This window comes from Shewanella sp. SP2S2-6 (assembly GCF_031931965.1).
Taxonomy (GTDB): domain Bacteria; phylum Pseudomonadota; class Gammaproteobacteria; order Enterobacterales; family Shewanellaceae; genus Shewanella; species Shewanella baltica.
The window spans coordinates 1-57,671 of record NZ_JAUOEQ010000002.1 but is presented as its reverse complement, the minus strand read 5'-3'; the positions used below and the strand labels follow the sequence as shown (position 1 = coordinate 57,671).

Genomic DNA, 57,671 nt, shown 5'->3' with positions numbered 1-57,671 from the left:
AACCGTAAGTTTATTAGCATCGAAGCTTAATTTTCGAACCTAGCTTGTACTGTTAAAGCCCCGCCATTGGTGGGGCTTTCTGTTTTTTGTGCTTCTATTTACGCCGTGTAGATGCTTGAGTTGGTAAATGATTACCAAAAATGAGCATTGACAGGTAAGATTGGGAGCAAAGTATCTCGAGTTTTTTGGCGACCAATGAAGTTAGACGGTATAATTGCTTCATTCAGTGGTGCCAGGAGTAAGTATGAAGTTTGTCGATGAGGCAGTAATTAGGGTCGAAGCAGGCGACGGCGGTAGCGGTTGTGTTAGCTTTAGGCGCGAAAAGTATGTACCAGATGGTGGTCCTGATGGTGGTGATGGTGGCGACGGCGGCAGTGTTTTCCTGCAAGCTGACGAAAACTTCAACACCTTGATCGAGTTCCGTTTTGAACGTTTTCACATGGCTGAACGTGGCGAAAATGGTCGTGGCCGTGATTGTACCGGTCACAGCGGTAAAGATCTGATCTTAAAAGTTCCTGTTGGTACTCGCGCGGTCGATCATGATACTGAAGAAGTCCTTGGGGATTTAACGACCCACGGTCAAAAGCTATTGGTTGCCAAAGGTGGTTTCCATGGTTTAGGTAACACCCGTTTTAAGAGCAGTACTAACCGTGCCCCACGTCAAAAGACGTTAGGAACACCGGGTGAAGTTCGTAGCCTTAAATTAGAGTTGTTACTGTTGGCTGACGTTGGTTTGCTTGGCATGCCTAACGCGGGTAAGTCGACATTCATTCGTGCTGTTTCCCGTGCAACGCCTAAAGTGGCTGATTATCCGTTTACAACACTAGTGCCGAACTTAGGTGTGGTTAATCCACGTCCTGGTCAAAGCTTTGTGATCGCGGATATTCCAGGTCTTATCGAAGGCGCAGCCGATGGTGCGGGTTTAGGTATTCGCTTCTTAAAGCATCTTGAGCGTTGTCGTATTCTACTGCACATCATCGACATTGAGCCGATTGACGGAACCGATCCGGTTGAGTCTGCGCGCGCTATCGTTGGTGAGCTTGAGAAATACTCTCCAAAACTGGCAAGCAAGCCACGTTGGTTAGTCTTTAACAAAACCGATTTGCTGCTTGAAGAAGAGCTGCAACAAAAGGTTGATCGCATCGTTAAAGAAATGGGTTGGGAAGGCGACGTTTACACTATTTCTGCCTACAACCGCGACGGCACTAATGAGTTGGCATTAAAGCTCCTCGATTATATTGCGAGCCTGCCACCAGAAGACAATGAAATCGACCCTGACAGTGAAGTCGAGTTCAAGTGGGATAATTATCATCAAGCTAACTTAGATTCAGTGAATGAAGACTATGTTGATGAAGATGATGACGACGACTTTGATGATGACGACTACGACGTAGAAGTTATTTACCAGAGATAATCTTACCGTCTTAATTTTGAGAGTTCCGTGTACGCAGATACTCAAAATGATATTACTCGGCAAGTTGTGCGTGCTGCACAACTGCTACTGGCCTACGGCGCAGAATCTGATTTAGTTGAAGAAATCAGCCAGCGTCTAGGTCAGGCTTTAGGCCTTGCCAGCGTAGAGCTCTCTATTTCCTCCAATTCCCTCGTGTTAACCAGTTTAGTTCATGGTCGCTGTATCACTACGACTCGTCGTATTCGTGAGCATGGCATTAATATGACCATAGTTTGTGAATTACAACGCATCTGTTTATTAGCTGAAAAAGGTCTGTATGGCCCCAACGAAGTCCGTAAACGTTTGGCGCGGATTGAGCCTAAAACCTATCCACCGAGTTTAGTTGTCTTCATGATTGGCCTGTCTTGTGCCAGTTTTTGTCACCTGTTTAAGGGTGATCTTATCTCGTGTGTGATTACCTTTTTTGCCGCAGCTGTGGGCATGTCGGTACGTTTAGCGATTGCTAAGCGGCATTTTAATTTATTGGTTAACTTTGCCGTCACGGCTTTTGTCACCAGTATGTTGGCTCAAACTGGCTATGTGTTTGCATTGAGTGAAACGCCTAAGGCTGCTATGGCCGCGAGTGTGCTAATGCTGGTGCCGGGTTTTCCGATGATCAATGCGATTTCCGACATGGTGAAAGGGCATATGAATGTTGGCATCTCCCGTTGGGGCCATGCGACTTTGCTGACCGTTTCTTCTGTGATAGGCATTACGATTGCGATGCAGATCGGCGGGATTTTCCTATGATGGAATTACTGATAACGCTGCTGCACGATGCTTTTTTCTCAGCAATTCCCGCCGTGGGATTTGCTATGGTATTTAATGTTCCTAAACGATTTCTTCCCTATTGCGCCTTAGCGGGAGCCATTGGTCATAGCTCGCGTACCTTAATGCTACAGTTTAGTTTACCGATTGAGTGGGCCACCTTTGCCGCGGCTGCAATCGTCGGGATTATTACGATAGGGTTTGGAAAGCGCCACTTAGCGCCACCTTTAATGTATGCTGTCGCCGCTATTATTCCTATGATCCCTGGCACTTATGCCTTTAATACCGTCATTGCCTTAGTGCAACTGACTGCTCAGTCTCAGGTGAGTCCTGAACTGACGGCACAAGTGATTAGTAATGGCCTCAAAACCGTCTTTATTCTCGGGGCGTTAGCTGTGGGGCTGGCTATGCCGAGCTTGCTGTATTTCAGAACCCGCCCCGTCATTCAATAATTCTATTTCAATAAAACAGGAGTGAGCATGCGCATTGCTATGATAGCCGCGATGGCAAACAACCGAGTCATCGGAAAAGAGAATAAAATGCCATGGCATCTTCCAGAAGATCTACGTCACTTTAAAGCCATGACCCTAGGTAAGCCTGTGGTGATGGGGCGTAAGACCTTTGAGTCCATTGGTAGACCTCTTCCTGGCCGACATAACATAGTGATTTCACGTCAAACGGATCTCGTCATTGAAGGCGTGACCTGTGTAACCTCCTTTGATGCAGCCAAACAAGCCGCCGGCGAGTGTGAAGAGTTAGTAGTGATTGGTGGCGGTCAGCTTTATGCCGAGTTATTACCTTACGCAGATATCTTATATTTGACGCAAATCAAGCTAGAGGTTGAGGGCGATACATTTTTCCCCTATTGGGATGACGGAACTTGGAAGGAAACGGAATCTTTGTCTAGTATAAATGCGGATGGTTTGGAATATCGCTTTATCAATTTGGTAAAAAAATGTTAAATTGCAGCCTCTGTTGTGTACCCTGTGTGTATGGGGCGTCAGTTTATCTAACGTATTGCATCATATCGGACATTTAGTTTTCACGGAAAGAAGAGATAGCCTATTTCGTTATCCTAGATTTCGAACGAGAGCTAAAGCCAAGAGGTCAATACCCTTGAGAGACGAGATGCAGCCCATACAAAATTGATAATAAAACTATAAGAAAGTATTAAGGAGTATCGGATGCGTCTTATGCCTGTGGCCTTGGCTGCGTTAATTGGATTGAGCTATATCACTGTACCAACCCCTGCTGTTGCGGGCGTTGATCCACTCGTAGCGAGTATTTGCGATTACGTAAAAGCTAACGATAAAAACCGCCTACGTAAAAAGTTAAAAGAAAGCCGCGTTAAGCTACGTCAGATTTACACTGGCATCAGTTGCGATGGCGCAAGTCTATTGCGTACCGCTTACGGCGCGAGTGCGAACGATGCCGGTGAGTTTGTGGCTAAACGTTTGTCGGTGACGGAACTGAGTGTTGCTGAGGCCGATGGTATGACTATCCAAGCTTGGGCAGAAGCAAACGGTCATGCAGATAGCCCTATCACTGCTGCAGTGAAAGAGCGTCTTGGCGCTGCTGCGGGCGGCGAAGAAGAGTAATCGCTGAGCTGGACTCGTTACTCCGAACTAGCGGCACTTTAGCTCTATTTGCAGCTTAGTTATATTAGGCGACGAGTATTAAGCAACGGGTTTAAGCCATTAGCGTTAAGAGCCTAGCATTAAGCGCTTTGCATTAAACGTCTTGCCTTGAATCAGATCAAATGCCGAACTTAAGTTCGGCATTTTTTATGGCCTTAATTTGTGTAAAGCCGGTCAAGCCGAGTATTCGGTGAGATAGGGGAAAGTGAATGCGGTCCAAAAGAAAGGGCCGCTAAGCGACCCTTGGTTTAGAAGATTTTAGCAATTAACATTTAGACTCTAAATTCGCCGACTGAGGCTTGAAGCTCTTCAGCTAGTTTGGCGACTTGATGGCTAGACTGAGCCGTTTGATCTGCGCCGATAGCCGTTTCTTCCGAAATGGCAGCAATATGCTCCAGTTTCTCAGACACTTGCTGACTCACTAAATTCTGCTCTTGAGCAGCATGGGCGATATGAGTGCCTGAGTCATAGGCCTTATGCACAGACTGGCTAATGGTTTCGAGGGCAATGTTGGCTTGCTCAGTTTTTTCAACACAGGCATTTGCCTGAGCACGTCCCATATCCATGGCGGCAACGGCTTGTTCTGCACCTTGCTGCAACACTTCAATCATCTGTTGGATCTCTCGGGTCGATACCTGAGTGCGTGAGGCTAAGCTACGGACTTCATCGGCAACTACTGCAAAACCACGACCTTGTTCACCGGCTCTAGCAGCTTCAATGGCGGCGTTAAGGGCGAGTAGGTTAGTCTGCTCTGCAATGCCGCGGATCACATCCAAAATTGAGCCAATTGAGGCGCTATCAGACTGCACTTTATTGATCACAACGCCGGCTTTAGCCACTTCATCGGCTAAAGCTAAAATCGTCAGTTTGTTCTCTTCGGCAATGGCTCGCATATGCTGAGTTTCTTGGTCGGCTTGCTTGATTTGCTCAAGGGCTTGGTCGGCACTTAACGACACTTGTTGCGCGCTAGAGCTCAGTTCTGTAGTAGCCGTAGCCACTTGGTCAACTTGGCTTTTTTGTTCTTGAATGCCGGAGGTAGTTTGTGCTGTGATGGCCGACGTTTGTTCAGCTGCCGCGGCCAGTTGGTTCGATCTATCCAAGATACCGATAATCAAACTGCGTAAGCTATCGACGAGACGGTTGCAGTTTTTCGCTAGCTCTGCAAATTCATCGTGTCCAGAGTCATCCAGCTTATGGGTGAGGTTGCCTGAGGCTAAGACGTTTAGGGCATTGTTCACTTGGCTGAGAGAGCGTTTGAGCGGATTCACTACAGCAAAACTCACAATGACAGCGACAACAATGGCAATTAACACCACAATCATGGTTTGTATACTAGCTGAGTCAATCTTAGCTATGGTGTCGTTGCTCATGTTGGCGGCAACAAGTTCGATGTTATTACTCACATCATCCATGTTGGAATTAATGACTTTCACGTCTTTTTCGATAATACCGAGTTTGACCACAGCTTCTTTAGCATGGGAAAGCTGGCTCGATTTCAGCTGCAACATAGATTGCGGGCCGGTAACGAGCGCTAAAACTTTTTCAATATCTTTAGTGACTGAACTTAAGGTATCCGCATCGACGATACCTTGACCGTGACGATTCACATATTCAAGTTTGTTCTTGGTTTCGCTGATAATGTAGTCAAGTTCTTTAGAGATCAGTTCATGCTTACTGTCTTCTTCATTGGTGACTAAATCTGCGATAGTGGTGATGATATTCCCGAGGCTAGTATCAATCGCGCTGGCTGACGCGGCCAGACTCTGCTCATCGGGATTTTGACTGCTTTCTAAATCAACAATATCGAGCAGTTCCGATGAGGCATCATCGGCGGCATTTTCGAGTTTTTTCTTTAGATTAACTAACTGTTCTTGCTTGCTTAATGAAGCTTCACGTTCGGCGATCATAGCAAGGCTGTCTCGTTCAAAGCTTGAGAAACTACCGCTTAATTGGCTGATTAATGAGGTGAGCTCTGGCTGGCTTTTCACTAATTGGGTGATGTTAGCTATTTCGTTTTTGAACTGAGTGCCATGATCATCGAACACTTTGCGAATACTGGGAATATTGGCCGATTTAGGCGTGTGATAGGCAATCAGGATTTGTCTTTGTTGCTCGCTCAAGGTTTCACTGAGGTGATTGGTCGACTTAAGCGCTGGCAAGCTTAATTCTTGCATCATCGCCGAGCTTGCTTTTAGGCTGTTGTTGGTGAGGTAAGATGTAAATCCTAGCACCACGAGCAAAAGCGTGACAATACCAAAACCGCCAATCACTCTGGTGGCTACGTTAAATTTCATAGGATACTCCGATTTTTATTATATTTTTCCAAATGAAAACAGGGCGATTTCAGGGTTAGGCGGCTCAGTCTGTTATCGACTTTAAGCTGTTTTAGTTTAACTCTTTTTTAACTTTTTTTGCGTAATTTTTTGGTCTTTTTCAAGATGCCATAGGGTTAAGTGTTCACCCCAGCAACAACCTGTATCTAAAGCCTTTAATTTAGTATCGCCGATATTGCCCATCAGTGCTGCCCAATGGCCGAAAACCAAGGTGTGACTCTGGCGCAGGGGCGAAGCAAACTCAAACCAAGGTTTGAGTTGTGGATTAGTACAGTTTTCAGGAGGTTGTTTACAATCAAAATCGAGTCGGCCATCGACATAGAGGTAGCGCATGCGTGTTAATGCGTTAATGCAGTAACGTAGGCGCTCTATGCCAATTGCACTTGGGTCCCATTGTTCGGCGCTATCCGAATACATTTGGGCTATCAGTGCCTCAAGATAATCATCTTGTTTTAGTGCGCAACTGACGAGTGCGGCTTCTTCTCTTAATACTTCAAGCGACCACTGCGGTGGCACACCCGCATGACTCATGATGAGTTGGTGTTCGGGTAATTCACGCATTAGGGGTTGCTGTCTCAGCCAGTCAATTGAGGCTGAAATATCGGGCGATTCAAGAATTTCAGTTAAATTATCGCTGGGCTTAGCGCGTTTGAGCTTGCCGTGTAACGCCATTAAGTGGAGATCGTGATTGCCTAAAACCGTTTTAGCGGAATCACCTAAAGAACGAAAAAAGCGCAGCGTAGCTAAGGAGTCTGGTCCACGTGCAACAAGATCACCTACAGCCCAGAGTTCATCACGGGAGGGATTAAAATCGACCTTAGCGAGTAATTTTTGTAATTCAGCGAAACAGCCTTGAATATCACCAACAAAATAATGCGCCACAGTACCCCTTTCCTAACGATATTAATGTAGTAAGCCTGGGGTCGCTAAACGGAAGGGACGGATCGTCGCTTGGAAATGCTCACCCGATTCGCTGACCATACCATAAGTGCCATGCATTATGCCAAGGGGTGTATCGAGCACTGTGCCACTGGTGTATTGATAGGCGGTATTTGGCGCTATGGTTGGTGTTTCACCGACAACTCCGGCGCCTTGGACTTCACTGGTATTGCCATTGGCATCTGTGATTATCCAGTGACGGGTTTCGAGTTTAGCTGCCTGCTCACCTAAATTGATGATAGTGATGGTATAGCTGAAGAGGTATTTTTCATCCTCGGGCGAGGACTGCTGCTCTATATATTCAGTTTTAACTTCAACCCGAATTGAGGTGTCCAATGCGCTCATTCTTGTTCCTAGGCTCTGGTTAAAGGGCACCTAAGTGCCCAGACATATTTATGCTTTCTTATCGCAAACCATGTTAGCCATAGCAACATACTGTTGCACGCTAATCTGCTCTGGGCGTTGACTTGAGTCAATCCCTAATTGCTCGAACTCATCGTCAGATAACATGTGCTTTAAGTTATTACGCAGAGTCTTACGACGCATGTTGAACGCCGTAGTACAAAGGTGACGTAGTACGGTCACATCTTTGCAAGGGAACGGTTTTACAGCGTATGGCAATAAGCGTACGACTGCTGAGTCGACCTTAGGCGCGGGCGTAAAGCTGTGGGGCGGCACTTCAAGAACCGGAACCACTTGGCAGAAGTATTGCGCCATTACCGTTAAACGGCCATAGGCTTTACAGCCTGGGCTTGCCGATAAACGCAGTACCACTTCTTTTTGCAGCATAAAGTGCATGGTTTCAATCTGTTCGGCAAATTCGAACAGGTGGAACATCAACGGCGTTGAAATGTTGTAAGGTAAGTTACCAAACACTTTCATCTTTTTGCCAGGCACACTCAGTTGACCAAAATCAAACTGCAGTGCATCACCTTGGTGAATGGTCAGTTTATCTTTAAGGACTGGGTGATGATGTAAGCGTTCAACTAGATCGCGGTCAAGTTCGACGACGGTCAGGTTATCTACAGCTTCGGCTACGGGTTCGGTTAAGGCACCAAGGCCTGGGCCGATCTCGACCATCACATGGTGATTATCGGGGGCAATTGCGCCCACAATGCGGTCAATCACATTGCCGTCGGTAAGGAAGTTTTGTCCGAAACGCTTTCTGGCCGTGTGGCCTAAATGTACTTTGTTGCTCATTAATAATGTAATCGTTTAGTTCTTTGAGGATAACTCAATGGCTTTATTCAGAGCACACACAAAGCTGCCAATATCGGCTTTGCCTGTACCCGCGAGATCGAGCGCCGTACCATGGTCAACCGAGGTACGAATATAGGGTAAACCTAAGGTGATGTTTACCGATTTGCCAAATCCTTGTGACTTGAGAACGGGAAGTCCTTGGTCATGGTACATGGCCAAGACGACATCGGCGTCCTGTAAATATTTAGGTTGGAACAGGGTATCGGCGGGTAATGGGCCGACAATATTCATCTGGAACTCTTCTCGCAACTCGTTGAGAGCAGGAATAATCACGTCGATTTCTTCACGCCCTAAATGGCCGTCTTCACCTGCGTGTGGATTAAGGCCGCAAACATAAATCTTCGGTGAAACTATGCCAAATTTGCTGATGAGATCGGCATGTAAAATCTTGATAATATGCTGTAGGCGTTGACGCGTTATCGCTTTTGCAACATAGGCCAGTGGAATATGTGTGGTCACGAGTGCCACTTGTAATCCCGGCGTTGCCAGCATCATCACCACATCTGGGCAATTTGCTTGATGGGCAAAAAACTCAGTATGGCCACTAAAGGAAATACCCGCTTGATTGATAATGCCTTTGTGTACCGGACCTGTCACGACAGCATCAAACTCGCCGCTCATGTTTTTCTCGCCCGCATAACGCAAGGTTTCAACTACATAAGTGCTGTTTTGCTCATCGAGCTGACCGCAAATCGATTCGGTCACTAGCTTGAAGGGGGCAATGGTTAATGTGCCCGCTTCTTGCGGTTTAGGCGCTTGATTTGGCAGGTAAGGGCGGAAAGTCACTTGCAAACCGAGTCGTTTAGCACGGCTGGTTAATAATTCTGGATCCGCACAAACGACTAACTCAGCAGGCCAAGCCTGCTGAGCGAGTTGTACGACTAAATCGGGGCCAATACCTGCGGGTTCACCTGGGGTAACGGCAATACGTTTAGTGCTCAATTAACATTAACCTCGATTGGTCTCTGGCTGGAAGATTTCAATGTATGCGTCTGAACGCATTTCGTCTAGCCAGTTTTGCAGTTCTTCGTTAAATTTGCGACGGAAGATCAACTGGTGCGCACGGTTACTGTTGAACTGATCCGTGGCATCGGTTTTTCTGCGTTCTTCTAACTGGGTAATGTGCCAACCGTGAGTGGTACGGAATGGCTCGCTGATCTGGTCGGTTTTTAAACTGTTAAGGGTTTGAGCGAACTCTGGCACGTAAATGCTTGGCTCTGCCCAACCTAATTCGCCGCCTTTAGTGGCTGAACCTGGATCTTCAGAATATTGACGCGCTAGGTCTTCAAACTTAGCTTCACCTGAGCGAATTTGCTTCAGGAATTGCTCAAGCATGGCTTTAGCACGATCTTCCGACAAAATTGGCGATGGTTTGAGCAAAATGTGGCGCGCTCTGACTTCTTCAATTTCTTTGGTTTGTAGGCCGCGAGCATCCATGATCTTAATGATATGGAAACCTGCACCACTCTTAATCGGGCCGATAATGTCACCCGTTTTCGCACCGTTGATCACTTCGGCGAACAGGGTTGGCATTTCGTTGATGTTCATGTAGTCCCAAATACCGCCTTCGAGTGCTTTAGGGCCCGAAGAAGATGCGATAGCAGTACGACGGAAATCTTCACCACTCTTTAAACGCTCCAAAACGATATTGGCACGTTTGCTCGAGGATTCCAGTTGTTCACTGGTAGGATTATTTGGCACGTCAATCAGGATGTGGCCAATTTGGTATTCCACATCTTTCATCCCTTGTTCTTGGATGAGTTTGACTAGGCTAGTAATTTCCTGTGGTGACACTTGGATACGGCGTTGTACTTGAATACGTTGAATTTCACCTAAGGTGATTTCTTCGCGTAATTGCTCGCGGTATTGGCTAAAGCTTAACCCTTCGCTTTCAATTTTTTGTTGCATCTGGGCTACAGACATTTTTTGTTCGCGCGCGATGTTTTCAATCGCTTGGTCTAATTGTAAGTCACCGATATGCAGGCCGATACGATCTGCCATTTGCAGTTGTAAACGGGTCAAGATCAAACGTTCGATCACCTGTGTGCGCAAGGCACTGTCGGAAGGCAACGATTGGTTTGCCGTTTTGGCATTGGCTTTAACAGTGTCAATCATGTTAGCGATTTCACTTTCGAGCACTATGCCGTCGTTAATTTGGACCGCAACGCGGTCGAGTGGCTGAGGTGCGGCCAATGTAGGTTGGCTGATAGCGAGTGCAAATAAAGCAAAAATCAGATGTTTACTGGGTTTCATCCACAAAATCCTTGGCACGTTCTAAGGTCAGGTTCGACGGCTTAATTGAAATAACTTTACCATTTATATCGAAATTACAGCGAGTTGCCCTAATGTAATTTTTTGGCGATGCATTTGAGTACATGGTAAACCCTTTAGGTCCGCTTTTATTAGCGTTAGCAAAAGGCAAACGGTAAGGCACTCATTAACCTGTTTGGACTCTCAGTCCTTGTTGAGGTTCAGCAATCTATCACAATTCTTTGCTAATTCCTCAGATAAAGCGGTTTTCTGTAGTTAAACAGGCCGTCATTGAGCATATCTGATACGCCTAATGGGCCAGAACCACCGAGTCCTTTAATGACTAAGTTCAGGTAGAAGCCGCTTTCAAATTGCTCACGGGAGTCGATAGCAGCAGAGCCTATGTTGTCGTCATAATTGGTTTTAATGCGGTAGTGATAACTAAATCGCACCGCATAACAGCATGATTCGTATTGAATACCTGTGTAGGTTTCAATGCTGCGGCTTTCGTTTAAGTCATAATACCAATTACCCACGAAGTAGAGATCGTCACTGATGGGCCAAGCGCCACGAACACCCGCTTGGGAGATGTTCACAGTATCATTGGTATTGGAGTTCAATAAATCGGGGACGTAGCGATAGCTAAATTGCAGCAATTTGTTCGCTTCGGGTCTGAAATCTAAGGTGACTTCCGTTTTTTTATTTTCACTGGTGTTGGTGTCGTATTGAATCGCCGCACCCATGTACCAATCATTCGTCAAACGGGTATCTAACTCGGCAGCGAGTACAGATGTCGATTGATTTGATTCAAAAATATTGTCTTCGTAGCCGACTTTACTGTCTTGCAGGTAAAAAATTTGCCCTAGGCTGAATTTAGTCGCCTCTTGGTTATGACTGTCAAAGATACGCGTGGTAACACCTAGTGTGACTTGGTTCGCATCGGAAATACGATCTAGCCCCGAGAAGCGGCGATCACGGAATAGACCAAAATAGTCATCCTGTAATTGGGCCGTATCGTAAATTCCTATGCCGCGTTGGTCTTCGTAGCCAACATAAAGATATTGGAATTGCGGTTCCAGTGTTTGGCGATAGTTTTCATCGAAAAGCTCAGTAAAACGCTCGAAGTTAATCTGACCATTAATCCGTACCTGCGGAATGGTACGGCTTACCGTGTCGTCTAGTTCTTCATTAGGATTGTTATTCTGTTGCCAATAATTAGTTTGCATCAGCTTCACTTGGCTGGTGAGTGAGCCCGAAGGTCCGTGAATTGGTAGGGTCACGCTCGGCGCCATATGTAAACGCGTCGCCGTGTTCACATTATTGTCTTGATGGGCAAAATTCGTCAGCTCTGAATTAAAGCCAAAATCTAAATTGTTCCAGAAATCGGCGGCGCGATAGTTAAAGTTGACTTGAGGCATCACCTGATACGGTTTTTCGTCTTCACCGAGTACTTTAATATCTTGAACCCGGGTGCTGATATCCCAGTTACTTTCGAAGTAGCTGATTTCACCTATGCGCGACAGCTGGTTGTCGGTAGCACGGTTAACATCTGACTTTAAGTCATTGAAATAGTTGTTGTCTGACACGTCGGTAAAATTAGCTAATACCCGCCAATTATTGTCGATTGACCCTTGGTGTTGCCAGTTGTACAGGTAGCGATTAGGGCTGCCACTGATCAATTGATCGTTGCCTAGATATTCAAAATTGACTCGGCCTTTTTGAGCCTCGCCTGCTAAATAACCAAACTCAGTCTTAGTGAATAAACCACGGTTAGACATATAGTTAGGCGTAAAGGTTAAATCATACTCAGGGGCAATGTTCCAGTAATAGGGCGCAGAAAATTCGACGCCATTGGTGGTACTGGTGCTAAAGCTGGGGTAGAGGAAACCCGACTTACGTTTATCAGAAACCGGCACTGTCATGTAGGGAATGTAGAATACAGGCACGCCGCCGACTCTTAACTTGGCATTCCAAATTTCGCCCCATTCTTCTTCACTGTTAATCTTAATTTTTTCGGCTTCGAGCAGCCAAGAGACATTGTCGGGTGGACAAGTGGTAAAGTTAGTATTGGTTAAAATTAAATTGTTATTGATGGTAATTTGCAGTTTCTCGGCATCGCCATGGACCTGTTGTCCATGCAGCCAATATTGTGCCCCTTTAAGGGTGGCACGATTGGAGCGCATTTGAGCTTGTAATGACTCGGCGGTAACAGTGAAGTTACTGTCTTGGAAGACTAAATTACCATTAGCATCAAACTGTTCGGTCGCTTGATCTAGAATCGCCTCATCGGCTGCTATGTGTCTATCGCCTTGGCTAAAAACCACATCCCCGCGGAAAATGGCTTGTTTGCCCATTTCTGCATCAGAGTTATCAGAGACTATACGAATTTTGTTGAGTTCGGCCGCACTCATCCCTTGGGTTTGAGATACGATACGGGGTACTGGCGGTTCGATTAAGCATTGAGATGCCGAAGCGGTTGGAGAGTCGTCTGCCAGGACTAATTGCGGTAACAGGCTCAGGGCCAGAAGGTATCGGATCTGCATCTTTAGGTCAGTAATTATGATTTCTTATTCTGGACAAGTATGGATGGGGAAAGTTGCAATTTACAAACGCAACACCGCTTAATAAATCTCTCAATTTCTTAGCTGTTTCCAAATTATATGCCAGCTATAATAAAGCAATTTTTCTTTAAGAGCCATGAAATGACTTTATCCGATCCGAGATTTCTTTCCCTAAATCAGTGGCTGAATGCATATTTTTCCGATGAGGTGACACCGATATTGATTTCCGGTGACGCAAGTTTTAGACGTTACTTTCGGATCACGACGCCCGATGCCACCTTTATCGCCGCCGATTCACCGCCACAATTGGTGCCCATCGCACCCTTTATCGCCTTATCTAATGCCTATGCCGCCGCGGGACTGACAGTTCCAAAAGTGATCCATGCCGACGCCGCCCAAGGTTTTATGCTGATGAGTGACTTAGGTGATACTCAGCTGTTATCTGTGCTTAACGTGCAAAACGTGGCTGACTATTATCGTCAGGCACTCGATTTACTGCCGCAAGTGGCCTCTGTGGTTGCAAGTCAGCATTTTGATAGTGGCCTAGTTGAGCCCTTACCGCTGTACGACGAAGCCTTTGTTCGCCGTGAATTGCACATCTTTACTGAGTGGCTACTCGGCACTCATCTTAATTTGTCATTGGACGAGTCAGAGCTGCAAATGCTAAGCGATAGCTTCGATCTGCTCGTTGATAATGCCCTTTCGCAACCTAGCGTGGGGATGCACAGAGATTTCCATAGCCGCAATCTTATGCTGCAAGCAGGTAAATTGTGCGTAATTGATTTTCAGGATGCTGTCGTCGGCCCTGTGACCTACGACGCGGTATCGCTATTGCGTGATTGTTATATTCGCTGGCCGCAGCCGTTAGTCGCAGACTTGATGCAATACCATTATCAGCAAGCACTCGCGCTAGGCTTCATTCCCGCACTGACTACTTTGGAACAATACCAAACTTGGTTTGATCTCATGGGCTTGCAGCGTCACATCAAGGCGGTGGGGATTTTTGCACGGTTAAATTATCGTGACAGTAAACCTGCGTATATGGCGGATATTCCACTGACATTAACGTATATTGTCGACATTGCCATGCAGTATCCCGAACTCGTGCCATTTGCACGCTGGTTGACTCTTCGCGTGTTGCCTGCGTTTACAGCTAGCCACTCTTTATCTGAGGTGAAGCAATGAAAGCCATGATCTTGGCCGCCGGACGAGGTGAGAGGTTAAGGCCGTTAACGGACAATTTGCCTAAACCTATGGTGCCAGTATTAGGTAAACCGTTGATTGTTTACCATATTGAAAAACTTGCCGCGTTAGGCATAGTCGATATCGTCATCAACCATGCTTGGCTAGGGCATAAATTAGTTGAGGCGCTGGGCGATGGTAGTGCTTTTGGGGTGCAAATTCGCTATAGCGCCGAAGAGAGTGCGCTCGAAACCGGCGGCGGCATTAAACGGGCTTTGCCTTTGTTGTGTGAGAGTGAAAAGGGTGAAAGTGATGAGCCCTTTTTGGTTATTAATGGTGATGTGTTTATTGATACCTTACCGCCAATCACGCAGCTTGCTGCCGATACGCTCGCTCATTTGTGGCTAGTGCCTAATCCTGAGCAGCATCCAAATGGCGATTTTGCCTTGAGTAGTAATCGAGTGCAGGAGCTTGGTGAGACTAAGTTCACTTTCTCTGGCATAGGTATTTATCGGTCTTCGTTGTTTAATCAGACGCCGCAGGGGGCGTTTGCACTCGGTCCGTTGCTTAGAAAGCAAATGGCCCAAGGCCGAGTCAGCGGCGCGCTGTTTCACGGGCTTTGGTGCGATGTTGGCACGATTGCACGCCTGCAAGGGCTCGAACTGAGATTACAAAGCAATACCTAAATATCTGTGCTTGCTTATCCATAGGATAGTGCTGGCACATCAAATACATTATAGAAATCAGGATATAAGATGCGTTTTTGGGGTAAGTTTTTTGGGTTTATCATTGGCTTTATGTTCGGCCGCATCTTTGGTGCTTTGCTCGGCTTGTGGCTCGGACACCTCTACGATAAGCGCGCGGCTTCTGGCGTGGGGTTTCGCGAGGTTCTAGGGCAGGCTAAGAATCGCCAAGCGATCTTCTTTAACACTACCTTTGCGGTGATGGGGCATGTGGCGAAAGCGTCGGGACAGGTGACTGAAACCGATATTCGCATCGCGACCTTGTTAATGGATCAAATGCGCTTAACCGGTGAAGCCCGTAAAGAAGCGCAGCAGGCGTTTCGCGAAGGGAAATCGGCGGATTTTGATCTGCGTAGCAGCCTACAAGCTTTCCGTGTGATTACCATGGGCCGCAAAGAGTTAGTGCAGATGTTCATCGAAATTCAGATCCAAACGGCATTGTCCGACGGTGAACTGGATCCCGCTGAACACGCTATCTTGATGACGATTGCCCAAGAGTTAGGTTATGGTCGAGCACAGTTAGATGAATTACTGAAGCGCTGGCAGGCGGAGTTTCGCTTTCATCAGACCTCAGGTGGCAACAAAACATCGATTACCGATGCTTACAGTTTGCTGGGGATTACTAACGAAGCCAGCGACCAAGAAGTTAAGCGAGCTTACCGTAAGTTGATGAACGAACATCATCCCGATAAGTTAGTCGCTAAGGGATTGCCGCCGGAAATGATGGAGCTGGCAAATCGTAAGGCACAGGATATTCAAGCGGCCTATGACAGAGTCAAGTCTGAGCGCGGTATGCGTTAGTCTTGATTGCTTTGGATTTTATAAAAGATAAGGAATTCATTATGAAAAACACGCATAGCCTGTTGCTGTTGGCGAGTTTGCTCCCTGTGACTATGTCCGCGCAGGCCGAGGTGTTTGTCGCACCTTTTGGCGGTTATAGTCTGGGTGGCGGTCAATTTGATGTTAATCAAATTGACATCAACGCAGATCAAACGGGCGACAAGAAAAATGTGAAGGTCGAGGAGTCGAGTCATTACGGCCTGATGCTGGGTATTGGCACGAATGATCCCGGTAATATTTATCTTTTATACAGCCACCAAGCCTCTGAACTCAAAAGTGGTGGTTTGTTTACGCCCGATCGCCTTACCTCATTAGACTTAGATTACATCCACTTAGGCGGCACTTTATATTTTCCCCGTGGCGATATTCGACCCTACGTCACCGCAAGTGCAGGGATCACCCGCATGCTGCCTGACGCTTGGTCGAGTGAAACGCGTTTCTCTATGGGGATTGGCGGTGGGGTAGAGTATCAAGTCACTCAACACTTTGGTTTGTTTGCAGATATCCGCGGTTACGCGACGTTTATCAACAGCGACAGTTCGTTGTTTTGCAATGAAGATGAATGCCTATGGCACATTACGTCGGATGTGATGTGGCAGGCGCAGGCTAACCTTGGGCTCAAAGTCAGCTTTTAGCACTAACACATCGTTTTAAAAGGAGATTTAGCGACATGAAGATAGTAGTACTCGATGGCGAAACTTTAAATCCTGGCGATCTCAGTTGGCAATCCTTGACTGAACTAGGCGAGTTTACGTGTTTCTCCCGCACTGCGGGCGCCGAAGTTGTCGTACGTGCTCAAGGTGCTGAGATCATTCTCACCAATAAAACGCCGCTTAATGCTAAGACTCTGGCGCAACTTCCAGCACTTAAATATATAGGTGTACTGGCAACGGGCACTAATGTTGTCGATATCGCGGCAGCTAAAGCGCAAGGCATAGTGGTGACAAATGTGCCCGCCTATGCGCCCGATGCCGTAGCGCAGATGGTGTTTGCCCATATACTGCATCACACCCAAGCCGTGGCAGCCCATCATCAAGCTGTGGTCGATGGTCAGTGGGTGAACTGCCAAGATTTTTGTTTCACCTTAATGCCGCTGCAATCCTTAAAAGGCAAGACTTTAGGTTTAATAGGTTATGGTGATATCGGCCAGCAGGTTGGGACGCTCGCCCTTGCATTCGGGATGAAAGTGCTCGTCAATACCCGCTCTGTTATCAAAGACTTGCCCCAAGGTGCCACTTGGGTACCGCGTGATACTGTGCTGAGCGAATCAGATATTATTTCGCTGCATTGCCCGCTTACCCCTGAGACTGAGCAATTTATCAATCAGCAAGCACTCGCCTTGATGAAGCCTAATGCGCTGCTTATTAATACGGCACGCGGTGGATTAATTGATGAGGCCGCGCTTGCTGCTGCGCTTTCACAAAACCGCTTATTTGCCGGTGTCGATGTGTTATCGACCGAGCCGCCCAGCGCGGATAATCCCTTATTGCATGCACCAAATATCAGTATTAGTCCCCATAATGCGTGGGCGACTAAGGAAGCGAGACAAAGTCTACTCAATATTGCCGTGGCGAATGTGCACGGTTATTTACAGGGTGAAGTGATTAACTGCGTGAACAAGTAAAGCGGTATGCGTCTTTCTCTCTTTTCATCATATCGACGTTGAGAGAGAAAGACCTGAATGGTTAGTTATTTTTAGTCTTTCTTCTACGCATCCACCACACACCAATCAATCCAGTGATGGCTAATACGCCAAATACGACGGGCTTTTTCAGCTTGTGGTACAGGGCGTTCCATTCTGCAATTTCATTGGCCTGTGCTCGTTTTTTTGCCCCGTCAAAATCGGGCGTTTCACACTGCATACCAAAGTTTTCGGCCCAAGGCACAAAGGGGCCGTTGGCGACGTATTTTTTGTAGTAGCGTAGGGCAAGTTCTTGATCTCGATACAATATCCATCCAGTCGCTTGGCAGAGTAGCGCGGCATAGGCTTGGCTGTTGTGGGGCACATGATCCGATGCCTTGTTGGCCAGTTCCGCCGCCGTGTAACGATAATGAAAGCGTTTATCGGGAACGGCTTGGCTGGCGCTTAACCGCAACTGTTCTTTTTCGGCCAATTTGCTCGGTTCATTCCAATCGCTTAGATCGAATACCCCTTGGTATATAGAGTAATCCGGGGCTAATTCAAACCCTAAGATTTCCATACCTCGATGGCGGGCAAGTTCGGCCGCCGCCCAATAGGCCTTAGCGCTATCTATGCCTGTTGCACTTTTCGCCGCGTTCAGCTCAGTGCCGTAGGCGAGGGCGCTGGCATTAAGATTCGGATTAGGGAAATAAGCAGGCGCTTCGGCGATTGCGCCTTCACGTAATAATCTGCGGCCCAGTAAGTAGCGTAAGCGATTGTTAATCGGCTCTATATTATCGTACCAGTCGCTATCTTTAGGGTATTCGAAGGCGATAAGCGGCACATGCTCGTCGATAAATAACTTAAGTTCAGCCGTGGTGAGCACGCGCTCCGCCACATAGGCGATGTCTTGCCAGTACTCGTCGCCGCTGGCGACTAAGTGATTGAGCGCATCGACATATTCGCCGCGCTCTAGTGATAACACCCCTTGCTCGGCGCGAATACGGCAGTAAGTGGCTATATCTTCATCGGCATTAATGGCTTGCTGTTGGGTCTCTTTGGCATCAACTGTGGCTAATGTTTCATTCGACTGTTTGGGGAAGTGACGCGCTGCCTGAGCATAGGCCTTGGCCGCTTCTGCTTGATCGCCCTTTTGTAGCAGTAATTTTGCGTTGAGCCACCAAGTGAGGCCGCTGGGTTTCGCGAGCGTCAATAGGCGCTCAGCACTGGCATAATCCCCAAGCTGGTAATAAATCGCGGCTAACTTATCGCCATGGTTGAGTTGTAAGCCATCGGTTGGAAACACTTTGAGGATGTCAGCTACCTTTGAGCCCATTTCCGAAAGCTGGCCATCGTAGGCAAATTCATTGGTGCTGCTTTGCCAATAGGCAATCAATAACTGCTGCACGCTCGTCTGTTGCAGTAACGGTTTCAGCTCAGCAATGTCTTTCCCCATCAAGGTGCGGCTTAACATCAATAAAGAATCATAACCGCCGCTATCGCCTTGCACCGATTGGGTGGCGTAGAGCTCAATCGCCTTATTCAGTGCATCAAGGGTAAGCGTCATTTGCAGTTCTGACTCGGTTTCACCTGCACCTTGATTAGTCACTTGCGGGAGCGGCTGGCCTTGGTGCAGCAGAATATAGGCTTGCTCACCCAGGCTCGCTAAGCTCAAACGCAGGGGATCGGCGGCGCCCAGGGCGACTTCGGTTTGCAATTGAGTCAGGTAAGCGTTGGCACGATTAAAGTGCTCAGGATCCGCCGAGGTTTTACTTAAGATAAGCTCAATACGCGACAGCGAATAGAGGGCCCACAGGCTGCGAGATGCGCGTTCGCTTTCTGGTAATTTAATGATTTTGCTGAAATAGTTACTTGCTCTATCATAATCTTGTGCCTCAAACGCCACGGCGCCTAAGGTGTACCAGGTCAGCGCTTGGGGCAGATCTTTATCTAACTTGGCGGCCATTTGTTCGGCCTCGATTGGGCCTGTCGCATCCCTTAGTGTGTTCACTAAGATCAAATGGGCTTCACTTAATTCGCTGTTTTCAAAAGCACGAGTTTGTGACAGATAACGGCTATGCACTTCATCCCACAGATATTCCTGCGCAGCTGGCGCATCTTGATACTGCCAAGGCAAAGGTTTTGCGAGGGCGGTAAGCTGCTGGCTGAAAGAGGTTTGCGGTAAATAACTGAGATTACTCTGTCTGTCTTGAGTCAATTGCAAAGGGAAGTCGGGGCCGCAGGCCAATAGCATTGGCGAAAATAGGCTTAAACAGATAAGCGTGGTCTTTTTAAGCATAAAAGCCCGATTGGATTTTGCCATTGTGGACGATGATGTTGGCTTATGGCGCATAAATTCCCTGTAAATATAATGACTCACAACGTGCCCAGCCTATCACTTTCTGGCCGCCAGGGTTGAGCATGTGTTTTTGAGTTTGTTTGTGTGCTTGCGGCATTGGCATGTTCGTCGCGCTTGGAGCAGTGTCAGTCGGCGCCAATGCGGCGATATTTTCAGCTCGCCACTGCCAGATTAACAGCCCATTTTTTTGTTTCACGCGATAGCCATTTTGCGCATCATACCCGCTGCAAGCTTGTCCCGCTAGGGACAAACTCGCAGGAATGTCGCCAGCAATATTACCGCGATTAATTAAGCTCAATTGGAAGAGCTGTGGCTTGAGGATTTGTTGGTTTTTAGTCTTATTTTCAGTGGCTAATGTCATTTGGGTATCGTTATCGCTTGAGATCACTAATTCAATCTTGGAGGCAAGTTTACCTTGCTGCGCAACGGCGATTAAGGTGTTGAGTGGCCAAACTCTTTTATCCCCTTCCAGCGGCAGCCGAAACCAGATAATGCCTCTGAGTTTGGCATCTTTTTGAGTGTGTAGTTTTTGCACAAAGGCTTGTAATACTAGAGGTTCGGCCATCAGTTCCTGTACTACATTGACTGATTTGAGTTGATCGCGCAGCGGTGTTTCACTTTCAACTTTATAACCTGAAGCTGTACTGATGACCGCCGAACCATAGGCGGGGAGTGCAATAAGGTAAGGCACAGTGCTGATATTTGAAAGTTGCTGCACCCACTGCCAACCTTGAGTCGCATCGAATAGCCCGAGGCGTGGATCGCTTACGCTGTGAATTTGCAGCACGAGTTCATCGATATTGGTGAGTAATGCGGGGAAATCGGCGCTATTGAGCCAAGCGGGCAGGGCGGTAATGCTGAGTTTGAGCTCTGCTGGTAACTGCGCTTTAAGCTTTTTAAGAAAATCCCGATAGGCGGGTAGTTTGCTGCTGGCGCTGTCGTGATCGATTTCAACTCCGGCGATGTGCGTGCCTTTTGCCTGCCAATCTGCCAGTACTTGGCTGATTTTATGGATCACTGCTTCATCATTTAAATGCGCGAATTGGCCATCTAAGCGGATCACGGCGACTTTAGGTCTAGGATCTGCCTGAAGCCAAGCATGATTGACCGCGACTTCAAACCAAATATCTGCACCATTGGGTTTTGGGTGTGCTTGCAGCGCTAAAATGCGTAATCCTTGGAATGCTCCTTGGCTTTGCACTAATGCCGTTTGATTGGCGGGGCGCCATTGGCGCTGCCAAATATAGACTTCCTGCGAAAGTGGAGCACGAATAGCTGCGGATTCTGAAACGGCTTTTGTTGGGTAATTGGCATCTGGGTTTGCCTTGAGTTCACTCGGTTCCGATGCGGGCTGACAGGCGCTCATAAATACGGCGGCACTCAACAAAGCGAATAACAGCCATTGATTTCGGCTTATGTTTTTAACCAGATTGCCTATGCCCATACTACTGCTATCGATTCCGTTTTGAGTGAGGCATTACTATGCCCGAAAAAGCTCGCTTTTACATCGCGGTCAAACTTCTGATAATGCCCCTAAGCTTGGTTCTTCCTTGGGTGCCTTGTTAATCAATATCAGAACTCAGGTCTCAAAAATCAGGATCGACCTGAAAGCGCATCAGTTCACGGGTAACGGGATGCTGAAGCATCAATAAATCCGCATGCAGATGCAGGCGATTGGCGCGGGTGCCGTAGAGGTCGTCACCGACAATCGGGGTATTTAGCCCCTCTGAGTGGGCGCAGTGAACCCTGAGTTGATGGGTTCTGCCTGTTTTTGGATACAGATACACGCGGGCTGTACGTGCCATTTCATCAAGTTGGCTCAATTCCCAATGGGTTTCGGCTGCTTTACCAAACTCGTGGCAAACGAGTTGTCTCGGTCTATCGTCTAAATCGCCACGCAAGGGTAAAGAGATGTGACCCGTCGCCTGCTTATTCGCCATTACCGCAGGAATTCCCGCTAAAAGTGCTACATAACGTTTAGTCACAGTGCGCTGGATAAATTGTTTTTGCAGCTGTTTATGGGCATCTTTTGTCAGCGCGATCACCATTAATCCCGAGGTCGACATATCGAGCCTGTGGACGATTAGCGGCCCTGTGGCATGGGGAAAGGCTTGGCGGATGCGCGAATACACTGAGTCTTCAATTTCTTTGCCGGGCACGGATAAAAACTCGGCGGGTTTATTCACAATCGCCATCGCATCGTCTTGGTAGAGGATGGCTAAGGTTTTGCCTTCGGCAGGGTTGGTCAGCAGAGGGTTTTCATCGACCACGAGTCCTTCGAGCATATGTCCTAGAATAGGTTGGCATTTTCGCAGGCAGGCGGGATAAAACTGCTTATGCTGGCGGATTTCTGATTTTGGCGGCGTGCCCCACCAAAACTCGGCAATTGCTAATGGCTTAAGGTCATGTTTAAAGGCGTAATGTAACAACTTGGGCGCGGCACATTCACCTGAACCTGCGGGCGGCGTTAACTCAACCGTGCCGTTAAAAATGCCGTTAAGGCTCTTTTCTGCGCCTTTAATATTCAAAAACCGATACTGCTCAAACAGCTTTTGCTGCAGCGCCGCCGAGAGCCGTTTGCGCTGTTGTCGTAACGTCTCGCGCTCATCTGTCAGTTGGCTTAGCGCTTGGCTGATGGTATGGATACGTTCATCCCAATAGCGTTTAATATCTCTTAACTGATTCTTTTCATTGATGCTTTCTTGGCTGAGCTTGGCTTCAGTTATTGCGTTTTCACGCAAGGTCTCATCCGTCGGATTGGTAGCCAATTGGGCTGCGAGTTGATTGCGCTGCGTTTTACGGGACTTACGGCCATCGATCATCACTTGTCTGTGGGCGGCAAGTTTGGCTTGCGCTTGAGCCTGCTCAGTTTCTAGCTCGGTTGATAACCTCGGAATGTCGGGATGGTTTTCTACTGCAAGTAGCTGCTCGTTAATTTGGTTGATTTGCAGGTTTTCGGCGTGGAAAAAATTGTCCTTAGCCAGCATATCAAACACAGGTGGAACGAAGCGCGGCCAATGGTTTTGCTCTGCTAACTTGCCCGAAAATGCCGACAAATAGCCCACTTCACCTTGCGGATTTTGCACCAGTAATACCCCGAACATCTTGCCAATGGCGCCAGTTAACTCACCCGTGAGGCCAAAGTTATGTTGCCAGTCGTGCTGAGTCTCAAGGTGTTGTTGTAATTCGTTGGCTGCGATCACGCACAGCGGATGTGGTTCGTAATAGAAAGGAAAGGTAAAATGTTGCGGCAGGGCATAGGCATCAATGGCTTGTGTGAAAGAGGTAAAGCAAGAAGGCTGAAGCTGCATATGGATTTCTACTACTATTGGTTTCTATTACTAATGATTTGTTATTGTTGGGTTTTACTTATTTCACGTTTGAATTAAGTCACAGCTCGAAATCAATCGTCTTAATAAGCGCTCGCAATAAAAAGCTCTGAACAACTCGCCCGAAAATACGCTCAGACCACAAGGTTTGTTTTGCTTGGCGTGCAATCTTAGGCCACAAGACAAGGGGGCTAGTTTACTCTGTCGGTTTGGGTGGGTCACTTTTTATTGGTAAAGGTTCTTGATGCTGTACTGTGTTGAAAAAAGGGAAATGGCGTTGGAGCGCATTTCCCTTAGATTTGTAGCTTGTGCTTGAAGCCAATTTTAAGCAGCTAAACCCGCTTAAAAGATGACCTTCACTTTACTGGCGCTATCGAGTGCTTTGCTGACTGCGCTGTCGATATCGATATCACGGGCAAGCGCGACACCTAAGCGGCGGCGGCCATCAATATCGGGTTTGGCGAATAATCTCAGCTGAGTGTTGACCGCCTCTAATGCAGCGGCAATACCTTGGTAGCGGATATTGCTTGAGGTGCCTTCGGCCAAAATCACTGCAGAGGCGCTTGGCCCATGCTGATGGATATTGGGGATCGGCAAACCCAGAATCGCTCTAACATGCAGGGCAAATTCCGATAAGTCTTGGCTGATGAGTGTCACGAGCCCTGTGTCATGTGGTCTTGGTGAGACCTCGGAGAAATACACTTCATGGCCTTTAACAAACAGCTCTACGCCAAATAATCCATAACCGCCAAGGGCTTCGACGACTTTGCTCGCAATCGCTTGGGATTTTGCTAGCACTTCATCGGACATGGCTTGTGGCTGCCATGACTCACGGTAATCGCCATCTTCTTGTCTGTGGCCAATGGGCGCACAAAAGTGAATGCCATTGACTGCGCTGATGGTTAACAGGGTGATTTCATAATCAAAGGGAATAAAACCTTCCACTATCACGCGCCCGCCGCCAGCGCGGCCACCTTCTTGGGCATATTGCCACGCTTTATGGCTGAGGGCGATATCGCGAATAACGCTCTGACCTTTGCCCGATGAGCTCATGACTGGCTTAACCACACAGGGCACACCGATTTCGCTAATTGCTTGATTAAATTCGGTTTCAGTATCGCAGAAAAAATACGGAGAAGTCGGTAAACCTAAGGCCTCAGCGGCGAGGCGACGAATCCCTTCTCTGTCCATAGTGAGCTTAGTTGCCCGGGCTGTCGGGATGATATTTACCCCTTCGGCTTCCATGTCCACTAAGGTTTGGGTGGCGATGGCTTCAATCTCGGGGATGACTAAGTGCGGTTTTTCTAACTCGATAACTGCACGCAGGGCGTTGGCATCGAGCATATTGATCACATGGGAGCGATGCGCGACTTGCATGGCGGGGGCGTTGGCGTAACGGTCAACGCCAATCACTTCAACGCCTAAGCGTTGCAGTTCAATGGCCACTTCTTTGCCAAGTTCACCGCAGCCGAGCAACATGGCGCGTCGTGCGCCCTCAGTGTAGGGAGTGCCTATCATGTGTGATTCCTTTATTCGCAGTTGTAGGGATTGCGTCATGGCGCGCAATTTAGCCATGAGTTTAACGCGAACGGCACATTAGAGCATGATGTAAATAAACAAGTGTGCTTTAGATCACTGGGTTTGGTGTTAACACGATTCAATTTGACTTGGCTGGAAGTGATTGTTTTTTGTTGTTCTATAATGTTGTTTAGTTGTTAATTTTAGCCTTGAGATATTCAACTGTGTTTGTTTGATTAGTGATCATGATGATTGAGGGGATTCAAATGTTTTTAGATTACTTTGCGTTAGGGATTTTATTTTTTGTGGTTGTCGTTATTTTTTATGGTGTGATTGCTATCCATGATATTCCATACGAAATTGCCAAAAAGCGTAATCACCCACAGCAAGATGCGCTGCATATTGCTGGGTGGGTGAGTTTATTTACGTTACATGCTATTTGGCCATTTTTATGGATCTGGGCCACCTTATATCGAGAAGATCGTGGCTGGGGATTTGGTACTGTGATGAAACGAGAACAGGCGTTAGAGGAGGATGTGGGCACTTTACGTCAGACGGTAATAGCGTTACAAGCGAGACTTGAGCAATTAGAACAAGCAAGCGCCGCTGTTGAAGAGCCGAATACTACCAATAAAGTCGAGGTCTAAAATGGATCTATTGCTGATACTGACCTATGCCGCCATCTGTATTGTTATTTTTAAAGTGTTTAAAATCCCGCTGACTAAATGGACTGTGCCTACTGCCGTTTTGGGGGGCGTGGTGCTCATTGGTGCCTTAATACTGCTAATGAACTATAACCATCCTTATTCACGTTTTGCTCGGGAATATTTTGTCACCATTCCTATTACCCCTGCGGTAAAAGGGTTAGTGACTCGTGTTGAAGTGCAGCCAAATACTCCTGTTAAACAAGGAGATGTACTTTTCCGAATTGATCCCACCCCCTTTGAGGCCGTAGTAAAGCGTAAGCGTGCCGCGTTAGTCGCTGCCGAGTTAGAAGTGCCACAGCTCGCCGCCGCATTGGAATCGGCTAAAGCTAATGTTGAGCGAGTCAATGCTGATAAAGATCGCAATAAATCCGCCTATGAACGCTATGAAAGCGGTCATCGAAAAGGAGGCGCTAACTCTCCCTTTACCGCATTAGAATTGGATAATAAACGCCAACTGTATCTTGCCTCTGAAGCGCAGTTAACTGCCGCTAGATCAGAAGAGTTACGGATGAGGCTCGCCTATGAGTCTAATATTGATGGCGTTAATACTAAAGTGGCTGGCTTGCAGGGAGATTTAGCGAGCGCACTCTATGATTTAGAACAGACCATAGTACGGGCACCCGCTGATGGTATCGTCACCCAAATGGCGCTCCGTTCAGGGGCTATGGCTGTGCCTTTACCATTACGTCCCGTGATGAGCTTTATCCCTGACGAGCAACGTTATTTTGCCGGAGCCTTTTGGCAGAATTCCCTACTGCGCCTGAAAGAAGGCGATGAGGCCGAGATTATTCTCGATGCCGCGCCAGGGAAAGTGTTTAAAGGCAAAGTGGCGAAAGTGCTACCCGCAATGGCTGAAGGTGAGATCCAAATGGGTGGCGTATTAGCGTCCTCCAGTCGCCTGTTTCAAAATGGTCGAGTGGTTGTTCTTATCGATATAGATGACGATGCTATTCGTAAAGAGTTCCCTGCTGGAGTGTCAGGTCAAGTTGCTATTTACACTGAGCACTTTCATCATGTGGCTGTAATGCGTAAGGTATTACTCAGGATGCAAGGGTGGTTGAATTACTTATTTTTTGATGGACATTAGTACCTAAACCGTTAAATCTTGTTTGTTGAGTGCTTTGCTCAGTTCAGTGTAAAGGTTGGTGTAAAGTCCAGTTCGCTGGACTTTTTTGTGGCAATTTTTAGGTTAATTAAAAGGAATGTGAAAGACATGCAAGATATTCGCGATTTAACCTCAGTGCTGCGCTCCAATACGCCAATCGTAGTGATTGAAACCTATGAAGAATATCGCGTGGTCGAGCTACTTAAGCGGGTCGCCAGTGTGCTTTATCAACCTGTGTTTACTTGGAGCATTACCCAAGGTTTAGCACGGGTCGATAAACCTATGGCGGCGCAAAAGTTTAATAGTGAACCCACAGATTTGCTTGGGCAAATTAAATCAACCTCGCAGCAGGGGATTTATGTGCTGTGCGACTTTCATCCCTTTGTGATTGATGCGCCAAAGAATGTCCGTTTACTCAAAGAAATCGCCCTCGAATACGAGACACTGCAACACACATTAGTGCTAGTGAGCCATGCCTTTGATATCCCGCCCGAAATCAAACGTTATTGCGCCTATTTTCAATTAACCTTGCCAAGCACAGTGCAATTGCAAAACCTGATTTACCTTGAGGTCGATAAAATTCGTCACCAAGGCACGCCGTTATTGGTCGATGATACCGCTGTAGTCAAATTGGCAGAGAATCTGCGGGGCGTGACCTTAGACGATGCCCGCCGTCTGGTGCGCAAAGCCATAGTTGATGATGGTGCTATTACCTTGTCTGATATCGATGCCATCAATAAAGCCAAGTTTCAGTTACTCGACTTAAATGGCGTGCTGCAATTTGAATACGACACCAGTGATTTCTCGCAGGTCGCTGGGCTGCATAATCTTAAAAAATGGCTCAAGCAGCGCGCGCCCATATCGGCTGTCAGCACCCTTGACCAAGCCGATAAGCCGACTTCTGTTCAGCACGCTAAAGCGCTCGATGCGCCCAAGGGGATTTTACTGCTCGGTGTTCAGGGCAGTGGTAAGAGCCTCGCGGCTAAGGCCGTTGCGGGCGTTTGGCAACGACCTTTGCTCAGGCTCGATATGGCTGCCTTATATAACAAATACATAGGTGAAACCGAGAAGAACCTGCGTAATGCACTGGAGCTCGCCGACATGATGTCGCCCTGCGTGCTTTGGATTGATGAAATTGAAAAAGGCTTAAGCGGCAGTAGCAGCGATGAGGGGACTTCGACGCGTATTCTCGGCACCTTACTTACTTGGATGGCGGAGCGTAAATCTGAAGTGTTTGTGGTGGCGACCGCCAATGAAATTCAAGCCTTGCCGCCAGAATTGATGCGAAAGGGCAGGATGGATGAAATCTTCTTTGTCGATTTACCCGACGAAGCCATACGTAAAGCCATCTTCTTAATCCACTGTCAGCGCCGTGGAATCGATGTGGCGAGCTTAGATCTCGCCCAATTATCGGCCCGCAGCCAAGGATTTTCTGGTGCCGAAATCGAACAAGCCGTTATCGCTGCCATGTATACCGCAAGAAGCGTCGAGCGCAGTGTCGATCAGCTGTTACTACTCGAAGAACTGAGCAAAACTCGGCCTTTATCTGTGGTCATGAGCGATAAAATCAATGCGCTACGACAATGGGCCGCAGGCCGAACCGTGAATGCCCATGAGTAAGATTTCTGCTTAGTACCATAAGTGCTAACTAGCATTTTTAAACGCTATATTGGCTTAGTTATTTTCGACATTCCCAAGGGTTATGAATGATGAGTCGTTTTAATGGATATTAGTGATACAAGGATAAGAGATTGAAAAGTGTATATGAACTGATTGATATCGAAGACTCTGGCATAAAAGTAGTCAATGAAATGGTTGCTGGTGCAGAGCATTGTGTAGAAATACTGCCGCCTTCAAAGGATCGGGTTGAAGTACTTGAATCCCTTCAGATATCGACTCGTTCGGTATTAGGGGCTATTGCCTACGAAACCGGTGGGATTTTGATCGATAATGGATGGATTCGATTTTTCGGCTCTGGACATGAAAGATTGTCTAGAAACCTTACTGATTGGGATAGAAGTGCACATTATCTGTTAGTGGCGAATGACGTAGTTGGTGGATTTTTTGCTATCAACGGCGGCGGGTTAGGCGCAGATGTTGGAAATATATACTATTGGTCGCCAGATTCAATTCATTGGGAAGGGTTAGAAATCGGGTTCACAGATTTTTTTCAATGGTCAGTTACAAAGAGAATCAATGAGTTTTATGCGAGTTTAGGTAAAGAGCGCTTTCAAAAAAACTATTCACAGATAGCTACAGATAAATGCCTGAGCTTTTATCCATTTTTATGGGCGAAAGAAGGTTCTATTGAAATAAGCAGCGTGAAAGTGGTGTCAGTTGATGAAATGTATAGGCTGAAATTGGAATTATTAACCTCGGTTAGTTAATTCGTTTACCCGCTGATTTTATGAGTACTTCTGCAACAATTATTTGTTATAAACATCTAATGTGTTGATTACTAGATATAAATCTGCTTATCAGCTCTATTGATTCAACATGGATGGGCTGTATATGCCATCCATAATTAACTTCGGAGGGGACAGCGCCAAGATCTAGCTGACGGTTTTGGCTGTATCTTGGGTTTTCTCGTTACCGCTTGCATCAAAAATCAAAGCAGTCGCTATCACACCAAATGAATGCTTTGCTTTTTGTGTCGACAATATCTCTCTGAATGGTTTGAATTTTGGCGGTATCACTGCCCAGTGGTACCGCTAATATTGCTGATTTCAACCTTGATGATTAGATATCAAAGGCGAGACTGCCCGGTGGCAGGAATGGCCAGCTTAGACGCGTTGGTGAGCTTTCACCCTGTGTCCCAAAGAAGTAACCGGTTCTTGGAGTGGCGTAAACCATACTGCCTTTTTGTAACCCGAGTTCATGCAGATTATGGTGGGTGAACTTGGCTTCCCACAGCTCTTCGCTATGCCAGCCGTGTGGGGCTAATTCCACTCTGACTTCGGCGCCAATGGGGGTCATGGCGACAATATCGAACGGCAAATTTGCCTGACTATTAGGCTTGTTTGACAGCGCTAATTCGTGACTGCGTACATAGAGCACGCCATCTTGCTGTAATGTTTGTTGTTCAGGAGGCGTCAAAAATGCTTGGCCATTTTCCCAACGCTGTTGTTGCCAACTGGCTTCAAAGACATTGACGTTACCGAGAAAATCAAACACAAAGCGACTATTGGGATGCGAGTATAACTCAGCAGGCGTATTGATCTGCTCGATATGACCATTGCTCATCACCACCACTCTATCGGAGAGTTCAAGCGCCTCATCCTGATCGTGGGTCACAAACACGCTGGTGAATTTCAATTCTTCATGCAGGCTGCGTAGCCAGCGGCGTAGTTCTTTACGCACTTTGGCATCCAAGGCACCAAAGGGTTCGTCGAGTAGCAAGACTTCGGGTTGGGTTGCGAGTGCACGGGCCAAGGCAATGCGCTGTTTTTGTCCACCTGAGAGCTGTTCGGGGTAGCGCTGCGCGAGATGGCCTAGTTGCACTATCTCCAGCAGTTGTGTCACTCGCTTATGAATTTCTGCCGCCGAAGGCCTTTGTTTTTTCGGCATCACTTCGAGTCCAAAGGCGACGTTATCGGCGACCGTCATGTGGCGAAACAGCGCATAGTTTTGAAACACAAAGCCCACGCGTCTTTCACGCACATGCACTTGGGTGACATCTCGGTCACCGAAATAAATGTTGCCGCTATCAGCTCCCTCTAGTCCAGCAATAATCCGCAGTAACGTGGTTTTACCCGAACCTGAAGGTCCCAACAGACCAATCATTTCCCCTTCTTGAATATCAAGATCCAGCGGGGAAAGCGCCTGAAACTTGCCAAATTTCTTGGAAATATTAGTAAGACGAATACTCATAATTGGCTCTGCTCTTTATTGTCATTGGCGGATAAACTGCGTTGTTGTCGCCATTCAACGACGGCTTTTAGCATTAGGGTCACTAGTGCAATCAGTGCGAGTAATGACGCGCTCGCGAAGGCAGCTTCGGCCTGATAATCTTCATACAATAATTGCACATGTAAAGGTAAGGTATTGGTTTCGCCGCGAATGTTGCCAGACACTACAGCAACGGCACCAAATTCGCCCACGGCTCTGGCATTGGTGAGGATCACACCGTAAATCAGTGCCCATTTGATATTAGGGAGCGTTACTCTGCGGAAGAGTTGCCACCATGAGGCGCCAAGGATCACTGCGGCTTCTTCTTCCGATGCGCCCTGTTGTTGCATTAATGGAATGAGTTCTCTGGCAACAAAGGGGCAAGTGACAAAAATGGTGACTAACAGTATTCCCGGCCAAGCAAACATGATCTGCAGATCGTGCTCATATAGCCATTCACCCAGCCAACCACTGTTGCCATAGAGCAATAAATAGAGCAAACCTGCGACGACAGGGGAGACCGCAAACGGAATATCAATTAGCGTAATTAATAACTTGCGACCCGGGTATTCAAACCGAGTAACACTCCACGCCAGCATGATCCCGAACACTAAATTAATGGGGACAGTGAGCGCCGCAACCATCAGCGTCAAACCAATTGCATGCAGCGAATCTGGCTGACTTAAGTGGCCGATATAACGCTCCCAACCACCAACAAACGCTTGTTGAAAAATACTTACCAGCGGCAATAGCAACAATAGCAAACCTAAGAACACGGCGAGTGTAATCAGGCTCCATTTGATAAGAGGGGCTTCACCGACTCTTAAGGGCTTAAATGAGTTCATGTTTGCTCCTTATCGTCCATGAATGCGGCGTAAATAACGCGCCTGCCACAGGTTTATTAGCAGTAATAGCAGTAGCGAGGTCATCAGCACCACTGAGGCAATGGCACTGGCGCCGGCAAAATCAAACTCTTGTAGGCGGACAAAGATCATTAACGATGTGATTTCACTGATATAGGGCATGTTGCCCGCGATAAATATAACGGCACCAAACTCACCTAGGCTACGGGTAAAAGACAGTGCCGTCCCGACCATCAAGGCTGGCCACAATGACGGCAAAATGATCCGCCAGAATACCGCGCGATCCGAGGCGCCAAGGGTCATGCCCGCTTCTTCTTCATCGTGGGATAACTCTTCAAGAACCGGTTGCACGGTACGCACCACAAAGGGAATACTGGTGAAAATCATCGCGACCACTATGCCTAGCGGGGTGTAGGCGACTTTTATACCCAGTTCTGCCAATACACTACCGATTTGGCCGTTTTCCGCATACAGGGTCGCTAAGGTGATGCCTGCAACGGCTGTCGGCAACGCAAAGGGCAAATCTACCAATGCATCTAAGATGCGTTTGCCGGGGAATTCATAACGTACTAGCACCCATGCGAGTAACAATCCGAAAAGGCAGTTAAATAGCGATGCCGCGAGCGCCGATAATATGGTGACTCGGTAACTCGCCAGCACCCGAGGATCTGTGATGACGCCCCAGTATTCGGACAAGCTCATTGAACTGGTCTGCATAATCAGCCCAGTGGTTGGCAATAATAGGATCAGGCTGACAAACAGTAGGGACACACCTAAGCTGATGGTAAAACCTGGAAGAACCCGCTTATGGCGTAAACGCCCGTTATTAAAAATCACAGAATAATCACCCGGTCAGGTTAATTGAGTTAATCCAATACGCTGTATTTGCCGTCAGCGATCGGCTGTCTGAGTTAAAGACTATTGAATTCGTCTTCGCTGCTTGAAAATCATCACTCGTCAATGCGCTAAAATTGCTTAACCCGGGACTGGGCCCGGGTTGCAATATTAACCTGTTATAGCATCAAGCTGAAATTAGCGCTTGAGTAACTCATCGAGTTTTGCACCGTTAGCAAACTGTGTTTTCATGGCATTATCCCAACCACCAATGATTTGCTCAACAGTCAGCAGGTCAACCGTAGGAAACTGTTTAGCAAACTCAGCCTGAACCTTTTCGTTGTGTACACGATAGTTGAAGCCGGCCAATAGTCGTTGTGATTCTTCGCTGTATAGATAATTCAAATACTCAGTCGCTAGCTCCTGTGTGCCGTTGCGTTTAGCGTTTTTCTCTACCACAGCGACGGGAAACTCAGCCAGAATCGATGTTTTTGGCACAATAACTTGGTAATCGTCCGCACCATATTGCTGACGAATATTGTTCACTTCCGATTCAAACGTAATCAGCACATCACCGATACCACGTTCTACAAATGAGGTCGTTGCACCACGACCGCCAGTATCAAACACTGCTACGTTGCCGAGGAATTTTTTCAGGAATTGATCCAGTGAAGCCTGATTATCCTTACCATAGCTTTTTTGGGCATAACCTAGTGCGGCTAAATAGGTGTAGCGCGCATTACCAGAGGTTTTAGGGTTAGGGAAGACCAGTTTAACGTCATCTCTTGCTAAATCGCCCCAGTCGCTGATCTGTTTTGGGTTACCTTTACGGACCAAAAATGCGATGGTGGAATAGTAAGGTGAACTGGCGTTAGGCAGTAATTGTTGCCAATTTTCTGGGATCAATTTACCGCGGTCATGGAGTACCTGTACGTCTGTCACTTGGTTAAACGTCACCAAATCTGCTGGCAATCCTTGCAGAATTGAGCGTGCCTGTGCCGATGATCCGGCATGGGATTGTTTTATCTCGACGGTTTTACCTGTTTTCTCTTGCCAATGTTTGGCGAAAACGGGGTTGTAGGCACTGAATAATTCCCGCGCGATATCGTAAGAAGAATTCAGCAGGGTTTGATCTGCGGCAGCCACATTGAGTGACGTACCCAGAAAGAGCGTTCCCAGTAGGGCCTTTATCACTTTTATTTGCATTTGCTACTCCTTGAACTGGCAACTTTGTCAGCGTTATGACATATAGAGTAGTGGAAGTAATTATTTATAAGAAGTCAGTTAAATAGAACTTTTTTGAATAAGTATGAGCGATTTATTGTATGCCATAGATCATTTTCACTGTGTTTGTGCATGCTAACCCACTTAGAATAGGCTAACGCTTAGTTGTTTTTATCAAGTAAAGGATAATCATAGTGTCTGACTTTCCGACAATTGAAGCCTGTATTGGGCAAACTCCGCTGGTTCGCTTACAGCGGCTTAACTGTGGTACTTCCACTGTACTGTTAAAGTTGGAAGGGAATAACCCAGCAGGTTCAGTAAAGGATCGTGCAGCACTCAATATGATCATTCAGGCTGAACTTCGCCAAGAGATCCGCCCAGGTGACACACTTATCGAGGCAACGAGTGGCAATACTGGGATTGCACTGGCGATGGCGGCGGCAATCAAAGGATACAAGATGATCCTGATTATGCCGAATAATTCGACTCAGGAGCGTAAGGATGCGATGCAAGCCTATGGCGCAGAACTCATGCTAGTGGATAACATGGAGACTGCGCGGGATTTGGCGCTGCAGTTACAAAGCGAAGGCAAAGGTAAGGTGCTGGATCAGTTTAATAATCAAGATAATGCGAATGCGCACTTCCTCACCACAGGTCCGGAAATCTGGCAACAGAGTCAAGGAAAAATCACTCACTTTGTCTCTAGTATGGGGACAACTGGCACCATAATGGGCGTGTCTAAATACCTTAAAAGCTGTAATCCTGACATCACGATTGTTGGCCTTCAGCCCGCCGATGGCAGTAGCATTCCGGGGATCCGCCGTTGGCCGCAGGCATATTTGCCTGGGATTTTTGATGCTTCTTGGGTTGATTTAGTTATGGATATTGAAGAGCAAGATGCAAAAGCCATGGCGAGAACCTTAGCGCGAGAGGAAGGGATTTGTGCAGGAGTCAGTTCGGGCGGTGCCGTGTTTGCTGCGCTGGAGATTGCTAAACAATATCCGGGTTCTGTGGTCGTGGCGATTGTTTGTGATAGGGGTGATCGTTATCTTTCGTCAGGGCTTTTCTCCTGAGTCCAAGATATTTCGCCTAAGATATTTGACGACAAGCATTCTTCATGAGTAAAAATGGGCGAAATTCGCCCATTTTTACTCACTCAGCCTTGATCATTTTGTCGGTGGGAACTGCGCCAAAATTCGGCTAACGGCTTTGGCGGTATCTTGGGCTTTCTCATTGCCGCCTGCATCGAAATCATAACTGTCGCTACCACGCCAAATGAGTGCTTTGGTTTTTGGGTCGACAATATCTATCTGAATAGTTTGAATTTTAGCGGTATCACTGCCCAGTGGTACCCCAACGCTAGTGCCAATTCCTATGCCCCCTGAACGGCCGAATGTGCCTGTGCCTAATCCAATCGATAACCCTGAATCCTTAGGTTTATCTTGGGTCAGTAGGGCGTAGGCGACGTTAAAGTCGGGGGCTTGGGTATTTTCGACAAAGCCTTTTTGAGTCAACTGGTTGTTGATTTCTACTTGAATGCGCTGGGCGCTGAGTGGGTCGTCCGTTGGCTGTGGCGTTAGCTGGGTAAAGCTGTGCAGTGTGCTGAAGTCGTAATTGAGATCGTAATCATTTTTCGGTTTACTGCTGCAGGCGCTTAATAAGGCAACAGCGACGAGCAGACTGGCAAAGTGACGGTATCCCATGATAGTGCTCCAAGTTGTACAAACTCTGTTCAATGTGCCTTGATTAAGGTTGTTTCTGCAAGTACTTTAGATAAGTGTGTTGTATTTGAATCGCTTTGAATGCAATTCCACACGCTTTGTTTTTAGCAAGGGTCGTTTTGAGTATGGTTCATTTTTAGATAGGAATAGCGGCGGGTTATGGAACAGTTAGCCTTTTTTGATATCCCGAGTCCTTGTATCGGTGTGTGTGTTACCGATGCGCGCGGTTACTGTAATGGTTGCCTGCGAAGCCGTGACGAAAGATTCAATTGGTTAACGTTTTCAGATGCGCAAAAGTACGATGTCATTCGGCTGTGCACTCAACGTAAACGCCGTCGCCAGTTGGCGATGATGAAAGCACGGCAAGCGCAAATAGAGCAAGAAAGAGCAGCGTTAAACCCACAGTTGAATTTTGAGCCTGAGCCCGAAGCCGATCTGGATTTTGGTGGCTTCGAGCTAGACTAATAAGTTGAATTGGCTTGTGGAACTCGCTTTTTGTATTCGCGAGTGGGATTCATGACTGACTTATAATAGCCTTATCTCGCTTCCTATTACAGCTTACGCTTCTTCGACCAGATTAAACTAAATCGAGTATGTTGTGCATCACTGGTAACACTCACATTCCCTTGATGTCGTTGCATAATCCGTTTGATGATCGCAAGGCCTAAACCGTGTCCCTTATTGCCATTCTGTACCGATTGGCTGCGATAAAATGGCTCGAACACTTTCGGTAAATCCACCGCAGGGATAGGTTCGCCGTCGTTACTCACACTTAAATTGACCCTGTGCTGGGTCTGCTTAACCTCAATGATGATTTCAGTGCGGGCAAAGCGTTGTGCATTGGTCAGTAAATTCTGCAGCGCACGTTCAATTAATGCGGGTTCCCCAAACAAGGGCAGTTTTTCGACTTCTGTTTTAAGGGTAATAGGTGTTGGGCTCAAGCTTTCTAGACGCTTAATGCTTTGATTGATGAGATTAATTAAATCGTACTCATCTAACTGGATACCTTCTCGCTGGGACTCTAAGCTGGCGTAGGTTAGCAGTTCTTGGAGTAAGTCTTCCATTTCTTTGATATCGAGCTGCATTTCATCGAGAAAGTCTTGGCGCTTTTGTTCGTCCGAATCAGGCTGACAATACATAGGCATAAGTGCAAGAGCGAATTTGAGCCTCGCCAGTGGCGTGCGGATCTCATGGGATACCGCATTAGATAGGTGTTTCTGGTTCTCAATCAAGGCGCTGATATGTCGCGCCATTTCGTTAAACGTATTGGCTAAGGGCTTAACTTGGGAGCGATTTGACAGGGTAATCCGCGTGTCCCATTTGGCTTCGCCAAATTCTTTGGTGGCCTTACGCAGTATGCTCAAATCCCGTGAAAGCGGGCCGACCCAAATTAGCGCAACAAGGGCGAGTGATAAATAAAAGAACAGGGTGAACAGGCTGCGAAGGTTGGCTCTGGGAGCTATGTCCAGCGGCCCCGCCATTAAGACTTGATCGTCTACTCGAATAAATTGCAGCAAGCTATCATCATTGGTCGTGGTAGTGAACACCTTGCTTGTGCTTAGCGCTTGATTGTCTGCCAGCGCGACTTGATCGGCACTGAGCAATTGCAACGGCATAACAGGATTGGCTGGGATCGCCTCCAGATACCTTTGGCGGATATCGGGAGGCAGTTCCGCTAACAATTGCGCCAAGGCCACTAATGGCGCATCGAGGGCGTTATTGTCATCCACATTTTTCTGCCACAGGCTGTCGAGTGTCCAGCCAATCCCAAGCACGCTGAGACTGAGTAGCAGATATAAACTGATAAAGAGACGTTTCACTGTATCTGTGCTTAGTTATTCCAAGCTTCAGGGGCAAAGAGGTAACCTTGTCCCCAAACGGTTTTAATTCTGAAAGGTGTCTCGATATTATCGTTGAGTTTTTTACGTAATCTAGAGATACGCACATCAATTTTTCGATCTTTACCATCGAAATCAATATTGAGTAACAGCTGATAAATATACTGACGGCTGAGCACTTGGCCAGCTTGTGAGGCCAGTAACCACAGCAACTCGAATTCGTGGCTGGTGAGATCGATTTCAGTTTCATTGAGGCGAATCGCGTGGGTATGCGGGTCGATACTCAGTTTACCAAAGGTCAAGCAGTGGGATTCTGCCTGAGGTGGCTGATTTTGACGACGAAGTAAGTTGTTAATCCGCGCCACTAACAGAGCAGGATCAACGGGCTTAACCACATAGTCATCGGCACCGAGTTCTAAGCCTTTGATTTGATCTTCGCTTGAGCCAAGCGCGCTCATTAGCAGGATTGGGCCGGCAAAATAGTCGGGCAGTTTCTCACACAGGGTGAGGCCATCCATGCCCGGCAGCATAATGTCTAACAGTATGATATCTGGCTTGTAATTGATTAATCGAGTTAATACTGTGTCGCCACGGCGTTCAACTTCAACATGCATACCATGGGATTTTAGGTAATCTACAATCAAGTTTGCTAGGCGAACGTCGTCTTCAACCAATAATACTCTGTGGTTCGATTGTGGGCTTGTCATTAAAATAAACTCCAAGGGTTGCGGTAACGTCTGCGAACCTGAGGTTGTGATGCAGAAGTGATTTTAAGTTTGGCACCAGCCAAAGTTTGGTTACTGTCTTTACTCACCATGACAAATTGAATATCCGTCATAGTGTGGATTTTCATGCTTAACGTATGGGTTGAAACTGAATCACTGCACCATTTTGGATAGGCGGCATTGTCGGACAAAATACAGATAAGCTCATCTTTGGCGAGCTCCCACTGCAGTTCAATATAGACGTCGCAGGCCTGAGTTTCTGAACTGGTAATACAAATTTCGGGTGTGAGTTTAAGTGACGAGTCGCGAGTTTTAGCTTGTGCAGAACTTGGGCCCATCAAGCCGAGGCTTAGACCAAAAAAGCAAAGCAAGCTTAACTGAGGCAGCGTCACTAACGTTAGAACCTATAGGCTGCGCCGATAAAGTAGGTGCTGCTATAGTCTTGGTCTAACAAGGGACTGGCGGCAATCTCATCGGCAATTAGAGTGTAACGAACTGCCAACAGTAGATCCCAATTGTCAGTTAATATATAACGGGCCGTCATTTCCGCACCTTTATCCCAACCTGATTTTGCTTGATATTGTTCACTCCAATAGGCGTTTTCACTCGGTCTAACGCCATAATAATAATCGACCACTGCTTGGCTCTTCCAATCAAACACCAGTGCGAATTCAAAAATGAAACGATCGTAATCCCAGCCATAGGTCCATTTTATTTGTGCTTCTGAACCTTGATGAACATTAAACATATCATGGGTGTACGCCAATCGAATAATGCCGAGTCGGGTATAGATGAATGCTTCGGCACCACCAAGTAGGGTGAAGTTCCGCGTCTCTAAAGAATTAAATTCACGTTCGGGTTCTGTCGACAAAGACATGTTATTTATGGCTTTGGCTTCGACTTGTGTACCGCGGTTCAAAAAGATATTCGATGGGTCCCATCGATAGAAATAGGCTCTATCTAAGCTATAACTGGTTACTAGATTGAACGTGAAGCTTTCTTGCTCGGCTAAGGTGTAGCCTAAATTACCATTATCGAAGAACCAGTGTTCGCCGTAGTAGGCCACTGTGGGGATAAAGAACAGTGGAATATCGTCAAAATCCTTGAGTGGATTGCTTTTTTGTCCCCAGCCAATGGCGACGCCGAGATCCCAGTTGTTCATCTCAATGCATTGATTTTCTGATGCGCAGGTTTCTTTCGCCATTCCGACAGAAGGCAAAATACTTAAACTTGTAATGAGGACAAAAAGAATGCGATACATGATTTAACGATTAAGGGCTGAGGTTAATAATACAGGAAAATAGATTAGCATTTTATGCCCAATTCAACAGTGGTTTCATTCGCAGGGATGCAAAATGATACAGCTATCAATTAAATAGTAAATTTGTAGATCGCACAATACCTTGATAGTCATGCTAAAAGCCTATTTTGGTGGCTTTCATACGGTTAATTGTGGATGTTAAATTTTGTATTCGATACGTTTCGTCTGTAACTGAAATGATATTAATTGTGAGCTGAATAGCTGTGTTACTTGAAAATAATAATGCCATTCGCAGAAGTGAATGGCATTGAATGAAGCTGAAGAACGCGCTTTTGTGGTATTAACGTTGGGATTAGAATGAAGATTAATTAACCTCAGTAACCGACTTGTAGCCCATTTCTGTCAGCTGATCGTTTACACAATCAAGCACATATTGTTTTAGCTCTGCATTCTCGACTTGATCTTCAGAGGCCATCTGCTGGCACACTTCTTTCAGCTGAGCGATATCGGCTGCTGGCGCAGGCGGTAAAGATGAGTCGTCAGCAAGGGTCGTGAAGCTCACTAATGCCAACAGGGTGAAAACAGCTGATAACTTATTCATTTTATTTCCTTTAGTTATGTATTGTTAACTACAGATTAAGAAGCATTCTCTTAATACCACTGCGCCAACATCTGCAATTTATCACTGCTATTCTGTTTTAGATATAAATAATTTTTACCTTTTGGAGTTAAGGTTTTTAGCTTGTTTTCCCTTGATTCGCTTTAAGCAAATCTGATGCTTAAGTGCTGTTCAATAGACTTAGCTTTAGTCATTATCCCAACAGATAAACCTGTTGAGTTTGGCTTTAGCGCAAAGGGCTTTGTGCAAAGGTTATATGCAGAGTGAGTCGTGCTTAACTCCTGCATTAGCTTCGTAGGCTAAAATAGGCTAAATCTGGCATCACAGAGTTGGTTTTTTCTAAAAGTGCCACTTACATCACCTTAACCACTTATTTGCGATTAAGTGCAGTATTATTGCTATTTTAGCCCTAATTTTGATTAAGGTTTTAAGGACGCTTAATACTAAACTATGCGGCAGTTATAAAAAGTCGCATAAAATGCGATATGAAGCAGGTTGTAGTCGGCTTTCTTCCTAGAATATTGAATTGAAAAGAATTAATTTTTAATCAAAATTAGGACTTGGTTTATTTTCAGTATGTTTAATTTTAAGTGTATGTTTTTATTTTGTATTTATTGCTACTTATTCATTTTTAATGATTTCGTTGCCAAGGTTGTAGCTATCCTCTAGAATGCGCGGCTCTCGCAGGTGCGAGAACATAAGGTTTACGGTTAATGCCGTTGATTTTTATTGAATTATTGATTTTTCTCTAGGGGAACTCTGTGTCTACAAAACTGGCTAATCCAGCGCCATTAGGTTTAATGGGCTTTGGTATGACAACGATTTTGTTAAACATCCATAACGCGGGATATTTCCCTATTGATTCTATGATCTTAGCCATGGGGATTTTTTACGGCGGCATTGGTCAAGTGATTGTGGGTATTATGTGTTTTATGCGCGGCGATACTTTCGGTACGACGGCATTTACCTCTTACGGGTTGTTTTGGTTAACATTAGTGGGATTAATCTTAATGCCTAATGCGGGCATTGCGGCGAGTCCAACGTATTTTATGGGCTGGTATTTAACACTTTGGGGCATATTCACCGCATTTATGTTTGTGGGTTCTTTGCGTTATCCACGAGCTAAGCAGTTTGTATTTGCTTCTTTGACGCTCTTATTTTTCCTGCTGGCTGCGCGTGATTTCACGGGCAGCGCCTTGATTGGCACTATTGCTGGCTTTGAAGGGATCATCTGTGGTGCGAGTGCGATTTATTTTGCGATGGCGCAGGTGCTCAATAATGAGTATGGCCGCACGATTTTACCGGTTGGTGAATTGAAAAAGTAACGATTCAGCAATGAAGAGTTATGAAAAAGGCTGATGCAGATCAGCCTTTTTTATGGGTGTTTTTTAGCGGGACTAGATTTTAGTTCTAATATAGGCCGCAGCTGCCTCATCTAAGCTACGCAAGGATACATAACTCGTGCCTGCCTTGTGGGTGATCAAGAAACCTTTTTCAGTTTCTTTAATCCGGTAAATGTCGGTCCATAAAATTTGGCTGGTCACTGACATGGATTGAGTGTGGATCCCTTGCTCATCAATGGTGAGCGTGACCTCATTGCTGGCCGCTTTACTCATCATTTGACGCATCAACCACCATGCCTTGTGATACTTCACATTGAGCGCCTCGATAACGCCGAGTCCAACGAAGAAGTAAGCTAAATAGAGGCTAATGTCGGTGAAGATCAGCGCGATACCTATCAGGCCCAACCCTATGGCTTTGTAGTAAGGTTTGAGCGTGGGATCAGGCACGACAGATTGGGTATAGCACTCATCGAAATGGGCTTTATCTAAAATATAGGTCGTTGAGTAAGAATAGGGTGTCGGCATAATGTCATCTACTTTAGGTGCAGCTTAATGCGGGCTAGTGTAGCGATTACAGTGATGAAAGTAACTAAAGTAACGAATGCATAAAGTTGCTAGTGTATTAAGTCGCTACGTATAAAGTAGCTAATATCTAAAGTGCTATGGTCGTTCGCGTGAGTATGGGTAAGTGCGGCGTCGCGTCCTATGCCAATGTTGGAAGGATAACCTCGATGAAGCTAACACTGGGAGTTGGACAGAAATGCTGCAACGGCTATATTAGTCTTGTCGTCAGCGTTATTCGATCCCCATGAGTTCCTCAAGGAGTGCGAAAGCATAATGGCCTTAGTCCCTAAAGATTTTGTTAATTACAAATCAACGCCGGTTTTCAGCCGTGACAACGTCCCTAACATGTTGTTGCACATGCACAATACTAAGGCTGGCGTGTATGGGCAGATCCAAGTGCTAACGGGTAGTTTAAAGTTCTATGGCTTTACGGGCAGCAGAGGCGAGTTAGATAAAGAGATCATCATTCGCGCCGGTGAAACGGCCATTTCTCATCCCGAGTATTGGCACAAAGTGGAGCTACTGACTGAAGATACCCAGTTCAGACTCCACTTTTATGCCCATAAAGATTCCGCCATAGCGGCACAGCAGCAATCAGAGCGAAGTGAATAGTGCTTAGCACCTAACATCTAGCACCTAACATCTAGCAACTAATACTCAGTCCAATTCGCACGGTTCGCGGCTGCAGTTGGCCACTTTTTTAATAACGACTTACGCTAATAGCGATTTCGCTCTGCTGGAATATCAGTTAAATATTCGACAAATTCCACTTCAAAACCATGGGCGTCAAAGAAGTAAATATTACGTCGATAGGGATCTTCCATGCCATCTTTGGCAATCGGGAAGCCTGCTTGGGTCAATCTTGCTATCACAGCATCTAAGTTGTCGGTCACAAAGGCAAAATGCGCCAGTCCAATTTGATGGCCAGTTAAATCTCGGTTTTCTCCCTCACCATTATCACTAAAAGCAATATATTGATAATCATCGCCAAAATGAATCCAATTACGAGGTTTGCCGTACCAAGTGCCCTTATCGCCACCGCGTACACGCCAGTGGGGAAAAGCCGCTTGATAAAAGCGCAGTGCTGCGGGGATGTCGTCTACGACTAAGTTGATATGCTCTAAATGAATCATAATGCGTTCCTTGTAATGATTTTAGTCTGTTGCTGGTGGTTAAAATCTCAAGCCGCTTACATACCGTAACAGTATTCCTGCTGCTTTGGGTACGCTTGTCCGGCATGTTGTTGACGAATGGGCGCTAATGCTTGGGCGTATTGATGCAGCATATACAAGCTGTACTGCACTCTTTCCCTGAGTGCGATATCTCGAGCACCTTCGGGAACGGCATTGAGTACATTGCTAACATTGCGGATGATCAAGTGATCGGGAATGGGCACTAATTTATTGTTTTTGAGTGCATTCATCTTCACTTCAACGATGGGATAAGTACCGCCAATTCCGCTTGAAACAGAAATTAACAGTGCCGGTTTATGGGCGGTTTCTTCGCGAGTACACATCAATAAAAAGTTCTTCAGTAGTGGTGATGCCATGCCGCCCCATTCCGGGGTGATAAGCACTAGCGCATCGGCTTCATCCACGCTTTGTTCTATTTCTGGCCAGTGCTCCCCCTTGTTGTCTTCCTCTCCATCCCAAAATGGCAGGTTAAATTGGCATAACTCTAAGTGATGTATGCTGGTGTAACCCATAGCATGGGGAGATGAGAAACTGCTTTCGGCAATATAACGACCGACTTTAGCACTTTGGGAGTCGGGTCTTTGGCTGGTGCTGATGATGAGTAATTTCATTAAGTAAACCTATTTGTTTATAAATTATTTATAAGGTAATTACTTTATTTAACCTTGTAAAGGATAAAGTAAATAAAAAAGTTTATTTAATCTGTTAAAGCGGGACTGGATCGGAGATAATGCGCTGGCTACCATCGGAGAGTTCAGATGAAAACCACTGATAAGATTATTCAATTGCTCAAGTTACATGGCCCACTTACCGCTAAAACCTTAGCGGAGGAATTGGCGTTAACGACGATGGGCGTGCGTCAACATCTTCAAGCTTTAGAAGACGCAGGCGATGTGGACATCGAAGATAGAGTCGAAGGTCGTGGTCGCCCAACACGTTACTGGAGATTGACGGAACAAAGCCGCAGTCATTTTGCCGATCGCCATGAGGAATTGACGGTACAGCTAATTGATTCGGTGAAAATGATTTTTGGCGACCAAGGCTTAGATAAGCTTATCGACCACAGGGAGCAAAGTGCGTTAGTCCAATATCGTGCCGCTATGGTGGGGGCGACAGATATTCCGACACGTTTGGACATCCTTGCGAAATTACGCTCGAACGAAGGTTATATGGCGACGATGGAACACATAGATGGCGTGTATTTTTTACTCGAAAATCATTGTCCTATCTGCGCCGCAGCGACTAAGTGTTTAAACTTTTGCCGCTCAGAGTTACAACTTTTCCAGCAATTATTCGCCGATATCGCGGTGGTGAGTCGCGAAGAACATATCATCGAAGGTGCACGCCGCTGTGCATATAAGATTGAGGCTATTCCTCACTAGTGGGACTTAAACCGCTCATTTATGGCGCTTTATCTTTAGGATAAAACGCCAATGAGCGCCAACGCCATATATCAAGCGTTAGTGCGGAGCTTAGAACTTAGCAGCTTAGGTTTTTTCAGGTTCGTGATAGGCCAATAAGGTCTCGAAGCGAGTATGTCCTTTAAGTTGTGAGAAGTCCGCCTCATCTAAGGCCAGTTCCTTGAAGGATGCGCTGTTATGAATGGCGCGTTCTAAATCAGAAATCGCTCTATCTTCAACCCCTAAGCAAGCAAAGGCACAGGCTCTTTGATAAAAAGCATGAGCGTTAGTCGGGTCAACTTCCAGAACGCGATTACATAGGCTTTGTGCCCAGTTAAATTCGCGCATCTCCATTGCGGCGTCAGCCTTGTAGGTTAGTGCTTCTAAGTCCCCAGGTCGAATCGTGAGAATCTCATCATAGACTTCAATCTTCTGCTCTGGCGTTTGCGCACTTTGCGCCCGTAGCCAGAGGTTATGGATTTCATTGATGATCTCAATCTCGCGATTATTGTCCGTGATAGTACGGCTCTTACGCTTGAGTTCTTGCTCAAGTACTTTGAACTTTTCTTCGTATTGTTCGGCAATACTCTGCAGCTGGTTAGCAGCCAGTTTGGCGGTGTGCGTTTTGATTTCTCGCAGGGATTGCCAACCGATAAAGGCGACTAACGAGGCGACACCCGCAATGATGTAGAAGAAGTAAGTTACAGTGACATTGGCGTAATTCATCGATTTGTCAGCTACGGCGAGTTCGCGGTCGGTGATGTCGATGGTGAGACGACGCTCGAGATCCTGTTGATCGTGTCTGAGGGATTTAAGTTCATCGAGGACGTAACGCTCGACCAGCGGTTTATCATGGATAGCGGAGGGGCGAGCCGCTTCAGGAGGATTAACTGCATCGTTTGCTTGGGCGAAAAAAGAGCTCGCTAGCGTCACTAAAAACAAGGCTAAAAATAGCAGGTTCGAACGTATTAAAGCGGGACTTGCGGATAAGTTTTTGATGCGGTAACCACTCACAGTAAGATGAATTGAGCGCCTAGCTTAACAAATTTTACCTCGTTCGATCCAATTTAGCCCAGAATAGCCTTTGTGATAACCCTCAAGTTCGGCTTGCTATGAGCTGAACTTGCATCCTGCTAGAATGGCTATCCCATTCATATTTCGTCATTTGTGGTTTTATGCAATCTAAGCGCGGCCGACTCGATCGTTATCTTTGTACCCAGTTACACACGCACCGTAAAGCGGTGCGTGAACTGCTATTATCGGGCCGAGTGTGCGTCGATGGATTGATAGAGAAGGACATGGATAGGCAAGTGGATGAGTTTTCCCGCATACAACTCGATGAGCACATACTGCAGGCCAATGCGCCCGTCTATGTGATGCTTCACAAGCCGATTGGAGTGGTGAGTGCTACCAAAGATATTCAGCATAAAACAGTGATTGATTTGCTTGATTGCGAAGCCCGTGATGAGTTGCATATTGCTGGCAGACTAGATTTAAACTCTTCGGGTTTGTTATTATTGACCAATGATAGCCGCTGGTCTGATGCGCTGATGTCACCCACACACAAGGTCGACAAAGTGTATCGGGTTACCTTAGCTAATCCCATAACCGAAGAATACATCGCTGCATTTGCCGAAGGGATGTATTTTGGCTTTGAAGATATTACAACCCAACCCGCTAAACTGGTTATCCTCGCTGATAACGTAGCTGAAGTGACTTTACATGAAGGTAAGTATCATCAAATCAAGCGGATGTTTGGTCGGTTCCGCAATCCGGTTGTTGGCTTGCATCGATTATCGATAGGCGATATTGTGCTCGATGAAAAACTCGCTCCGGGTGAAAGTCGCGCACTTACTGCGGCTGAAGTTGCCTCTATCCGTTAAAAATGATGAACAGTAAAGTACATCAAGCATTCATCGTTCATGTCGTTATTGGTTGCCATGCTAACAATGAAAGCTAAGCATAAAAGCTAAGCATTCAAACGGACCTGAGCGTGAATTTCCTCAAGTCCGTGTCATGCCATTAAAGATCTGCGTGGGGGCCGAACACTTCATAGTGCATGTTTTCAGCCGCGACACCCAGAGCGAGAAGTTGTTGCTTGATGGCTGACATGAATCCAATGGGGCCGCAGAAATAATAACGTGCGTGGGGAAGCAACTGTTCGGCGACTTTACTTAACTCCATTTGCCCTTCGAAATCATAATCATCACCCAACTTATCGGTTGGGGCTGGCTCACGATACCAAACATGACTCGTCAGATTATGATGTTGCTGGCGCTTGGCGTAGATAGCCTGCTTGAACCCGTGTACGGCGCCTTGCTCACAGGCATGCAGCCAAGTGATAGTGCTGGGATGCTGCAGCTTGAGTAATTGATTGAGCATACTTTTCATCGGTGTTTGGCCTACACCAGCCGAAATGAGCACTACGGGCGTGTCCGCCGCGACTTCTAGGGTAAAGTCCCCCGCGGGTGGCATCACTGCGATTTTGTCGCCGACGTGTATCGCATCATGCAGCAGGTTCGACACTTGTCCGCCGAGTTCGCGTTTCACACTGATGCGGTAGCTGGTGCCATTTGGTGCATCGGATAAGGAATATTGGCGGATTTCTTCATATGCCAAATTCGGGTGTGTTAGCTTCAAACTTAAATACTGACCAGGGATAAAATCTTTAACTGGCTTGCCATCTTCGGGCGTCAATATGAAGGAGGTGATGACTGCGGACTCGGTATTTTTCGCGCTAATGACAAACTGACGCTCACCCAACCAGCCACCATCTTGCTCTGCATGCGCTTGATAAATCTGTGCTTCTCGCTGAATAAAGATGTTGGCTAAAAATCCATAAGCCTGTGCCCAAGCTTCTAACACTTCTTCTGTTACCGCATCGCCCCCTAATTCTTTAAGCGTTGCCAATAAATGGCTGCCGACGATCGCATACTGCTCAGGTTTGATCAGAAATCCCGTATGTTTTTGGGCAATGCGCTCAACCGTTGAACTCAGTACCGCTAAGTTTTCGATATTTTTTGCATAGGCTGCGACGGCATTGAACAGGGCGACAGGCTGACCACCAGAATGTTGGTGCGCCAAATTGAACACATCTTTCAATTCAGGATTATGTTTGAACATACGTTGATAAAAATGGGTCGTCAGCGCAGGACCTGCTGATTCGAGTAAGGGAATGGTGCTCTTGATAACTTGGATAGTACGGCTGTCCAACATAGAAAATCCTTAACATGTAAATATTATGAATGTTTAATAAGTTTAAAGATCTATTTGATTTGGATCAATAGAGATTATCGCTATCTGTGCTATCGATAACGAGGCTGAGATCATTTGAAGTGTTCAACAGAAGGAGAAATTAAATCGAGAAATGATGAAACGGATATTCTATTTCAATGGGTTACAGATGATGTAAATAGAGGGGAATTTGACTGCAACAGCAAAAATGGTTGCAGTCGTTTGGTGGTTGATTGAGTTAAATTAGAGCTTAAATGCGCTCACTTGATTGCGCATGCTGCTGGCGAGCTTAGTCAAATTAATCACAGATTCACTTAATTCCGCCGCCGAAGCTGTGGAATGCTCGGCGATATCGCTGATGGCAATAATGCTGCGATTAATACTCTCGGCAACGCTACTTTGCTCTTCAGCGGCGGTCGCAATGTGGGTATTTAGCTCGGTGATGCTGTCTACTGAGGTGACAATTTCTTTCAGCGCTTGACCCGCCTGATTGGCTTTATCATTGGCATCATCTACTTGATTGATACCTATTTCCATGGCGCTGACGGCTTCTTTAACCCCTTGTTGTAGGGTGGCAATCATGGCCTCAATTTCTTGAGTCGATTTTTGGGTGCGTTGCGCTAAGGTTCGCACTTCATCGGCAACGACTGCAAAGCCGCGACCTTGCTCTCCCGCCCGTGCGGCTTCAATGGCGGCATTGAGTGCCAGTAGATTGGTTTGTTCGGCAATGCTCTTAATCACATCGAGTACGCGGCCGATATTTTGGCTTTCATTAGATAAAAATCCAATGACCTGCGCCGTTTTTTGAATTTGATCAGAAAGCTGCGACATACTGCTAATCGATTGCATCACAATATTATTGCCGTTAGCGGCATAGGTATCGGCATCTTTGGCTGAATCCGCTGCGGCAGATGCGCTTTGGGCGACTTCGGCAACGGTGGCCGTCATCTCATTCATGGCCGTTGCAGTCTGCTCCGTTTCGGCTTGTTGCTGTTGCATTCGTTTATTGGTGGCTTGGGTGAAGCTACTTAACTCATTTGCCGAACTGTTGACCGTAGTTGCCGCCTCGGCAATGGAATGAAGAATGCCCCGTAAGTGTTCAATCACTTGGGTGAGGCTAGTGGATATTTGCCCTAGCTCATCGTGATTAAAAGTGGTGAATCTGACGGTGAGATCAGAGTCTTGATGGATCCTTTTCAGTTTACCAAGGATGTCATTAATGGGATTCATCACGCTTTGATTGACCCAGAGTCCAATCACAATACTGATGATCATGGCGGCACAGGCTAATGCCGCAAAAATAGTGATTGAAGATTGATAAATGGCATTTACACGATCTTTTTCTTCGCCCGCCACGCGGATTTGCAGTGCAATCAGTTCAGATATTTGGTTACTGATAGGATCAATTGCTTGGTACAGCGGCAGGATATTGGCTGAGAGTTGGCTTGAAACATCACCGTTTAATCCTCTTAAGCGCGAAATCAGGGTATCAATCTGTTGATTCGCGGGGGAGAACAGCACTTCGGCTTGTTTTACGAGTCGGGATTCTTCTGAGGTAAGCTCGGTAGATAGGTATTTTTGCCAATGTTGAGTAATAGTCGATTTGGCACTGTCTAGCGCTTCAGCCGCTTGCGAGGCGGTGAAACCACCCGCGTTCGCCTTATTGACCGCATCGATAACATCGACCGCATACTTATCGGCAATCACTTTTAAATCATCCAGCGGCACCACTCTGTCGTTATAGATGCGTTCAACACCCGACTCAATATTGCCCATCATATTAATGGCGAGAAAACCAATCGTCAGTAACATTGCAAGGGGGACCAAAATGCCGATAAACATTTTTTGTTTTATTTGTAGACCGTTCATATGGGATAGCCTCAGTGAACTAAAGAGTCCTTTAGGCAGAGCTCGAGCTATCCCTACGATGAGTCTGTAACATTAGGTATAGCAAATCAGCGGAAAGAAGGGAGAGTAACAGAGGATTTATTTTGTTTCAGATACAAAAAAACCTCGCTAAGCGAGGTTTAAATGTTGGTACAGATGAGAGGACTTGAACCTCCACGCCCTTGCGAGCACCAGCACCTGAAGCTGGCGTGTCTACCAATTCCACCACATCTGCATGGCTATCCGAAATTTCATCGAATGAGTAATCTTAAAACCGAAGAAACAATCTTAATGCTTTGTTTCATTCGTTGAACTGCAATTTGGTACAGGTGAGAGGACTTGAACCTCCACGCCCTTGCGAGCACCAGCACCTGAAGCTGGCGTGTCTACCAATTCCACCACACCTGCACTGTACCTATTGCAGTTCTCTAACATTAGTCACTGAAGCAACCAATTTAAAGATGGTGCCCGAACCCGGAATCGAACCAGGGACACGAGGATTTTCAATCCTCTGCTCTACCGACTGAGCTATTCGGGCGACGGGCGCAATTTAAAGGCTTTTCGGGTTTTGAGTCAATAGATTTTTACTAAATAACGTAAAAAGTGACTCGGTTGGATAAGATTTACACGAAAGTGTCATTTACGCTGCAAGTGGCGAGCTAAAAATAGTCAAACCACTATCTACGCTGGGGACTTAGCAATATCCAGTGATGGGTTAACTTGGGTAACAAAGCAAAAAAATGCCCCTATTAAAGGGGCATTCTCGGCTAGTTTGATAAGATTTCATTGTTTGGATAGTTAGCTTGCATTACCATGAGCACGTTTTGCTTCAGCTTGCTCTGACCTAATTCGCCATAAGCTTCTATCATTATCTCTAATGCCCGTTCATTTGAAGGGGTGCCAGGATATGTTTCCATTACAGATTGTGCTCGGATTGCTGCGGCGCTCCATGCATTCATCTTGAGATAATATTCGGCAACTTGGATTGAATATCTTGCTAAGCGATTCTTCAACGCTAACATGCGTTTTTGCGCATCGGCGGCATATTTGCTGTTAGGGTAAGTTTTGATAAGACGATCAAAATCTTTGAAAGCATCTTGAGCATTTTTAGGGTCACGATCGGTTCGGTCGATATTAAGCATATCGTGGAACAAATAGTTGTCGGCTTGCATGTTCACTAAACCGCGCATATAAAACACATAGTCAATATCAGGGTGGGTAGGATTAAGACGGATAAATCTGTCTATGTTCGCAATCCCCGAAGCGACATCGTCCATTTTGTAGTAAGCATAAATCAGGTCTAACTGGACTTGAGTTTTGTGAGGTCCGAAGGGGAAGCGTGAGTCTAACGCCTCCAAAGAACGGACAGCTTTAGAGTAATTGCCAAGTTCCATAGAGGTTCTTGCCTGAGTGTAAAGCACATCAGGTGACGTTTTGGCGGCAATGTCGTTATCATCAGGGCTGCTGCTACAGGCTGATAACGCTAGTGAAAATAGGACTAAGGTAACGCCTTTGGAAAATTTATACATACTTGAATTCAATTCTTTTTAAGTTGTAGTTAAGAATTTTTCCATTTCACTATAAAATAGAAAACATCCGATTGTAACAGATAGCACACATTTTTTGACCCCTAAACGGGGATACGGTTCCTATGACACAAGAGATTAATCTAAAAAGCGAGATTTCGGCAACACAAACTGGACTGAGATTAGATCAGGCCCTAGCAGAGTTGTTCCCAGATTACTCGCGCACGCGCATCAAGGAATGGATCCTATCTGATGCAGTTCATGTTGACGGCGTTGTCGTTAATAAGCCCCGCGAGAAAGTTTATGAGCTGCAACAGATACTCATAGACGCCACTCTCGAAGAAGAAGTCCATGCCGCGGCGCAGGCCATTGATCTGGATATCGTCTATGAAGATGACGACATTATCGTGATCAACAAGCAAGCTGGATTGGTGGTTCACCCAGGTGCTGGCAATGCCGATGGCACTTTGATGAATGCACTATTGCACCATTGTCCTGATATTGAGCATGTGCCACGTGCGGGTATTGTGCATCGTCTGGACAAAGATACAACAGGTTTGATGGTCGTTGCCAAAACCGTTGAAGCGCAAACCCATTTAGTTGCCGCTTTGCAGGCCCGTGAAATCACTCGTGAATACGAAGCGATTGTTATGGGGACTATGACTGGTGGCGGTACTGTGGATGAGCCGATTGGTCGCCATCTTACTAAACGTACTCACATGGCCGTGCTGCACTCAGGTAAACCTGCGGTGACGCATTACCGTGTCGCGGAAAAATTCCGTAACCACACACGTCTGAGATTACGTCTAGAATCTGGCCGTACTCACCAGATCCGTGTGCACATGGAATACATAGGCCACGTGTTAGTGGGCGATCCTGTGTATGGTGGTCGTCCAAAACCGCCTAAAGCCGCGAGCCCAGAGTTTTTCGATATCCTGAAAAACTTTAAGCGCCAAGCGCTGCACGCAGTCCGTCTAGAATTAGCTCACCCAGTGAGTTGTGAAATCATGAGCTGGCAAGCGCCAATTCCTGAAGACATGGTGATTTTGACTAAAGCACTGCGTCAAGACACGGTAGAGCATCCGATCGAGTATCTCTAAGTGTTTGATCACGATTGGCCTGTTCCTGCTAATGTTGGCATCGCTATGACAAATCGTCATGGCGGTGTGAGCGTGTATCCCTATGACAGTTTGAATCTTGGACTGCATGTCGGAGATGCTGAACAGCAGGTGATGGCTAATCGTGAATTACTCTGCAAACAATTAGCGTTAACTGCCGATCCTGTCTGGCTTGAGCAAGTCCATGGTACCCATGTGCTCAATTTAGATATGCTGAGCTTAGCTCAGGCTGCGGATACGCCGATTGCCGATGCCAGTTTTAGCCGAACAGCGAGCCAAGTTTGCGCTGTAATGACCGCCGATTGTTTACCTGTATTGCTGTGTAATCAAGCGGGAACTGAAGTGGCTGCGGCCCATGCCGGTTGGCGCGGTTTATGTGATGGCGTGATTGAGGCCACCGCGGCGCAGTTTAGTTCTCCTATGGATGAGTTGATTGCTTACCTAGGCCCGGCCATTGGTCCGCAAAAATTTGAAGTGGGCGTCGAAGTGAAGCACGCATTCTGTGGGTTACATCCACATGCGGCTGCATGTTTTATTCCCAGTGGTGACAAGTATCTGGCCGATATTATTGGCTTGGCTAAATTACGCTTGAGTTTACTCGGCATCAAGCATATTTATAGCGCCGATATCTGCACTGTCAGTGACACCGATTATTTCTCTTATCGTCGCGATAAGGTGACGGGGCGCATGGCATCGTTGATCTGGCTTAAGTCTTAAGTTAATTCCCCTACAATTTATATTTATTTCCTCGTTATCCGCTTGAATTTGGCTAAATAGCCCCCATCTTTTAACTAACGAAATGTAATACCAATCCTATTGAGATCTCTCCATTAGCGGTACTGATTTAACGCCACTAAATTGGCAAGATATCTTGTGGATTGGCATATCTCTACTTTGTGAGTTTTAGGAGGCTGTATGCGACTCGATCGTATGACCAATAAATTTCAGCTTGCCATCTCAGATGCCCAGTCTCTCGCACTCGGGCGTGATCATCAGTTTATTGAACCGCTGCATTTGATGATGGCATTGTTGAACCAAGATTCAGGTTCAATCCATCCCTTATTGACCCAAGCTGGCATTCGCGTGAGTGCGCTGCGCTCGCTTTTGAGTCAAGAGCTTGAGCGCTTACCTCAAGTCGAAGGTACCGGCGGCGATGTGCAATTATCCCAAGGTTTAATACGTTTATTAAATCTGTGCGATAAATTGGCGCAAAAGCGTAAAGACAAATATATCTCTAGCGAGTTATTTGTATTAGCTGCGTTAGAAGGAGGTGATGCCCTCGCGCAAGCGTTGAAAAAAGCCGGCGCGACCAAAGAGTTGATGGAGCAAACCATTGAACAAATGCGCGGCGGCCAAAAAGTGGATGATCCGAACGCTGAAGATCAACGCCAAGCGTTGAAGAAGTTTACTATCGATCTGACCGAGCGAGCCGAACAAGGCAAGTTAGATCCTGTGATCGGCCGTGACGATGAAATTCGCCGCACGATCCAAGTGTTACAACGTCGCAGTAAAAACAACCCCGTCCTTATCGGTGAACCGGGTGTGGGTAAAACGGCGATTGTTGAAGGACTTGCCCAGCGTATCGTTAATGGTGAAGTCCCTGAGGGGATTAAAAATAAGCGCGTCTTATCCCTCGATATGGGCTCATTGATTGCGGGCGCTAAATATCGCGGTGAGTTCGAAGAACGTTTAAAAGCGGTACTTAATGAGTTGGCGCAGGAAGAAGGTCAAGTGATCCTCTTCATCGACGAGCTGCATACTATGGTCGGCGCCGGTAAAGGTGAAGGCGCAATGGATGCGGGTAACATGCTCAAACCTGCGTTAGCGCGTGGTGATTTGCACTGTGTGGGCGCTACCACGCTTGATGAGTATCGTCAGTACATTGAAAAAGATGCGGCGCTTGAACGTCGTTTCCAAAAAGTGCTGGTGGATGAGCCAAGCGTTGAAGACACCATTGCCATTTTGCGTGGCCTGAAAGAACGTTACGAGCTGCATCACCATGTGGAAATTACCGATCCGGCGATTGTGGCGGCGGCGACTATGTCGCACCGTTATGTGTCGGACCGTAAGTTGCCCGATAAAGCGATCGATTTGATCGACGAAGCGGCATCGAGCATCCGCATGCAGATGGACTCAAAACCTGAGTCACTCGACCGGCTTGAACGACGTGCTATCCAGCTCAAACTGGAGGAGCAAGCGTTAGCCAAAGAAAATGATGAGGCGAGCCGTCGCAGGCTTGACCATCTGCAAGAGGAATTACGTGACGTTGAAGCTAAAGCTTCAGAGTTGAACGAAATCTGGCGTACTGAAAAAGCCGCACTAGCGGGAACTCAGCATATTAAAGCCGATCTCGAACAGGCTCGAATGGATTTAGAAGTGGCGCGTCGTGCGGGTGATTTAACTCGGATGTCTGAGTTGCAATACGGTCGTATTCCTGAGCTTGAAAAACAGCTCGATTTGGCATCGCAAGCCGAAATGCAGGACATGACGTTATTGCGTAACAAGGTCACTGAGTTCGAAATCGCCGAAGTCTTGTCGAAAGCGACGGGAATACCCGTATCGAAAATGCTTGAAGGCGAGCGCGAAAAATTACTGCAAATGGAAGTGGCGCTGCACGAGCGGGTGATAGGCCAAAACGAAGCCGTCGATGCGGTCGCGAATGCGATTCGTCGTAGCCGCGCGGGTCTGGCGGATCCAAATCGCCCGATAGGCTCGTTCCTGTTCTTAGGCCCAACCGGTGTGGGTAAAACTGAGCTGTGTAAATCACTGGCGAGGTTTTTATTCGATACCGAATCGGCCTTAGTGCGCATTGATATGTCTGAGTTTATGGAGAAACACTCAGTATCGCGTTTAGTGGGTGCGCCTCCTGGATACGTAGGTTATGAAGAGGGCGGTTACTTAACGGAAGCCGTTCGTCGTAAACCGTATTCGGTGATATTGCTCGACGAAGTCGAGAAAGCGCATCCCGATGTGTTTAACATCTTACTGCAAGTGCTTGATGATGGACGCTTAACCGATGGTCAAGGTCGTACTGTAGATTTTAGAAATACAGTGATCATCATGACCTCGAACTTAGGCTCCGACATTATCCAAGAAGGATTTGGTCAAGTGACCTATGCAGAGATGAAAGCGGCGGTAATGAATGTGGTTACTCACAGTTTCAGACCCGAGTTTTTAAACCGTATCGATGAATCTGTGGTGTTCCATCCATTGGATGCTGCCAATATCAAGCGTATTGCTTCGATACAGATTGCTTCCTTACGCCAACGTTTGGCGGAAAAGGACTATACATTGGAGATCACCGACGACGCATTATCATTGATTGCGGAAATTGGTTTCGATCCTGTGTATGGCGCAAGACCGTTGAAACGGGCATTGCAGCAAGAAGTCGAAAACCCGCTGGCGCAGAAATTACTGCGTGGCGACTTGTTACCGGGTAAACCGATCAAGGTCAGCTGTGCGGGTGGCGAGTTAGTGTTCGAGCAATAACCAGTCGCTAGTCACTTAGTGTGTTGTTTGAATGCGATACGTTAATCGCAAGCTTGAAGTTGGATAGGTTGAAATAGGCGAACTGAAATAAGCGTTCTTGAATGAACGAGCTTGAAATAAACTATCTTGCAATAAGAGATAGCGCTTTCTTAGTCAGTATCGCTCCCGCTTCAAGTACTAAAACGAAAGGAGCCGAGTTTTTAACTCGGCTCCTTTTTTATTGCATTAGCGTTAATCGTTGTTCGTTAATGGCTACTTCTTATCACAGAAGAGTTTGATTCTTTCCTGTTGCTGAGCAATCGAGGCTTGGCGGTCTTCCTCTGTCATAGCGACAGATTCACCCGAATCGGAAGTTTGACGGATAAGCTTAGTGTGCGTTGTGAGAATATCTAAATTGTGTTTAGCACTCTCACAAATGGATTGAGCCTGTTTAGCATCTTTCTCTTTAATCAGCGCCGCTGACTTTTCTAATTGATTGGCTTCAGAAGTGGCTTCCGCTTTCTTTACCGGTGCGATAAAACCCACTTTCGCCTGCTCTAAATCTTCACTGTAGAGTTTTTCTGCTTTGATGTTTTCTTGTTGCGGGGCTTGTTGGCTGTAATGCGTCACCCCATTTTCGTCGACCCAAGTATAGATAACGCCCGCAGAAACGGGGCCAATGAAAAGGCCGAGCCAAAACCATCGGCATAGCATAGTGCTGAACGTGTTCACTTTTAACATCGAAATCATCCCTAACTGGTCTCTCATCGACATGATAATAAAATATGTTATCTTGAAAGCTAACTTCTCTTCACCGAACTAGCGTAATAAGTGTATGCAAAATTCTTCAAATCAAACAGTAAAGAATAAAGGTATCTATTTATTACCGAACCTTTTTACCACAGCGGGTTTGTTTTCAGGTTTTTATGCCGTAATTGCTTCCATGAATGCTAACTTTGAAGCCGCAGCGATAGCCATTTTTATTGCCATGATTTGTGATGGGCTCGATGGACGAGTGGCAAGACTGACTAATACCCAAAGTGATTTTGGTGCTGAGTACGACAGTATGGCCGATATGGTGTCCTTCGGAATGGCGCCAGCACTACTCGCCTACAATTGGGCATTAGCGGACTTAGGTAAAATTGGTTGGCTGGCCGCATTTATCTATTGCGCAGGTGCAGCACTCAGGCTTGCTCGATTTAATACGCAAGTTGGCGTTGCCGATAAGCGTTATTTTCAAGGTCTCGCCAGCCCAGCTGCCGCCGCTGTTATTGCTGGCAGTATTTGGCTTGGTAACCAATACAGTCTCGATGGAAGAAATATCAGTTGGATTGCGGCCCTTGTTACGGCAGCAACCGGTTTACTGATGGTCAGCAATTTCCGCTATCACTCCTTCAAAGAAATTGATTGGCGCGGCAAGGTCAACTTTATCGTGATCTTACTGGTCGTCGGTGTGTTTGTGGTGGTGTCGGTGCAACCTGCATTGATTTTATGTGTCGGCTTCTACTTATATGCGATTTCAGGCCCGATCATTACGATTCGAACCGTGAGAAAGCTCAAAGTCGCTCACGTTGTAGGAGATGATATCGCGGCGAGTGTCGAGACGGTTCCCTCGGCCCAAGCCGCTGCACAAACTCAAGTCGTTACAGATCTCGAGAAAGAGAAACAAGAAGAGCATAAACCTTAGGGCTCGTGCATTTGATCATTGTTTATCATTAGCTAGGTACAAACAAGAGTAAGACATCACACTGGGCATAACGCTTTTAGAGGTTTGCTGATAGATATAGCGAAAAATAGCTATCAACTTCTGTTTATGCCCATTCAATCTATTAAAACCTCTGCAATAGGTGATTTATTCTGCCAGACTTATTAACCCAAACAGCGATATTGCTCAATATTGCAGTATATTTCTGCAGTTTGGTGGTTATTCATTCGCTTGGCGCAGATTGCTAAAAAAGCCCTTGCACAAAATCTCCTGCTCCCTATAATGCGCATCCACTGACACGGCAGACAGCGTTAAGCAACCTGATGTGACAGTTCATCAATGAGTTTACTAATTGATGAGTGTTGAGAAAGTTTGCAAAAACTCCTTGACGCGAAACGGGAAATGCGTAGAATACGCAGCCCTAGCCACTTGGAAGCGTTCGGCGCTCAGTGTGGTACTCAAGTCCTCTTACGGATATTGAGTTGCTCTTTAACAAGATAAAACAAGAAATCTGTGTGGACACTCACAGGTGTTGAGTTAATCGAAACTGCTTAACCTTCGGTTTGGCAGTCAAAGAATTAAATCAATGATGAAGAGTGTTCATAGCAATATGTACATAATTTTGGTTTTGCTTTTTTAAAAGCGGAAACAAATG

At 46.5% G+C, this 57,671-nt stretch carries 54 protein-coding genes and 3 tRNA genes (1 of these 57 running past the window's edge); 25 read left to right on the top strand and 32 right to left on the bottom strand.

The features are described 5' to 3' along the window. The 6 genes from rpmA to Q4Q57_RS02220 all read left to right on the top strand — a co-directional run. Positions 1–30, top strand: the 3' end of a protein-coding gene (gene rpmA / locus Q4Q57_RS02245) for a 50S ribosomal protein L27 (RefSeq protein WP_006080527.1). It extends 225 nt beyond the left edge of the window; the window shows 30 of its 255 coding nt (coding positions 226–255); its start codon lies beyond the left edge, outside the window; its stop codon occupies positions 28–30. 214 nt (positions 31–244) lie between these two features. Next, entirely contained in the window at positions 245–1,414 is a 1,170-nt protein-coding gene (gene cgtA, locus Q4Q57_RS02240) for an Obg family GTPase CgtA (protein ID WP_006080528.1), read from the top strand. A 27-nt stretch (positions 1,415–1,441) separates the two neighbouring features. After that, entirely contained in the window at positions 1,442–2,203 is a 762-nt protein-coding gene (locus Q4Q57_RS02235) for a threonine/serine exporter family protein (protein ID WP_107946705.1), read from the top strand. After that, a complete protein-coding gene (locus tag Q4Q57_RS02230) occupies positions 2,200–2,673 on the top strand; it encodes a threonine/serine exporter family protein (RefSeq protein WP_311889534.1) in 474 nt (157 codons plus the stop codon). The genes Q4Q57_RS02235 and Q4Q57_RS02230 overlap by 4 nt, the downstream gene beginning before the upstream one ends. Before the next feature lie 27 nt (positions 2,674–2,700). After that, positions 2,701–3,183: a type 3 dihydrofolate reductase gene (gene folA, locus Q4Q57_RS02225; RefSeq protein WP_311889532.1), complete on the top strand. Its 483-nt coding sequence runs from the start codon at positions 2,701–2,703 to the stop codon at positions 3,181–3,183. Between the two features lie 222 nt (positions 3,184–3,405). After that, positions 3,406–3,819 (top strand): DUF3718 domain-containing protein, encoded by a 414-nt coding sequence (locus Q4Q57_RS02220; protein ID WP_311889531.1) that lies wholly within the window; start codon positions 3,406–3,408, stop codon positions 3,817–3,819. Positions 3,820–4,130: 311 nt separating this feature from the next. Here the strand turns inward: Q4Q57_RS02220 and Q4Q57_RS02215 are convergent, their stop codons facing one another. The 7 genes from Q4Q57_RS02215 to lptD all read right to left on the bottom strand — a co-directional run bounded on the left by Q4Q57_RS02215 (position 4,131) and on the right by lptD (position 13,183). Then, positions 4,131–6,152: a methyl-accepting chemotaxis protein gene (locus Q4Q57_RS02215; RefSeq protein ID WP_311889529.1), complete on the bottom strand. Its 2,022-nt coding sequence runs from the start codon at positions 6,150–6,152 to the stop codon at positions 4,131–4,133. Between the two features lie 96 nt (positions 6,153–6,248). After that, a complete protein-coding gene (locus Q4Q57_RS02210; RefSeq protein ID WP_259522827.1) occupies positions 6,249–7,073 on the bottom strand; it encodes a symmetrical bis(5'-nucleosyl)-tetraphosphatase in 825 nt (274 codons plus the stop codon). Positions 7,074–7,094: 21 nt separating this feature from the next. Beyond that, the gene (gene apaG, locus Q4Q57_RS02205) at positions 7,095–7,475 is read right to left on the bottom strand and encodes a Co2+/Mg2+ efflux protein ApaG (protein WP_006080538.1); all 381 of its coding nucleotides are present in this window, start codon (positions 7,473–7,475) and stop codon (positions 7,095–7,097) included. Positions 7,476–7,523: 48 nt separating this feature from the next. After that, the gene (rsmA, locus tag Q4Q57_RS02200) at positions 7,524–8,330 is read right to left on the bottom strand and encodes a 16S rRNA (adenine(1518)-N(6)/adenine(1519)-N(6))-dimethyltransferase RsmA (RefSeq protein WP_006085825.1); all 807 of its coding nucleotides are present in this window, start codon (positions 8,328–8,330) and stop codon (positions 7,524–7,526) included. Between the two features lie 15 nt (positions 8,331–8,345). Then, a complete protein-coding gene (gene pdxA / locus Q4Q57_RS02195; protein ID WP_311889521.1) occupies positions 8,346–9,332 on the bottom strand; it encodes a 4-hydroxythreonine-4-phosphate dehydrogenase PdxA in 987 nt (328 codons plus the stop codon). Positions 9,333–9,338: 6 nt separating this feature from the next. After that, positions 9,339–10,643, bottom strand: coding sequence for a peptidylprolyl isomerase SurA (surA, locus tag Q4Q57_RS02190; RefSeq protein WP_063883719.1), 1,305 nt, complete (start codon positions 10,641–10,643; stop codon positions 9,339–9,341). 242 nt (positions 10,644–10,885) lie between these two features. After that, the gene (gene lptD / locus Q4Q57_RS02185; protein ID WP_311889520.1) at positions 10,886–13,183 is read right to left on the bottom strand and encodes an LPS assembly protein LptD; all 2,298 of its coding nucleotides are present in this window, start codon (positions 13,181–13,183) and stop codon (positions 10,886–10,888) included. Positions 13,184–13,342: 159 nt separating this feature from the next. Here lptD and Q4Q57_RS02180 point away from each other — a divergent pair, with 159 nt between their 5' ends. The 5 genes from Q4Q57_RS02180 to Q4Q57_RS02160 all read left to right on the top strand — a co-directional run bounded on the left by Q4Q57_RS02180 (position 13,343) and on the right by Q4Q57_RS02160 (position 17,590). Beyond that, on the top strand, positions 13,343–14,386 hold the full coding sequence (locus Q4Q57_RS02180; protein WP_311889519.1) for a phosphotransferase: 1,044 nt from the start codon (positions 13,343–13,345) through the stop codon (positions 14,384–14,386). Beyond that, complete coding sequence (murU, locus tag Q4Q57_RS02175; RefSeq protein ID WP_311889518.1) at positions 14,383–15,069, top strand: N-acetylmuramate alpha-1-phosphate uridylyltransferase MurU; 687 nt, start codon at positions 14,383–14,385, stop codon at positions 15,067–15,069. The genes Q4Q57_RS02180 and murU overlap by 4 nt, the downstream gene beginning before the upstream one ends. Before the next feature lie 69 nt (positions 15,070–15,138). Further along, positions 15,139–15,927 (top strand): co-chaperone DjlA, encoded by a 789-nt coding sequence (gene djlA, locus Q4Q57_RS02170; RefSeq protein ID WP_311889517.1) that lies wholly within the window; start codon positions 15,139–15,141, stop codon positions 15,925–15,927. Between the two features lie 41 nt (positions 15,928–15,968). Further along, positions 15,969–16,601, top strand: a complete 633-nt coding sequence (locus tag Q4Q57_RS02165) for a porin family protein (protein ID WP_063883714.1) — start codon at positions 15,969–15,971, stop codon at positions 16,599–16,601. Positions 16,602–16,636: 35 nt separating this feature from the next. Further along, positions 16,637–17,590 (top strand): D-2-hydroxyacid dehydrogenase, encoded by a 954-nt coding sequence (locus tag Q4Q57_RS02160; RefSeq protein ID WP_311889515.1) that lies wholly within the window; start codon positions 16,637–16,639, stop codon positions 17,588–17,590. A gap of 61 nt (positions 17,591–17,651) precedes the next feature. On the opposite strand, the gene Q4Q57_RS02155 is transcribed toward Q4Q57_RS02160, so the two are convergent. The 4 genes from Q4Q57_RS02155 to purT all read right to left on the bottom strand — a co-directional run bounded on the left by Q4Q57_RS02155 (position 17,652) and on the right by purT (position 24,793). Then, the gene (locus tag Q4Q57_RS02155) at positions 17,652–19,940 is read right to left on the bottom strand and encodes a hypothetical protein (protein ID WP_311889733.1); all 2,289 of its coding nucleotides are present in this window, start codon (positions 19,938–19,940) and stop codon (positions 17,652–17,654) included. Then, positions 19,930–21,390, bottom strand: coding sequence for a DUF3142 domain-containing protein (locus tag Q4Q57_RS02150; RefSeq protein ID WP_311889514.1), 1,461 nt, complete (start codon positions 21,388–21,390; stop codon positions 19,930–19,932). Before Q4Q57_RS02150 ends, Q4Q57_RS02155 begins: the two co-directional genes overlap by 11 nt. A 142-nt stretch (positions 21,391–21,532) precedes the next feature. Further along, on the bottom strand, positions 21,533–23,257 hold the full coding sequence (locus Q4Q57_RS02145) for an RluA family pseudouridine synthase (RefSeq protein ID WP_311889513.1): 1,725 nt from the start codon (positions 23,255–23,257) through the stop codon (positions 21,533–21,535). A gap of 360 nt (positions 23,258–23,617) precedes the next feature. Then, positions 23,618–24,793 (bottom strand): formate-dependent phosphoribosylglycinamide formyltransferase, encoded by a 1,176-nt coding sequence (gene purT / locus Q4Q57_RS02140; RefSeq protein WP_311889512.1) that lies wholly within the window; start codon positions 24,791–24,793, stop codon positions 23,618–23,620. Between the two features lie 266 nt (positions 24,794–25,059). Here purT and Q4Q57_RS02135 point away from each other — a divergent pair, with 266 nt between their 5' ends. From Q4Q57_RS02135 to Q4Q57_RS02120, 4 genes are all read left to right on the top strand, one after another. Then, positions 25,060–25,440 (top strand): DUF3302 domain-containing protein, encoded by a 381-nt coding sequence (locus Q4Q57_RS02135; protein WP_106651780.1) that lies wholly within the window; start codon positions 25,060–25,062, stop codon positions 25,438–25,440. A 1-nt stretch (position 25,441) separates the two neighbouring features. After that, positions 25,442–26,587, top strand: a complete 1,146-nt coding sequence (locus tag Q4Q57_RS02130) for an HlyD family secretion protein (protein ID WP_311889511.1) — start codon at positions 25,442–25,444, stop codon at positions 26,585–26,587. 126 nt (positions 26,588–26,713) lie between these two features. Further along, on the top strand, positions 26,714–28,225 hold the full coding sequence (locus Q4Q57_RS02125; RefSeq protein ID WP_311889510.1) for an AAA family ATPase: 1,512 nt from the start codon (positions 26,714–26,716) through the stop codon (positions 28,223–28,225). A 131-nt stretch (positions 28,226–28,356) separates the two neighbouring features. Further along, positions 28,357–28,992: a DUF2625 family protein gene (locus Q4Q57_RS02120; protein WP_311889509.1), complete on the top strand. Its 636-nt coding sequence runs from the start codon at positions 28,357–28,359 to the stop codon at positions 28,990–28,992. Positions 28,993–29,344: 352 nt separating this feature from the next. Here Q4Q57_RS02120 and Q4Q57_RS02115 read toward each other — a convergent pair whose 3' ends face one another. From Q4Q57_RS02115 to cysP, 4 genes are all read right to left on the bottom strand, one after another. Beyond that, complete coding sequence (locus Q4Q57_RS02115) at positions 29,345–30,475, bottom strand: sulfate/molybdate ABC transporter ATP-binding protein (protein WP_311889507.1); 1,131 nt, start codon at positions 30,473–30,475, stop codon at positions 29,345–29,347. Next, a complete protein-coding gene (gene cysW, locus Q4Q57_RS02110) occupies positions 30,472–31,338 on the bottom strand; it encodes a sulfate ABC transporter permease subunit CysW (RefSeq protein WP_107402454.1) in 867 nt (288 codons plus the stop codon). The genes Q4Q57_RS02115 and cysW overlap by 4 nt, the downstream gene beginning before the upstream one ends. A 9-nt stretch (positions 31,339–31,347) precedes the next feature. Then, positions 31,348–32,193: a sulfate/thiosulfate ABC transporter permease CysT gene (gene cysT, locus Q4Q57_RS02105; RefSeq protein WP_012088487.1), complete on the bottom strand. Its 846-nt coding sequence runs from the start codon at positions 32,191–32,193 to the stop codon at positions 31,348–31,350. A 195-nt stretch (positions 32,194–32,388) separates the two neighbouring features. Further along, entirely contained in the window at positions 32,389–33,396 is a 1,008-nt protein-coding gene (gene cysP / locus Q4Q57_RS02100; protein WP_311889505.1) for a thiosulfate ABC transporter substrate-binding protein CysP, read from the bottom strand. 209 nt (positions 33,397–33,605) lie between these two features. On the opposite strand from cysP, the gene cysM reads away from it, so the two are divergent. Further along, on the top strand, positions 33,606–34,487 hold the full coding sequence (gene cysM / locus Q4Q57_RS02095; protein ID WP_311889732.1) for a cysteine synthase CysM: 882 nt from the start codon (positions 33,606–33,608) through the stop codon (positions 34,485–34,487). Between the two features lie 93 nt (positions 34,488–34,580). Here the strand turns inward: cysM and Q4Q57_RS02090 are convergent, their stop codons facing one another. Beyond that, positions 34,581–35,117 carry a DUF4136 domain-containing protein gene (locus tag Q4Q57_RS02090; RefSeq protein ID WP_311889504.1) on the bottom strand — a complete coding sequence of 179 codons (537 nt, stop codon included), beginning with the start codon at positions 35,115–35,117 and terminating at the stop codon, positions 34,581–34,583. A gap of 177 nt (positions 35,118–35,294) precedes the next feature. Here Q4Q57_RS02090 and Q4Q57_RS02085 point away from each other — a divergent pair, with 177 nt between their 5' ends. Beyond that, complete coding sequence (locus tag Q4Q57_RS02085; RefSeq protein ID WP_028759256.1) at positions 35,295–35,600, top strand: DUF1289 domain-containing protein; 306 nt, start codon at positions 35,295–35,297, stop codon at positions 35,598–35,600. A gap of 86 nt (positions 35,601–35,686) precedes the next feature. On the opposite strand, the gene Q4Q57_RS02080 is transcribed toward Q4Q57_RS02085, so the two are convergent. From Q4Q57_RS02080 to Q4Q57_RS02060, 5 genes are all read right to left on the bottom strand, one after another. Beyond that, on the bottom strand, positions 35,687–36,955 hold the full coding sequence (locus Q4Q57_RS02080) for an ATP-binding protein (protein ID WP_311889503.1): 1,269 nt from the start codon (positions 36,953–36,955) through the stop codon (positions 35,687–35,689). Between the two features lie 11 nt (positions 36,956–36,966). Beyond that, a complete protein-coding gene (locus tag Q4Q57_RS02075; protein WP_006080570.1) occupies positions 36,967–37,680 on the bottom strand; it encodes a response regulator in 714 nt (237 codons plus the stop codon). Next, complete coding sequence (locus Q4Q57_RS02070; protein WP_259215086.1) at positions 37,680–38,090, bottom strand: DUF3019 domain-containing protein; 411 nt, start codon at positions 38,088–38,090, stop codon at positions 37,680–37,682. Before Q4Q57_RS02070 ends, Q4Q57_RS02075 begins: the two co-directional genes overlap by 1 nt. A 5-nt stretch (positions 38,091–38,095) precedes the next feature. Further along, positions 38,096–38,959, bottom strand: coding sequence for a MipA/OmpV family protein (locus Q4Q57_RS02065; protein WP_037391137.1), 864 nt, complete (start codon positions 38,957–38,959; stop codon positions 38,096–38,098). A gap of 364 nt (positions 38,960–39,323) precedes the next feature. Beyond that, positions 39,324–39,560: a hypothetical protein gene (locus Q4Q57_RS02060; protein ID WP_006080575.1), complete on the bottom strand. Its 237-nt coding sequence runs from the start codon at positions 39,558–39,560 to the stop codon at positions 39,324–39,326. Between the two features lie 779 nt (positions 39,561–40,339). Here Q4Q57_RS02060 and Q4Q57_RS02055 point away from each other — a divergent pair. Further along, positions 40,340–40,903, top strand: a complete 564-nt coding sequence (locus tag Q4Q57_RS02055) for an acetate uptake transporter (RefSeq protein WP_006080576.1) — start codon at positions 40,340–40,342, stop codon at positions 40,901–40,903. Positions 40,904–40,975: 72 nt separating this feature from the next. Here the strand turns inward: Q4Q57_RS02055 and Q4Q57_RS02050 are convergent, their stop codons facing one another. Further along, positions 40,976–41,446, bottom strand: coding sequence for a YcxB family protein (locus tag Q4Q57_RS02050; protein ID WP_311889499.1), 471 nt, complete (start codon positions 41,444–41,446; stop codon positions 40,976–40,978). 312 nt (positions 41,447–41,758) lie between these two features. Between Q4Q57_RS02050 and Q4Q57_RS02045 the strand changes: the two genes are divergently transcribed. Further along, a complete protein-coding gene (locus tag Q4Q57_RS02045) occupies positions 41,759–42,097 on the top strand; it encodes a DUF1971 domain-containing protein (RefSeq protein WP_259520643.1) in 339 nt (112 codons plus the stop codon). Positions 42,098–42,201: 104 nt separating this feature from the next. On the opposite strand, the gene Q4Q57_RS02040 is transcribed toward Q4Q57_RS02045, so the two are convergent. Continuing rightward, positions 42,202–42,618 carry a VOC family protein gene (locus tag Q4Q57_RS02040; protein WP_006080581.1) on the bottom strand — a complete coding sequence of 139 codons (417 nt, stop codon included), beginning with the start codon at positions 42,616–42,618 and terminating at the stop codon, positions 42,202–42,204. Positions 42,619–42,674: 56 nt separating this feature from the next. Continuing rightward, positions 42,675–43,289, bottom strand: coding sequence for an NADPH-dependent FMN reductase (locus Q4Q57_RS02035; RefSeq protein WP_006085784.1), 615 nt, complete (start codon positions 43,287–43,289; stop codon positions 42,675–42,677). 147 nt (positions 43,290–43,436) lie between these two features. Between Q4Q57_RS02035 and Q4Q57_RS02030 the strand changes: the two genes are divergently transcribed. Continuing rightward, positions 43,437–44,060, top strand: coding sequence for a metalloregulator ArsR/SmtB family transcription factor (locus tag Q4Q57_RS02030; RefSeq protein WP_311889496.1), 624 nt, complete (start codon positions 43,437–43,439; stop codon positions 44,058–44,060). A gap of 105 nt (positions 44,061–44,165) precedes the next feature. Here the strand turns inward: Q4Q57_RS02030 and Q4Q57_RS02025 are convergent, their stop codons facing one another. Continuing rightward, positions 44,166–45,092 (bottom strand): tetratricopeptide repeat protein, encoded by a 927-nt coding sequence (locus Q4Q57_RS02025; protein ID WP_107402444.1) that lies wholly within the window; start codon positions 45,090–45,092, stop codon positions 44,166–44,168. 161 nt (positions 45,093–45,253) lie between these two features. On the opposite strand from Q4Q57_RS02025, the gene Q4Q57_RS02020 reads away from it, so the two are divergent. Next, positions 45,254–45,961, top strand: a complete 708-nt coding sequence (locus Q4Q57_RS02020; protein WP_311889495.1) for a 16S rRNA pseudouridine(516) synthase — start codon at positions 45,254–45,256, stop codon at positions 45,959–45,961. Between the two features lie 139 nt (positions 45,962–46,100). Here the strand turns inward: Q4Q57_RS02020 and hmpA are convergent, their stop codons facing one another. The 6 genes from hmpA to Q4Q57_RS01990 all read right to left on the bottom strand — a co-directional run bounded on the left by hmpA (position 46,101) and on the right by Q4Q57_RS01990 (position 50,728). Next, complete coding sequence (hmpA, locus tag Q4Q57_RS02015; RefSeq protein ID WP_311889494.1) at positions 46,101–47,294, bottom strand: NO-inducible flavohemoprotein; 1,194 nt, start codon at positions 47,292–47,294, stop codon at positions 46,101–46,103. Between the two features lie 261 nt (positions 47,295–47,555). Then, on the bottom strand, positions 47,556–49,181 hold the full coding sequence (locus Q4Q57_RS02010) for a methyl-accepting chemotaxis protein (protein WP_107946730.1): 1,626 nt from the start codon (positions 49,179–49,181) through the stop codon (positions 47,556–47,558). 166 nt (positions 49,182–49,347) lie between these two features. Next, positions 49,348–49,434 (bottom strand) — tRNA-Leu (locus Q4Q57_RS02005). 86 nt (positions 49,435–49,520) lie between these two features. After that, positions 49,521–49,607, bottom strand: a tRNA-Leu gene (locus Q4Q57_RS02000). A 54-nt stretch (positions 49,608–49,661) separates the two neighbouring features. Then, positions 49,662–49,737, bottom strand: a tRNA-Phe gene (locus tag Q4Q57_RS01995). Between the two features lie 229 nt (positions 49,738–49,966). Continuing rightward, the gene (locus tag Q4Q57_RS01990) at positions 49,967–50,728 is read right to left on the bottom strand and encodes an outer membrane protein assembly factor BamD (protein WP_006085778.1); all 762 of its coding nucleotides are present in this window, start codon (positions 50,726–50,728) and stop codon (positions 49,967–49,969) included. Positions 50,729–50,850: 122 nt separating this feature from the next. On the opposite strand from Q4Q57_RS01990, the gene rluD reads away from it, so the two are divergent. The 3 genes from rluD to clpB all read left to right on the top strand — a co-directional run bounded on the left by rluD (position 50,851) and on the right by clpB (position 55,332). Next, complete coding sequence (rluD, locus tag Q4Q57_RS01985; protein WP_006080591.1) at positions 50,851–51,825, top strand: 23S rRNA pseudouridine(1911/1915/1917) synthase RluD; 975 nt, start codon at positions 50,851–50,853, stop codon at positions 51,823–51,825. Further along, entirely contained in the window at positions 51,826–52,560 is a 735-nt protein-coding gene (gene pgeF / locus Q4Q57_RS01980; RefSeq protein ID WP_311889493.1) for a peptidoglycan editing factor PgeF, read from the top strand. 198 nt (positions 52,561–52,758) lie between these two features. Then, the gene (gene clpB / locus Q4Q57_RS01975; protein WP_006080593.1) at positions 52,759–55,332 is read left to right on the top strand and encodes an ATP-dependent chaperone ClpB; all 2,574 of its coding nucleotides are present in this window, start codon (positions 52,759–52,761) and stop codon (positions 55,330–55,332) included. 252 nt (positions 55,333–55,584) lie between these two features. Here clpB and Q4Q57_RS01970 read toward each other — a convergent pair whose 3' ends face one another. Further along, positions 55,585–56,052: a DUF4124 domain-containing protein gene (locus Q4Q57_RS01970; RefSeq protein ID WP_012088506.1), complete on the bottom strand. Its 468-nt coding sequence runs from the start codon at positions 56,050–56,052 to the stop codon at positions 55,585–55,587. Between the two features lie 94 nt (positions 56,053–56,146). Here Q4Q57_RS01970 and pssA point away from each other — a divergent pair, with 94 nt between their 5' ends. Continuing rightward, entirely contained in the window at positions 56,147–56,998 is an 852-nt protein-coding gene (gene pssA / locus Q4Q57_RS01965; RefSeq protein WP_012088507.1) for a CDP-diacylglycerol--serine O-phosphatidyltransferase, read from the top strand. Positions 56,999–57,671: the final 673 nt, after the last annotated feature.

What these genes read in the sequence shown, in the direction of transcription:
- cysP (WP_311889505.1), bottom strand. Translation starts at nt 33,396, where the DNA reads ATGCAAATAAAAGTGATAAAGGCCCTACTGGGAACGCTCTTTCTGGGT.
- Q4Q57_RS02020 (WP_311889495.1), top strand. Translation starts at nt 45,254, where the DNA reads ATGCAATCTAAGCGCGGCCGACTCGATCGTTATCTTTGTACCCAGTTA.
- Q4Q57_RS02045 (WP_259520643.1), top strand. Translation starts at nt 41,759, where the DNA reads ATGGCCTTAGTCCCTAAAGATTTTGTTAATTACAAATCAACGCCGGTT.
- Q4Q57_RS02125 (WP_311889510.1), top strand. Translation starts at nt 26,714, where the DNA reads ATGCAAGATATTCGCGATTTAACCTCAGTGCTGCGCTCCAATACGCCA.
- Q4Q57_RS02050 (WP_311889499.1), bottom strand. Translation starts at nt 41,446, where the DNA reads ATGCCGACACCCTATTCTTACTCAACGACCTATATTTTAGATAAAGCC.
- purT (WP_311889512.1), bottom strand. Translation starts at nt 24,793, where the DNA reads ATGATAGGCACTCCCTACACTGAGGGCGCACGACGCGCCATGTTGCTC.
- Q4Q57_RS02135 (WP_106651780.1), top strand. Translation starts at nt 25,060, where the DNA reads ATGTTTTTAGATTACTTTGCGTTAGGGATTTTATTTTTTGTGGTTGTC.
- Q4Q57_RS02215 (WP_311889529.1), bottom strand. Translation starts at nt 6,152, where the DNA reads ATGAAATTTAACGTAGCCACCAGAGTGATTGGCGGTTTTGGTATTGTC.
- Q4Q57_RS02035 (WP_006085784.1), bottom strand. Translation starts at nt 43,289, where the DNA reads ATGAAATTACTCATCATCAGCACCAGCCAAAGACCCGACTCCCAAAGT.
- surA (WP_063883719.1), bottom strand. Translation starts at nt 10,643, where the DNA reads ATGAAACCCAGTAAACATCTGATTTTTGCTTTATTTGCACTCGCTATC.
- Q4Q57_RS02030 (WP_311889496.1), top strand. Translation starts at nt 43,437, where the DNA reads ATGAAAACCACTGATAAGATTATTCAATTGCTCAAGTTACATGGCCCA.
- pssA (WP_012088507.1), top strand. Translation starts at nt 56,147, where the DNA reads ATGCAAAATTCTTCAAATCAAACAGTAAAGAATAAAGGTATCTATTTA.
- Q4Q57_RS02075 (WP_006080570.1), bottom strand. Translation starts at nt 37,680, where the DNA reads ATGACAAGCCCACAATCGAACCACAGAGTATTATTGGTTGAAGACGAC.
- Q4Q57_RS02130 (WP_311889511.1), top strand. Translation starts at nt 25,442, where the DNA reads ATGGATCTATTGCTGATACTGACCTATGCCGCCATCTGTATTGTTATT.
- Q4Q57_RS02180 (WP_311889519.1), top strand. Translation starts at nt 13,343, where the DNA reads ATGACTTTATCCGATCCGAGATTTCTTTCCCTAAATCAGTGGCTGAAT.
- Q4Q57_RS02160 (WP_311889515.1), top strand. Translation starts at nt 16,637, where the DNA reads ATGAAGATAGTAGTACTCGATGGCGAAACTTTAAATCCTGGCGATCTC.
- folA (WP_311889532.1), top strand. Translation starts at nt 2,701, where the DNA reads ATGCGCATTGCTATGATAGCCGCGATGGCAAACAACCGAGTCATCGGA.
- Q4Q57_RS02115 (WP_311889507.1), bottom strand. Translation starts at nt 30,475, where the DNA reads ATGAGTATTCGTCTTACTAATATTTCCAAGAAATTTGGCAAGTTTCAG.
- Q4Q57_RS02230 (WP_311889534.1), top strand. Translation starts at nt 2,200, where the DNA reads ATGATGGAATTACTGATAACGCTGCTGCACGATGCTTTTTTCTCAGCA.
- lptD (WP_311889520.1), bottom strand. Translation starts at nt 13,183, where the DNA reads ATGCAGATCCGATACCTTCTGGCCCTGAGCCTGTTACCGCAATTAGTC.
- Q4Q57_RS02220 (WP_311889531.1), top strand. Translation starts at nt 3,406, where the DNA reads ATGCGTCTTATGCCTGTGGCCTTGGCTGCGTTAATTGGATTGAGCTAT.
- clpB (WP_006080593.1), top strand. Translation starts at nt 52,759, where the DNA reads ATGCGACTCGATCGTATGACCAATAAATTTCAGCTTGCCATCTCAGAT.
- Q4Q57_RS02145 (WP_311889513.1), bottom strand. Translation starts at nt 23,257, where the DNA reads ATGCAGCTTCAGCCTTCTTGCTTTACCTCTTTCACACAAGCCATTGAT.
- Q4Q57_RS02165 (WP_063883714.1), top strand. Translation starts at nt 15,969, where the DNA reads ATGAAAAACACGCATAGCCTGTTGCTGTTGGCGAGTTTGCTCCCTGTG.
- Q4Q57_RS01970 (WP_012088506.1), bottom strand. Translation starts at nt 56,052, where the DNA reads ATGTTAAAAGTGAACACGTTCAGCACTATGCTATGCCGATGGTTTTGG.
- apaG (WP_006080538.1), bottom strand. Translation starts at nt 7,475, where the DNA reads ATGAGCGCATTGGACACCTCAATTCGGGTTGAAGTTAAAACTGAATAT.
- Q4Q57_RS02085 (WP_028759256.1), top strand. Translation starts at nt 35,295, where the DNA reads ATGGAACAGTTAGCCTTTTTTGATATCCCGAGTCCTTGTATCGGTGTG.
- cgtA (WP_006080528.1), top strand. Translation starts at nt 245, where the DNA reads ATGAAGTTTGTCGATGAGGCAGTAATTAGGGTCGAAGCAGGCGACGGC.
- Q4Q57_RS02155 (WP_311889733.1), bottom strand. Translation starts at nt 19,940, where the DNA reads ATGCGCCATAAGCCAACATCATCGTCCACAATGGCAAAATCCAATCGG.
- rsmA (WP_006085825.1), bottom strand. Translation starts at nt 8,330, where the DNA reads ATGAGCAACAAAGTACATTTAGGCCACACGGCCAGAAAGCGTTTCGGA.
- Q4Q57_RS02040 (WP_006080581.1), bottom strand. Translation starts at nt 42,618, where the DNA reads ATGATTCATTTAGAGCATATCAACTTAGTCGTAGACGACATCCCCGCA.
- Q4Q57_RS02150 (WP_311889514.1), bottom strand. Translation starts at nt 21,390, where the DNA reads ATGGGCATAGGCAATCTGGTTAAAAACATAAGCCGAAATCAATGGCTG.
- djlA (WP_311889517.1), top strand. Translation starts at nt 15,139, where the DNA reads ATGCGTTTTTGGGGTAAGTTTTTTGGGTTTATCATTGGCTTTATGTTC.
- Q4Q57_RS01990 (WP_006085778.1), bottom strand. Translation starts at nt 50,728, where the DNA reads ATGTATAAATTTTCCAAAGGCGTTACCTTAGTCCTATTTTCACTAGCG.
- rluD (WP_006080591.1), top strand. Translation starts at nt 50,851, where the DNA reads ATGACACAAGAGATTAATCTAAAAAGCGAGATTTCGGCAACACAAACT.
- Q4Q57_RS02090 (WP_311889504.1), bottom strand. Translation starts at nt 35,117, where the DNA reads ATGGGATACCGTCACTTTGCCAGTCTGCTCGTCGCTGTTGCCTTATTA.
- murU (WP_311889518.1), top strand. Translation starts at nt 14,383, where the DNA reads ATGAAAGCCATGATCTTGGCCGCCGGACGAGGTGAGAGGTTAAGGCCG.
- Q4Q57_RS02010 (WP_107946730.1), bottom strand. Translation starts at nt 49,181, where the DNA reads ATGAACGGTCTACAAATAAAACAAAAAATGTTTATCGGCATTTTGGTC.
- hmpA (WP_311889494.1), bottom strand. Translation starts at nt 47,294, where the DNA reads ATGTTGGACAGCCGTACTATCCAAGTTATCAAGAGCACCATTCCCTTA.
- Q4Q57_RS02065 (WP_037391137.1), bottom strand. Translation starts at nt 38,959, where the DNA reads ATGTATCGCATTCTTTTTGTCCTCATTACAAGTTTAAGTATTTTGCCT.
- cysW (WP_107402454.1), bottom strand. Translation starts at nt 31,338, where the DNA reads ATGAACTCATTTAAGCCCTTAAGAGTCGGTGAAGCCCCTCTTATCAAA.
- Q4Q57_RS02060 (WP_006080575.1), bottom strand. Translation starts at nt 39,560, where the DNA reads ATGAATAAGTTATCAGCTGTTTTCACCCTGTTGGCATTAGTGAGCTTC.